The organism is Microbacterium sp. BH-3-3-3 (assembly GCF_007679045.1).
Taxonomy (GTDB): Bacteria; Actinomycetota; Actinomycetes; order Actinomycetales; family Microbacteriaceae; genus Microbacterium; species Microbacterium algihabitans.
Window position 1 is genome coordinate 1163455 of record NZ_VEFS01000001.1, and the last position, 56696, is coordinate 1220150.

General features: G+C 71.9%; 51 protein-coding genes and 1 pseudogene (1 of these 52 running past the window's edge). 29 read left to right on the forward strand and 23 right to left on the reverse strand.

Going from position 1 to position 56696, the window contains the following annotated elements:
• From FS769_RS05430 to FS769_RS05475, 10 genes are all read left to right on the forward strand, one after another.
• Window positions 1-785, forward strand: the 3' portion of a protein-coding gene (locus FS769_RS05430) for a PDR/VanB family oxidoreductase (protein WP_144830388.1). Its footprint begins 163 nt before the window's first position; 785 of the gene's 948 nt are visible here — the last part of the coding sequence; the start codon falls outside the window, past its left edge; the stop codon is at window positions 783-785.
• 851 nt (window positions 786-1636) lie between these two features.
• Window positions 1637-2887 (forward strand): amidohydrolase family protein, encoded by a 1251-nt coding sequence (locus FS769_RS05435; protein ID WP_144830391.1) that lies wholly within the window; start codon window positions 1637-1639, stop codon window positions 2885-2887.
• A 27-nt stretch (window positions 2888-2914) separates the two neighbouring features.
• Entirely contained in the window at window positions 2915-3691 is a 777-nt protein-coding gene (locus FS769_RS05440; RefSeq protein WP_222123899.1) for an ABC transporter ATP-binding protein, read from the forward strand.
• Complete coding sequence (locus FS769_RS05445) at window positions 3688-4581, forward strand: ABC transporter permease (RefSeq protein WP_144830394.1); 894 nt, start codon at window positions 3688-3690, stop codon at window positions 4579-4581. The genes FS769_RS05440 and FS769_RS05445 overlap by 4 nt, the downstream gene beginning before the upstream one ends.
• A gap of 116 nt (window positions 4582-4697) precedes the next feature.
• On the forward strand, window positions 4698-5876 hold the full coding sequence (locus tag FS769_RS05450) for an ABC transporter substrate-binding protein (RefSeq protein WP_144830396.1): 1179 nt from the start codon (window positions 4698-4700) through the stop codon (window positions 5874-5876).
• 389 nt (window positions 5877-6265) lie between these two features.
• Complete coding sequence (locus FS769_RS05455; protein WP_144830399.1) at window positions 6266-7597, forward strand: FAD-binding oxidoreductase; 1332 nt, start codon at window positions 6266-6268, stop codon at window positions 7595-7597.
• The gene (locus FS769_RS05460; RefSeq protein WP_144830402.1) at window positions 7594-8373 is read left to right on the forward strand and encodes a creatininase family protein; all 780 of its coding nucleotides are present in this window, start codon (window positions 7594-7596) and stop codon (window positions 8371-8373) included. The genes FS769_RS05455 and FS769_RS05460 overlap by 4 nt, the downstream gene beginning before the upstream one ends.
• Before the next feature lie 136 nt (window positions 8374-8509).
• Window positions 8510-8923, forward strand: coding sequence for a hypothetical protein (locus FS769_RS05465; RefSeq protein WP_144830405.1), 414 nt, complete (start codon window positions 8510-8512; stop codon window positions 8921-8923).
• A 3-nt stretch (window positions 8924-8926) separates the two neighbouring features.
• Window positions 8927-9745, forward strand: a complete 819-nt coding sequence (locus FS769_RS05470; protein ID WP_144830408.1) for a hypothetical protein — start codon at window positions 8927-8929, stop codon at window positions 9743-9745.
• A 154-nt stretch (window positions 9746-9899) separates the two neighbouring features.
• A complete protein-coding gene (locus FS769_RS05475) occupies window positions 9900-10280 on the forward strand; it encodes a hypothetical protein (RefSeq protein ID WP_144830411.1) in 381 nt (126 codons plus the stop codon).
• A 31-nt stretch (window positions 10281-10311) separates the two neighbouring features.
• Here the strand turns inward: FS769_RS05475 and FS769_RS05480 are convergent, their stop codons facing one another.
• The 3 genes from FS769_RS05480 to FS769_RS05490 all read right to left on the reverse strand — a co-directional run bounded on the left by FS769_RS05480 (window position 10312) and on the right by FS769_RS05490 (window position 13739).
• Window positions 10312-11106 (reverse strand): alpha/beta fold hydrolase, encoded by a 795-nt coding sequence (locus FS769_RS05480; RefSeq protein ID WP_144830414.1) that lies wholly within the window; start codon window positions 11104-11106, stop codon window positions 10312-10314.
• Between the two features lie 145 nt (window positions 11107-11251).
• Window positions 11252-12628, reverse strand: coding sequence for an amidohydrolase family protein (locus FS769_RS05485; RefSeq protein WP_144830416.1), 1377 nt, complete (start codon window positions 12626-12628; stop codon window positions 11252-11254).
• A gap of 166 nt (window positions 12629-12794) precedes the next feature.
• On the reverse strand, window positions 12795-13739 hold the full coding sequence (locus FS769_RS05490) for an alpha/beta hydrolase (RefSeq protein ID WP_144830419.1): 945 nt from the start codon (window positions 13737-13739) through the stop codon (window positions 12795-12797).
• 144 nt (window positions 13740-13883) lie between these two features.
• Here FS769_RS05490 and FS769_RS05495 point away from each other — a divergent pair, with 144 nt between their 5' ends.
• The 7 genes and pseudogenes from FS769_RS05495 (at window position 13884) to FS769_RS05525 (ending at window position 19415) form a co-directional block, all read left to right on the forward strand.
• Entirely contained in the window at window positions 13884-14387 is a 504-nt protein-coding gene (locus FS769_RS05495) for a pyridoxamine 5'-phosphate oxidase family protein (protein ID WP_144830422.1), read from the forward strand.
• Window positions 14388-14484: 97 nt separating this feature from the next.
• Window positions 14485-15192 (forward strand): SDR family NAD(P)-dependent oxidoreductase, encoded by a 708-nt coding sequence (locus FS769_RS05500; protein WP_144830425.1) that lies wholly within the window; start codon window positions 14485-14487, stop codon window positions 15190-15192.
• 74 nt (window positions 15193-15266) lie between these two features.
• Window positions 15267-15617: a carboxymuconolactone decarboxylase family protein gene (locus FS769_RS05505; RefSeq protein ID WP_144830428.1), complete on the forward strand. Its 351-nt coding sequence runs from the start codon at window positions 15267-15269 to the stop codon at window positions 15615-15617.
• Window positions 15618-15619: 2 nt separating this feature from the next.
• Complete coding sequence (locus FS769_RS05510) at window positions 15620-16939, forward strand: M20/M25/M40 family metallo-hydrolase (protein ID WP_144830431.1); 1320 nt, start codon at window positions 15620-15622, stop codon at window positions 16937-16939.
• A gap of 250 nt (window positions 16940-17189) precedes the next feature.
• Window positions 17190-17675 (forward strand): annotated as a pseudogene (locus FS769_RS05515) (amino acid ABC transporter ATP-binding protein); the annotation flags it as partial.
• Window positions 17676-17861: 186 nt separating this feature from the next.
• The gene (locus FS769_RS05520; RefSeq protein ID WP_144830433.1) at window positions 17862-18842 is read left to right on the forward strand and encodes an ABC transporter substrate-binding protein; all 981 of its coding nucleotides are present in this window, start codon (window positions 17862-17864) and stop codon (window positions 18840-18842) included.
• 69 nt (window positions 18843-18911) lie between these two features.
• Window positions 18912-19415, forward strand: coding sequence for a GNAT family N-acetyltransferase (locus tag FS769_RS05525; protein ID WP_144830436.1), 504 nt, complete (start codon window positions 18912-18914; stop codon window positions 19413-19415).
• A gap of 99 nt (window positions 19416-19514) precedes the next feature.
• Here FS769_RS05525 and FS769_RS05530 read toward each other — a convergent pair whose 3' ends face one another.
• Both FS769_RS05530 and FS769_RS05535 read right to left on the reverse strand, forming a co-directional pair.
• On the reverse strand, window positions 19515-20609 hold the full coding sequence (locus tag FS769_RS05530) for an FAD-dependent oxidoreductase (RefSeq protein WP_144830439.1): 1095 nt from the start codon (window positions 20607-20609) through the stop codon (window positions 19515-19517).
• A complete protein-coding gene (locus tag FS769_RS05535) occupies window positions 20606-21109 on the reverse strand; it encodes a GNAT family N-acetyltransferase (RefSeq protein WP_144830442.1) in 504 nt (167 codons plus the stop codon). Before FS769_RS05535 ends, FS769_RS05530 begins: the two co-directional genes overlap by 4 nt.
• Before the next feature lie 136 nt (window positions 21110-21245).
• On the opposite strand from FS769_RS05535, the gene FS769_RS05540 reads away from it, so the two are divergent.
• Window positions 21246-21962, forward strand: coding sequence for a GNAT family N-acetyltransferase (locus FS769_RS05540; RefSeq protein WP_144830445.1), 717 nt, complete (start codon window positions 21246-21248; stop codon window positions 21960-21962).
• Window positions 21963-21971: 9 nt separating this feature from the next.
• Here the strand turns inward: FS769_RS05540 and FS769_RS05545 are convergent, their stop codons facing one another.
• Both FS769_RS05545 and FS769_RS05550 read right to left on the reverse strand, forming a co-directional pair.
• On the reverse strand, window positions 21972-22211 hold the full coding sequence (locus FS769_RS05545; protein ID WP_144830448.1) for a toxin: 240 nt from the start codon (window positions 22209-22211) through the stop codon (window positions 21972-21974).
• Window positions 22208-22471: a ribbon-helix-helix protein, CopG family gene (locus FS769_RS05550; RefSeq protein WP_144830450.1), complete on the reverse strand. Its 264-nt coding sequence runs from the start codon at window positions 22469-22471 to the stop codon at window positions 22208-22210. The genes FS769_RS05545 and FS769_RS05550 overlap by 4 nt, the downstream gene beginning before the upstream one ends.
• Before the next feature lie 112 nt (window positions 22472-22583).
• Here FS769_RS05550 and FS769_RS05555 point away from each other — a divergent pair, with 112 nt between their 5' ends.
• Window positions 22584-23597, forward strand: a complete 1014-nt coding sequence (locus FS769_RS05555) for an LLM class flavin-dependent oxidoreductase (RefSeq protein ID WP_144830453.1) — start codon at window positions 22584-22586, stop codon at window positions 23595-23597.
• A gap of 214 nt (window positions 23598-23811) precedes the next feature.
• Here the strand turns inward: FS769_RS05555 and FS769_RS05560 are convergent, their stop codons facing one another.
• The 6 genes from FS769_RS05560 to FS769_RS05585 are packed head-to-tail and all read right to left on the reverse strand — an operon-like array spanning window position 23812 to window position 31628.
• A complete protein-coding gene (locus FS769_RS05560; RefSeq protein ID WP_144830456.1) occupies window positions 23812-24999 on the reverse strand; it encodes a PLP-dependent aminotransferase family protein in 1188 nt (395 codons plus the stop codon).
• On the reverse strand, window positions 24996-26642 hold the full coding sequence (locus FS769_RS05565) for an ABC transporter ATP-binding protein (protein ID WP_144830459.1): 1647 nt from the start codon (window positions 26640-26642) through the stop codon (window positions 24996-24998). The genes FS769_RS05560 and FS769_RS05565 overlap by 4 nt, the downstream gene beginning before the upstream one ends.
• The gene (locus FS769_RS05570; protein ID WP_144830462.1) at window positions 26639-27487 is read right to left on the reverse strand and encodes an ABC transporter permease; all 849 of its coding nucleotides are present in this window, start codon (window positions 27485-27487) and stop codon (window positions 26639-26641) included. The genes FS769_RS05565 and FS769_RS05570 overlap by 4 nt, the downstream gene beginning before the upstream one ends.
• Window positions 27484-28497, reverse strand: a complete 1014-nt coding sequence (locus tag FS769_RS05575; RefSeq protein ID WP_144830465.1) for an ABC transporter permease — start codon at window positions 28495-28497, stop codon at window positions 27484-27486. Before FS769_RS05575 ends, FS769_RS05570 begins: the two co-directional genes overlap by 4 nt.
• Window positions 28498-28526: 29 nt before the next feature.
• On the reverse strand, window positions 28527-30182 hold the full coding sequence (locus tag FS769_RS05580) for an ABC transporter substrate-binding protein (RefSeq protein ID WP_144830468.1): 1656 nt from the start codon (window positions 30180-30182) through the stop codon (window positions 28527-28529).
• Between the two features lie 33 nt (window positions 30183-30215).
• Window positions 30216-31628, reverse strand: a complete 1413-nt coding sequence (locus FS769_RS05585) for an FAD-binding oxidoreductase (protein WP_144830470.1) — start codon at window positions 31626-31628, stop codon at window positions 30216-30218.
• 315 nt (window positions 31629-31943) lie between these two features.
• Here FS769_RS05585 and FS769_RS05590 point away from each other — a divergent pair, with 315 nt between their 5' ends.
• Genes FS769_RS05590 through FS769_RS05600 form a run of 3 tightly spaced genes read left to right on the forward strand, consistent with a single transcriptional unit; the run spans window position 31944 to window position 36390 of the window.
• Window positions 31944-33134, forward strand: coding sequence for an LLM class flavin-dependent oxidoreductase (locus tag FS769_RS05590; protein WP_144830473.1), 1191 nt, complete (start codon window positions 31944-31946; stop codon window positions 33132-33134).
• A complete protein-coding gene (locus tag FS769_RS05595) occupies window positions 33131-34483 on the forward strand; it encodes an NtaA/DmoA family FMN-dependent monooxygenase (protein WP_144830476.1) in 1353 nt (450 codons plus the stop codon). Before FS769_RS05590 ends, FS769_RS05595 begins: the two co-directional genes overlap by 4 nt.
• A complete protein-coding gene (locus tag FS769_RS05600; RefSeq protein WP_144830479.1) occupies window positions 34480-36390 on the forward strand; it encodes an FAD/NAD(P)-binding domain-containing protein in 1911 nt (636 codons plus the stop codon). Before FS769_RS05595 ends, FS769_RS05600 begins: the two co-directional genes overlap by 4 nt.
• 134 nt (window positions 36391-36524) lie before the next feature.
• On the opposite strand, the gene FS769_RS05605 is transcribed toward FS769_RS05600, so the two are convergent.
• Complete coding sequence (locus FS769_RS05605) at window positions 36525-37547, reverse strand: methylenetetrahydrofolate reductase C-terminal domain-containing protein (protein WP_144830482.1); 1023 nt, start codon at window positions 37545-37547, stop codon at window positions 36525-36527.
• A gap of 113 nt (window positions 37548-37660) precedes the next feature.
• Between FS769_RS05605 and FS769_RS05610 the strand changes: the two genes are divergently transcribed.
• From FS769_RS05610 to FS769_RS05620, 3 genes are read left to right on the forward strand one after another with little or no spacing between them, the layout of a single operon-like run.
• The gene (locus FS769_RS05610) at window positions 37661-38275 is read left to right on the forward strand and encodes a pyridoxal 5'-phosphate synthase (RefSeq protein WP_144830484.1); all 615 of its coding nucleotides are present in this window, start codon (window positions 37661-37663) and stop codon (window positions 38273-38275) included.
• Window position 38276: 1 nt separating this feature from the next.
• Window positions 38277-39110, forward strand: coding sequence for an FAD binding domain-containing protein (locus FS769_RS05615; RefSeq protein WP_144830487.1), 834 nt, complete (start codon window positions 38277-38279; stop codon window positions 39108-39110).
• Window positions 39107-41965, forward strand: coding sequence for a molybdopterin-dependent oxidoreductase (locus tag FS769_RS05620; protein ID WP_144830489.1), 2859 nt, complete (start codon window positions 39107-39109; stop codon window positions 41963-41965). The genes FS769_RS05615 and FS769_RS05620 overlap by 4 nt, the downstream gene beginning before the upstream one ends.
• 442 nt (window positions 41966-42407) lie before the next feature.
• On the opposite strand, the gene FS769_RS17165 is transcribed toward FS769_RS05620, so the two are convergent.
• From FS769_RS17165 to FS769_RS05665, 9 genes are all read right to left on the reverse strand, one after another.
• Window positions 42408-43769, reverse strand: a complete 1362-nt coding sequence (locus tag FS769_RS17165) for a PhzF family phenazine biosynthesis isomerase (RefSeq protein ID WP_313959268.1) — start codon at window positions 43767-43769, stop codon at window positions 42408-42410.
• Between the two features lie 98 nt (window positions 43770-43867).
• Complete coding sequence (locus FS769_RS05630) at window positions 43868-45151, reverse strand: allantoate amidohydrolase (protein WP_144783285.1); 1284 nt, start codon at window positions 45149-45151, stop codon at window positions 43868-43870.
• Window positions 45152-45218: 67 nt separating this feature from the next.
• On the reverse strand, window positions 45219-46451 hold the full coding sequence (locus FS769_RS05635) for an alanine--glyoxylate aminotransferase family protein (RefSeq protein WP_144830492.1): 1233 nt from the start codon (window positions 46449-46451) through the stop codon (window positions 45219-45221).
• 256 nt (window positions 46452-46707) lie between these two features.
• Complete coding sequence (locus FS769_RS05640) at window positions 46708-48363, reverse strand: AtzH-like domain-containing protein (RefSeq protein ID WP_144830495.1); 1656 nt, start codon at window positions 48361-48363, stop codon at window positions 46708-46710.
• Window positions 48360-48584 carry a hypothetical protein gene (locus tag FS769_RS05645; protein ID WP_144830498.1) on the reverse strand — a complete coding sequence of 75 codons (225 nt, stop codon included), beginning with the start codon at window positions 48582-48584 and terminating at the stop codon, window positions 48360-48362. The genes FS769_RS05640 and FS769_RS05645 overlap by 4 nt, the downstream gene beginning before the upstream one ends.
• Window positions 48581-49810 (reverse strand): acetamidase/formamidase family protein, encoded by a 1230-nt coding sequence (locus FS769_RS05650; protein ID WP_260979719.1) that lies wholly within the window; start codon window positions 49808-49810, stop codon window positions 48581-48583. Before FS769_RS05650 ends, FS769_RS05645 begins: the two co-directional genes overlap by 4 nt.
• Before the next feature lie 2 nt (window positions 49811-49812).
• Window positions 49813-51147 carry an allantoinase AllB gene (gene allB / locus FS769_RS05655; RefSeq protein ID WP_186325434.1) on the reverse strand — a complete coding sequence of 445 codons (1335 nt, stop codon included), beginning with the start codon at window positions 51145-51147 and terminating at the stop codon, window positions 49813-49815.
• 51 nt (window positions 51148-51198) lie between these two features.
• Complete coding sequence (locus tag FS769_RS05660) at window positions 51199-52035, reverse strand: aspartate/glutamate racemase family protein (protein ID WP_144830505.1); 837 nt, start codon at window positions 52033-52035, stop codon at window positions 51199-51201.
• Entirely contained in the window at window positions 52032-53675 is a 1644-nt protein-coding gene (locus FS769_RS05665; protein WP_260979700.1) for an NCS1 family nucleobase:cation symporter-1, read from the reverse strand. The genes FS769_RS05660 and FS769_RS05665 overlap by 4 nt, the downstream gene beginning before the upstream one ends.
• 159 nt (window positions 53676-53834) lie before the next feature.
• On the opposite strand from FS769_RS05665, the gene FS769_RS05670 reads away from it, so the two are divergent.
• The 4 genes from FS769_RS05670 to hpxO all read left to right on the forward strand — a co-directional run bounded on the left by FS769_RS05670 (window position 53835) and on the right by hpxO (window position 56653).
• Window positions 53835-54446 carry a helix-turn-helix domain-containing protein gene (locus FS769_RS05670; RefSeq protein WP_144830508.1) on the forward strand — a complete coding sequence of 204 codons (612 nt, stop codon included), beginning with the start codon at window positions 53835-53837 and terminating at the stop codon, window positions 54444-54446.
• A 169-nt stretch (window positions 54447-54615) separates the two neighbouring features.
• Window positions 54616-55143 (forward strand): 2-oxo-4-hydroxy-4-carboxy-5-ureidoimidazoline decarboxylase, encoded by a 528-nt coding sequence (gene uraD, locus FS769_RS05675; protein ID WP_144830511.1) that lies wholly within the window; start codon window positions 54616-54618, stop codon window positions 55141-55143.
• Complete coding sequence (uraH, locus tag FS769_RS05680) at window positions 55140-55460, forward strand: hydroxyisourate hydrolase (protein ID WP_144830514.1); 321 nt, start codon at window positions 55140-55142, stop codon at window positions 55458-55460. The genes uraD and uraH overlap by 4 nt, the downstream gene beginning before the upstream one ends.
• Before the next feature lie 8 nt (window positions 55461-55468).
• Window positions 55469-56653: an FAD-dependent urate hydroxylase HpxO gene (hpxO, locus tag FS769_RS05685; RefSeq protein WP_144830517.1), complete on the forward strand. Its 1185-nt coding sequence runs from the start codon at window positions 55469-55471 to the stop codon at window positions 56651-56653.
• Window positions 56654-56696 lie beyond the last annotated feature (43 nt).

Consider the following 56696-nt stretch of genomic DNA (forward strand, 5'->3'; position numbering starts at 1 on the left):
CGCTGTGCGGGTCGCCCACCGCCCGCGGCACGTGGCGCATCGGCGTGCTGCGCGAGCGCGAGGGCTCGGTGTGGCTGCACGAGAACGCACAGGTCGGAGAGACCCTGCGCGTGCGGGGACCGGCCAACCACTTCCTCTTCGCCCCCACCGCGGGGCGGTCGTACGTCTTCGTCGCCGGGGGCATCGGCATCACCCCGATCCTGCCCATGCTCGAGGCGGCGGAGGCCGCGGGAACGACGTGGACCCTGCTGTACACCGGGCGCTCACGGCGCACGATGGCGTTCGTCGACGAGCTCGAGCAGCGCTACGGCGATCGCGTCGAGGTCTTCGCCGCCGACGAGGGGCGCCGCCTCGACCTCGGTGCGCGGTTCGCCACCCCCGTCGCGCGCGAGGTCGTCTACGCGTGCGGGCCCGCTCGGCTGCTCGAGGGACTGGATGCCGCCATGGCCGGCTGGCCGCGCGGGAGCCTGCACGTCGAGCGTTTCGAGGCCAAGGTGCTCGGCCCGCCGGTGTGGGCGGAGCCGTTCGAGGTCGACCTGATGATGTCGGGCCTCACAGTGACCGTCCCGCCCGAGCGCTCGATCCTCGACGTGGTGGAGGAGCAGGGCATCGTCGTGCCCTCCAGCTGCCGCGTCGGCACGTGCGGAACGTGCGAGGTCGCTGTCATCGACGGCGACATCGAGCACCGCGACTCGGTGCTGTCACCCGAGGAGCAGGACGCCAACCGCACGATGATGCCGTGCGTCTCGCGCGCGGCCTGCCCGCGGATCACGCTCGAACTGTAGGGCCATAGGTCCCTGAGCCCGCACCGAGGTCCCTGAGCCCGTTCCGAGGTCCCTGAGCCCGTACCGAGGTCCCTGAGCCTGTCGAAGGGACCGCCGCCCACAGCCGCGCCCGGGGGCTTCGACAGGCTCAGCCACCTGGGTCGAGGTCCCGTAGCCTTTACCGAGGTCCCTGAGCCTGTCGAAGGGACCGGTACCCGCAGCCGCGCCCGGAGGCTTCGACAAGCTCAGCCACCTGGGGAGAGGTCCCGCGCTGTACCGAGGTCCCTGAGCCTGTCGAGGGGACCGGTACCCGCAGCCGCGCCCGGAGGCTTCGACACGCTCAGCCACCTGGGTCGAGGTCCCGCGCTGTACCGAGGTCCCTGAGCTTGTCGAAGGGGCCGGTACCCACAGCTGACCCCGGAGGCTTCGACAAGCTCAGCCACCTGGGTCGAGGTCCCGCGCTGTACCGAGGTCCCTGAGCTTGTCGAAGGGACCGCCGCCCACAGCCGCGCCCGGGGGCTTCGACAGGCTCAGCCACCTGGGTCGAGGTCGCGGGGTCTTCGACAGGCTCAGCCACCTGGGGAGAGGTCCCGCGCTATACCGAGGTCCCTGAGCTTGCCGAAGGGACCGGTACCCACAGCCGCGCCCGGAGGCTTCGACACGCTCAGCCACCTCGGTCGAGGTCCCGCCTGTCCGACAACTTTGTCGAGAGGGTCATGCGGGGGAAATACAGCGGAAACGCACGGTTCCTAGCATCGGATCATCGCCGGATGTTGGTCACACCAACACTGACGCAGCCGCCACAAGCGGCTCGGCCCCACTGATGTGGCTCCCGTCTTGCGCTTGTCTTCTCGACTTCTCCGGAGGCCCTCGTGTCTGCCGCTCCACCCGTCTCGATCGCCGCACTGCGCGGCGTGCGCCTGACCTCGGGCGCGCTCGTCGACATCGCGCTCGACGGCGACGAGGTGCTCGCGGTGGTTCCCGCCGGCAGCCCCCTCCCCGACACCGACGGCGAGGTGCTCGACCTCGACGGCTACCTCGTCACCGCCGCGGGCGCCGAGCCCCACGCCCACCTCGACAAGTCGCAGTCGTGGGACGCCATCCAGCCCGCCTTCGGCGACCTCGAGCGTGCCATCGAGAGCTGGCACGCCTTTGCGGCGACCCTCGACGAGGACGACACGCTGCGGCGCGCACGCTCCACGGCGGTGCGCATGTTGGCATCCGGGATCACCTCCGTCCGCACGCACGTCGATCTGCTGCGCGGCGACGACGCTCTGGTCGGCGTGCGCGCCCTGGTGCGCCTGCGCGAAGAGCTCGACGGTCTCATGGACATCGAGCTCGTCGCCCTCGGGGGTCCGAACATCCCGGATGCCGTGTTCGAGGCGGCCCTCGACGCGGGAGTCGACCTGGTCGGAGGCGCACCCCACCTGGCCGACGACCCGATCGCCGACCTCGAGCGGCTGATCGCGCTCGCCCGTCGTCGCGACGTGGGTCTCGACCTGCACACCGACGAGAGCCTCGCCGGCGCCGACACCCTCACCGCGTACGCCCGCCTGGTCGCCGGGTGGGACCGCCCGTGCACCGCCGGTCACTGCGTGCGCCTCAGCATGATGCCGGCCACCGACCTCGCCGCACTGGCCGACGAGGTGCGCGCGGCCGACATCGGCGTGATCGCCCTGCCCATCACCAACCTGTACCTGCAGGGATGGGAGGCCGACCACGCCGTGCCGCGCGGCATCGCCCCGATCGGCCGCCTCAAGGCCGCGGGCGTTCGCGTCGCCGCCGGAGCCGACAACGTGCGCGACCCCTTCAACCCCGTCGGCCGGTGCGACCACCTCGAGACCGCCTCGCTGCTCGTCGCCGCCGGCCACCTGGCCCCCGCCGACGCCCTCGACGCCGTGACCGTGGGCGCCCGTGACGTCATGAACCTCCCCTTCGCGGGACCCGTGGCCGGCGCCCGCGCCGACCTCGTCGCCGTGCGCGCCGCCTCCCTCGGCGACGCCGTGGCCTTCGCCGACGCCGACCGCGTCGTGCTCCACCGGGGGCGACTCGTGAGCCGCACCACGGTGACCACCGTCACCGCCGTCCCCACCCCGACCGCCGCGCCCGCGACGGCCTCCTGACCACCCGAACGGAAAGCGAGCGCCCCCGTGACCTTGGCCTCCCCCGCTCCCGCAGACGTCGCGGCATCCACCGCCCCTCTGCTGGACTTCCGCAACGTCGCCATGACGTTCCCCAACGGCACCACCGCCCTCTCCGGCGTCGACCTCACCGTCGAACGCGGCGAATTCGTCAGCGTCGTCGGCCCCTCGGGCTGCGGCAAGTCGACCCTGCTTCGCATCGCCTCGGGTCTCGAGACCGCGAGCGAAGGAACCGCCTCCGTCGCCACCGACCGCATCGGCTACGTCTTCCAGGACGCCACGCTCCTGCCCTGGCGCGACGTGCAGGCCAACGTCGAACTGCTGGCCGAGCTCAACTGGCAGCCCAAGCGGGTGCGCACCCCCAAGGCGAAGTGGGCGATCGACCTCGTCGGCCTCAAGGGTTTCGAGAAGCACCTGCCCAAGCAGATGTCGGGCGGCATGAAGATGCGCGCCTCGCTCGCGCGCTCGCTCACGCTCGATCCCGAACTGTTCCTCTTCGACGAGCCGTTCGGCGCCCTCGACGAAATCACCCGCGAGCGTCTGAACGACGAGCTGCTCAAGATCTTCGTCGCGCAGAAGTTCGGCGGACTCTTCATCACCCACTCGGTCTCCGAGGCCATCTACCTCTCCACCAAGGTCGTCGTGATGTCGGGTCGCCCCGGCCACCTCGTCGACACCTTCGAAGTCCCCTTCGACATGCCCCGCGACCCCGAGATCCGCTACACCGCGGAATTCGCCAAGCTCGTCGGCGAGGTCTCCCACGCCCTCCGGGAAGGACACTCATGAGCACCACGTCTGCAGAACCCGTCGTCACCGAGACGTCGGAGCCCACGGCATCCGTTCCGCCCGTCCAGCCGCCCGCACCCCGCACCACGGCGACCCGCCGCCGCGGCTTCGGTGCACGCGTCGCCATGATCCTGCCGCCGTTGGGCGTGCTGGTCGTGCTGCTGGGCGCCTGGTACGGCATCTCGATCGCACTGGCCGCCTCGGGCAAGGGCTTCCTTATGCCCATGCCGCACGAGATGTTCACCCTGGGCTTCTTCGACCCGCAGGTGGGTGCCGACATCTGGGTGGCGCTGTTCCGCACCACCGGCGTCGCCCTCGCCGGCCTCGCGATCGCGATGGTCATCGGCATCGGCTGGGCCATCGCCATGTCGCTCGCCCGCTGGGTCGAGCGCTCGACCTACGCCTACGCCGTGATGCTCCAGTGCATCCCGATCCTCGCCCTGGTGCCGTTGGTCGGCTTCTGGTTCGGCTACGAGTTCCTCGCCCGCGTCATCGTCTGCGTGCTCATCGCGCTGTTCCCGATGGTGTCGAACACCCTGTTCGGCCTGCAGTCGGTCGACAAGTCGCAGCGCGAGTTGTTCCGCCTGCAGAAGGCGAACAAGTGGACGGTACTCACCAAGCTCACCCTCCCCGCGGCGCTGCCCTCGATCTTCGTCGGCATGCGCACCTCGGCGGGCCTGTCGGTCATCGGCGCGATCGTCGGCGACTACTTCTTCCGCCGCGGCGAGCCGGGCATCGGCTCGCTCATCTCCAACTACCAGTCGCGCCTGCAGAGCGCCGAGCTGTTCGCCGCAATCCTCGCGGCCTGCCTCCTCGGCGTCGTCATCTTCGCCCTGTTCGGCTGGCTGTCGAAAGTGGCCGTCGGCCGCTGGTACGACAGCACCCTCTAGGCCCCCAGATCCCGGATGCCACAGCCCCTCCCGCGCGAGAGTGCGGGAGGCGGCATCCGGAGTACCCGAAAACACCCGCACCCGAGAGCTCCACCCGTCACAGAAAGCGAACCAGCATGCAGCGCTCCACCCTTCTTCGCGGCACCGCCGTCACCGGCGCCGTCGCGATCGCCCTCACGCTGACTTCCTGCGCCGGCAGCGCAGCGGAAAGCGCCCCCGCCGCCACCGACATGGCGATCGGCTCGGTCGACCTGTCGGCCGACTGCCCCTCGACCATCGTCGTGCAGACCGACTGGAACCCCGAAGCCGAGCACGGTCACCTCTACGAGATGATCAAGGACAACTACACGATCGACGCCAACACCAAGGCCGTCACCGGCCCGCTCATGGCGGACGGCGGATACACCGGCGTCAACCTCGAGATCCGCGCCGGTGGTCCCGCGATCGGCTTCCAGACCGTGTCGGCCCAGATGTACCAGGACGACAAGATCACCCTCGGCTACGTCAGCACCGACGAGGCGATCCAGCTCTCGGGCACCACGCCCACCAAGGCCGTGTTCGCACCGCTCGACATCAGCCCGACCATGGTCATGTGGGACCCCGCGACCTACCCGAACGTCAAGACGATCGACGACGTCAAGGGCGCCCTGACGGCGAACGGCGGCGTGTGGCGCTACTTCGACGGCTCGGCCTACATCGAGTACCTCAAGAGCGCGGGCCTGGCCGACTCGGCGATCCTCGACGGCTCGTACGACGGCACCCCGTCGAACTTCGTCGCCGCCGGCGGCAAGGACATGCAGCAGGGCTTCGCCTCGGCCGAGCCGTACGTGTACCAGAACGAGGTGTCGGCGTGGGGCAAGCCCGTCGACTTCGCGCTGATCCACGACGCCGGATGGCAGACGTACCAGTCGTCGATGTCGGTCAAGGCCGACAAGTTCGACGAGCTGTCGCCCTGCCTCAGCAAGCTCGTGCCCGTGCTGCAGAAGGCCGGCGTCGACTACTACAAGGACCCGAAGGCCGCCAACGACCTCATCCTGAAGCTCGTCGACGAGTACGCGACCGGCTGGACCTACACCCAGGGCGTGGCCGACTACTCGGTCAAGACGCAGGTCGACCTCGGCCTCGTCGGTGACGGCCCCGACTCCACCTACGGCAACTTCGACGACGCCCGCTTCGCGGACTTCTTCTCCAAGGCCAGCAAGGTGTACACCGACCTCGGCACCCCGCCGGCATCGGGCTACACCCCCGCCGACCTGTACACGAACGAGTTCATCGACTCCTCGATCTCGTTCTGACCCGCCGGGCCCGGTCCGCCTCGTGCGGGCCGGGCCGCCGGTCGCCGAACCCAGGTCCCTGAGAACCCAGGTCCCTGAGCTTGTCGAAGGGACCGCGCCCAGCATCACGCCGAACCCAGGTCCCTGAGCTTGTCGAAGGGACCGCGCCCAGCGGAGATCGGTGGCTTCGACAGGCTCAGCCACCTGCCGACCACGACCCCGCATCACGCCCGGTGGCTTCGACAGGCTCAGCCACCTCCCGACCGCAACCCCGCAACACGCCCGGTGGCTTCGACAGGCTCAGCCACCTCCCGACCGCAACCCCGCAACACACCCGGTGGCTTCGACAGGCTCAGCCACCTCCCAAACCCCTCGGCATCCGCCCCATCGTTCCACCCGGAGACACCCCCATGAGCGACACCGCCACCCGCGTCCTCTCCCTCGAGGACGAACTGCTCGACCTGCTCGGCCCCGCGGCCGTGAGCACCGAACCGCGCGTGCGCGAACGCGCCAGCGTCGACGGCTCGCCGATGTCGCCGATCATCGCCGCGAAGCTTCCGCTGGGCCTGGCCGACCTCGTCGTCTTCGCCGCGGATGCCGGGCAGATCGCCACCGCCGTCGCCGCCGCCGCGCGACACGGGGTGCCGATCACGGTGCGCGGCAAGGGCACCGGCAACTACGGCCAGGCGATCCCCATGCAGGGCGGCCTCGTGATCGACACCACCCGCGCCAAGGCGATCGTCGAGGTCGGCGACGGCTTCATCACCGCCGAAGCCGGCACCCCGATGGTCATGCTCGAGCAGGCCGCGTGGGCGAGCGGCCAGGCCCTGTGGATGTACCCCTCGACCGCGCAGTCGACGATCGGCGGCTTCCTCTCCGGCGGATCCGGCGGCACCGGGTCGATCGAGCACGGCTCGAACGACCGCGGCTTCGTCGCCGCCCTCGACGTCGTGCACGCCGACGGCAGCGCCGAGATCCTCCACGTCGAGGGCGACGAGGCCCAGAAGTACGTGCACAACTACGGCACCGCGGGCGTGATCGTGCGCGCAACCGTCCGCCTCGAGCCCCTGCGTGAGTGGCGAGGGCTGTGGGCGAGCTTCCCCGACTTCGCCGGCACCCTCTCGGTCGTGCAGACGATCGGCAACCTCACCCCGACCCCGCGCCTGGTCTCGGGCGACGGCGTCGAAATCTCGGCGGCCCTTCCCGCCGACGAGGCGATCCCCGAGGGGCGCTCGAGCCTGCGTGCGATCATCGACGCCTCGCTCATCGACGAAGTCACCGCGATCATCGAGGGTGCGGGAGGCCGCGTCGAAGCCGTGCGCGAAGGGCCGCAGGCCAGCATCCGCCTGTCGATGCTCAGCTACAACCACCCCATCGAGTGGTACCAGAAGAGCCAGCCGCACGAGGTGTTCCACCTCGAGGTCGCGGGCGCTCCGCTGGCCGACGACATCGAGGCCGTCGAGTCGGTGTTCGCGGGCGGCAAGCTCCACATCGAGTCGACGAAGGCCTTCCCGATCGGCATGCTCGCGGCCCCCTACGTGAGCGAGGAAGACGTGTACCGCGGCATCGCCGAGCTCAACGCGATCGGTGTCGGCGTGCACAACCCGCACCAGTGGAACGTCGACTTCAACGTCGAGCAGACCGCCGAGACCGCCGCCCTCACCGACCCGAACGGCCTGCTGAACCCCGGCAAGCTCAACCCCGACTACACCGGAGCGCGCAAGGGAGCGATCATCTCATGACCCGTCTGCTGGCCGAACTGAGCGGCCCCGCGGCCGCCGAGGCCCTCACCGATAAGTCCATCATCGTGCTGCCCACCGGCGCGATCGAGCATCACGGCCCGCACCTGCCCCTGGCGACGGATGCCATCGTGGCCGAGGCCTCGGCCACCGCCGCCGTCGCGCGCGCCGCCGCGCAAGGCCTCGACGTGTGGCAGCTGCCGACGCTGTCGATCACGAAGTCCGACGAGCACTCCTGGGCGCCGGGCACCCTGTGGCTGACGCCCGAGACGATGATGCAGACGATCGTCGACATCGGCCGGTCGCTGCTGACCACCCGCGCCCGCACGCTGGTGTTCCTCAACGGCCACGGCGGCAACGTCGCCCTGCTCAACGTCGCCAACCGCGAGCTGCGTCGCCGCTTCGGCCTGCGCACGTTCTTCATGCCCGCGGCCCGCGTGCCCTCGTTCGACGGCACCGACGGCGGACCCGACGAGCACGGCACGGGCATCCACGCCGGTCACGGCGAGACGAGCATGATCATGCACCTGCGTCCCGAACTCGTCGATCCGTCGAAGTTCGAGGCCACGGTGCCGGCGCACATCGGCGAGTTCCGCCACATCGGCTTCAACGGCAAGCCCGTGACCTTCGGGTGGCTCTCGAACGACTTCGGTCCTACGGGGGTGCTCGGCGACCCGACCGGCGCGAACGCCGCCCACGGTGCGCAGCTGTTCGAAGACAGCGTGTCGTTCGTCGTCGAAGCGCTCGAAGAGATCAGCCGATTCGACTACACCGCGTGAGTCGCTCGAGGCGGGCACGACTCCTGCATATGCGGCGGTTCCCTGAGGTATTCGGCCCGGCAGGCCCGTTCTGCAGGAGTTGTGCAGCGCCCGGGTCGGATCCGATTCCGGATGCCGCGGTCTCGGCGGTGCGCGCGTGAGCGTCGCCGCCGAGACCGGCCAGGGCGTCCGCGCCTACGGCCGAGTGCTGCGTCTGCCCGGCGCCCGCAGCTTCGTCGCCGCAGGGATCCTCGCGCGCTTCCCCCGCGCGACGCTGTCGCTCGGCATCATCCTGCTGGTGTCGGCCGCGACCGGCAGCTTCGCCTCGGCCGGGCTCGTCGTCGCTCCCCTCGTCGGAGGCATGGCGATCGCGGCACCCCTGTGGTCGTCGCGCATGGACCGCCACGGCCAGGCCCGCGTGATCATGGTGTCGCTCGGATGCCTCGTGCTCGCGGCATCCGCCCTGCTCGTCCTCGTGCTCACCGATGCGCCGTTCTGGACGTGGCTCGTGGCCGCATTCGTCACGGGGGCGGCGACCCCCGACCTCACCTCGGCCGTCCGGGCACGGTAGACCGTGCTCGCCCCGCCGGCGCAGCGCACACCCGCGTTAGCCCTCGAGACGATCGCCGATCAGATGGTGTTCATCTCGGGGCCGCCCGCGATCACCGCTGTTGCCGCCGCCGTCGACCCCGCGGTGGCGGTTCTCGGCTCGCTCGGGCTCGGGCTCATCGGAGGCGTGTGGCTCGCCGCGCAGCGCGGCACGCAGCCAGCTCCGGCGCCGCACGCCCCGCGGCGCGGCATCGTGCTGCCTCCCGCCGGGGTCATTCCGATCGCTGTAGCCTGCATCGCCTTGGGCGGAGTCTTCGGGGCCTTCGACGTCAGCCTCGTCGGGTGGGCCGAGCTGAGCGAACGGCCGTGGCTCGCGGGCCCGGCGTTCAGTGCCCTGGCCGTGGCGATCGCGATCGGGTCCGTCGTGACCGGAGCCCGCACGTGGAAGCTCTCCCCCGCCGCGCGGTACATCCTCTTCGCGGCGCTGGCCTTCGCCGTCGCCCTCGCCCTGCCGTTCGCGCAGGGCTCTGCTCCGGTGCTGTTCGGGGTGATCCTGCTGCTCGGGCTCGCGGTGTCGCCGGTGATGGTGTCGGGCATCCTCGTGGCATCCGCCCGCGCCCCCGAGGGCCGGGTGACCGAGACCCTCGCCTATCCGACCGCGGCGATGTCGCTCGGCGTGCCGATCGGCGGCGTGATCGCCGGGGCGGCCCTCGATTCGACGGGACCCGCCGCCGCGCTCGTCACGATCGCGGTGTCGCTGGCGAGCGCGGCGGCGATCGCCGCGGTGGGCGAGGCGCTGCTGCGGTTCGCGCGTTCCAAGTCGCGCGAGACTGCATCTCGCTGACAAGTCCGTTGCAGGCTGCAACCGGGATGTCAGCGAGATGCAGTCTCGGTGTGCGGCCAGGCGTGATCGCCCGACCCCGGCTGCAGATCGACCTCCGCGGTTCTCGATCGGGCAAGCCGGACGGCGACGCACAGCGCGCCGATAGCGTGAGGCGATGGATGCCGAGACCGTCGCTCAGCCGCTGGATGCGCCGCAGGTTTCGCGGTCGCGTGTCAGCCGTGGCCTGGTGTTGATCGTCGGGGTGATCTTGATCCCGATGGCGCTGAACATCATCTTCAACAGCTGGGGTCCCCTCACGCACGAGAGCGCCATGCGTATGGCGTTCGCCACGGTCGCCGGGCAGACGATCGCGATCCTGACCGTGGTCGTCACGCTCGCCATGACCGCCCTGACCCGCCGCAGGCGTCAGCTGCCCACGTTCATCGTCATCGCCCTGCTCGTGTTCGGTGCGGCGTCGGCGACGATGGGCGCCGCGGCCGACACGCTCTCGTCACGCCTGACGATCGTCGACCAGGTGAGCCGCCTGAACCCCTGACGCCGTTCTGCACTCGGCGCGTTCTGGACACTCAACGAGCCAATGCGGCTTCCAAATGACGGAGCACCGAGACATGGCCGTCGTCGGGATGGAGGTCGAGCGTCGCGTGCGGGAGGGAAGCCTCAAGCATCCGGGCGTGAGCGGGAGGGATGACGCGGTCGCGCTCGCCCTGGACGAGCAGCACGGATGCCGCGACCTCCGCGAGCGCGACACCCCAGGGTCGGGTGAAGGCGAGGTCGTCGTCGATGAGACCCTCGGGCCCGTCGGCCTCGGCCGCGCCGGCGTCGACTCCCAGAGACGCCCATTCGCCCTCGAGGGCCGCGAAGTCGGCATCCACGAACTGCTCGGAATCGAACTCGTCGGTCTCGGCGAAACGGCGGCGGGAGCCTTCGCCCTCGACGGCCGACCGCAGCCCGCCCGGCGCCTGCATGCCGGCGAACCACGCCTCGTCGTCGGTGAACGGCGCGGGGCTCGCGAAGGTCACGACTTGGCCGACGAGCTCCGGCATCGCCGCCGCGCACGCGAGGGCGTGCGGGCCTCCGCCCGACGCGCCGACCGAGACGACGGATGCCACACCGAGGGCCTCGAGCACCGGAACGAGCCCCGCGGCGACGTCGGCGACGGTGCGGCCCGGCTGACGCGGCGACCCGGCGTAGGCGGGCCGGGCGACGGAGACGACGGCGAGCCCGTGCGCGTCGGCCGCCCGCTGCACCGGCGGCAGGATCGCGCCGGTCTGCGGCGACCCGTGGTGCCACAACAGCACATCGAGCCCCGCGACGTCGTCGACGGAGGTGTGGACGTCGAGCCCCGCGATGCGTCTGCGCATGCTCCCACGCTGTCACGGCGCGGCCTCGCGCGCGAGGGCGGGCGCGGGTCGCGGGTGCTCGCAGGCCTCTGAGCGTCCAGGAAACCCGCACGACCGGCGCGCGGGACGCGGCGTGTCGTGGACACTCAGCAGGAAAGGCGCGGGGTCAGAGGATGACGCCGAACTCCTCGGCCAGCGCGGGCAGCTCCTCGTGCAGCACGCGCGAGGCCTCGACCGCGAGCGGGTTGGTCGAGACGCCCCGGTCGTTGACGAGCTTTCCGCCGACGTAGACCTGCTGCAGGTTGCGCAGGCCGCAGGCGAGCACGTAGCTGCGCACGGGGTTCCACAGCGGTCCGATATCGGGAGTGCGCGGGTCGACGACCACGAAGTCGGCGAACTTGCCCACCTCGAGGCTGCCGACGCGGTCGTCGACGCCCATGATCTCGGCCCCGCCGAGGGTGTGCAGGCGCAGGACGCGCTCGGGCATCATCGACAGCGGGTCGTGGGTGCGGGCGCGCTGCATGAACATGCCCATGCGCATGTTCTGCCACGGGTCGGCGACGTCGGTGCAGGCCTGGTCGTCGAGGCCCATGCCGACCTTCATGCCCTGCTCGAGCATCTCGGGCACATGAGCGATGCCCGACGCGAGACGCCCGTTCGACGCGGGCTGCCACGACATGCTCGCCCCTCCCGCGGCGGCATCCGCGATGATCTCGGGCGTGGTCTGGATGAAGTGGCCGAACATCATGCCCGGCCGGAGGGCTCCGGCGTTCTTGTACAGCTGGAACTTCGTCTGCTGGTGCTCGATCGCCTCGTAGGTCTCGAGGAAGTGCGCCTGGTTGGTCACGCCGAAGCGGTCCATGACGGCGACCTCGATCTCGGCGGCGTCGGGCCGCGTCGACCACTGCACCTGGCCCATGATCGAGGCGCCGAGGGCGATGTCGGGATCCATCGCGAGCACGTGATCGAGCGAGGCCTCGAACCGCGCGAAGATCTCTTCGTCGGTGCCGACGGTGGCATCGAGAGCGATCGAGTCGACGAAGCGGAGCCCCGCGTCGTGGCATCCGTCGGCCTGCCGGGTGTGCCAGGCGTGATCGCGGAGCTGCCCGCCACCGTCGGCGCGCTTGCCCTCGACCATCGGCTCCCACGGCAGGAGCGGGTCGGTGAAGTTGTACGCCGTGGTCACGCCGTTGGCGAGGAAGTCGAGCGAGCCGTGCAGCGTGGCCCAGTAGATCTGGTCGGGCGAGGCGTTGTTGAGCACGCTGAACATCGACGTGCACCAGCCGTAGAGCGTCTGGTCGACGCCGAGCCCGCGCGAGCCGCTCGTGAAGAGGTGGCTGTGCGACGAGACGAAGCCCGGGGCGACGAACTTGCCGTCGACGTCGAGGATCTCGTCGGCCGTCGTGCCCGGCGCGGGGTCTCCGGCGCCGATCGCGGTGATGCGTCCGTCCTCGACGAGCATGTAGCCGCGCTCGATGTAGCCGGGGTCGTCGGTGCCCGCGGGGACCGTGATGAGACGTGCGTTGGTGACCAGGAGCGACATGTTGATGACGGTAACAATGGCGTGTTTCCGCGGTGTTCCGGGCGTGGGGCGGGTTGTTTGCGGGGCGGCCGGAGCACACCCATGTCCCGAAAATGGCTGGCCGAACGGGCCCCAGACCGCACAAAGTGGGACATGACCCCGCCGAAAGTGGGACGAGGTCAGGCCCTCACGCGAACGCCGCCCGCACAGCCGGGGCGACCTGCGCGAGCACCTCGTCGCGCGCGGGAGTCGAGGGGAACACCAGGAACAGATGCGGCGCCCTCTCGCGCCGCACGAACTCGACCGGTACTCCCGAGGCCGCGAGCCGGTCGGCGTACTCCTCGGCCTCGTCCGACAAGGGGTCGACGGCGGCCGCGACGATCACGGCCGGCGCCGAACCGCCGAGCACCGCGGCCCGCAGGGGCGCTGCGTCGACGGGCACCCGGCGCGTGGCATCCGGAACGTACAGCCCCCAGTACCACTGCATCCCGCGCGCGGTGAGGGGCAGGTTCTCGGTGTGCGCGCGGTAGCTCGGGCGCTCGGGATTCGGGGCGTCGAGCACGGGGCACAGCAGCACCTGCACGCGGATGCCGGGAGCCCGGCCATCGCGCGAGCGCAGGGCGAGCGCCGCGGCGAGGTTGCCGCCCGCGCTGTGCCCGGCGACGCCGAGTCGGGCGGGGTCGATGAGTCCGTCGGCCCCCGTCGCGGCGAAGCGCAGCGCGCGGTCGAGGTCGTCGAGACCGGCCGGGAAGGGATGCTCGGGCGCGAGGCGGTAGTCGACGCTCAGCACCTGAGTTCCGGTCGCGAGAGCGAGGGCGCGGCACAGGGCGTCGTTGTTGTCGAGGTCGCCGGCGACCCATCCTCCGCCGTGGGCGAAGACGAGCGTTCCGCGGTGGCCGGCGCGCGGGCTGTAGAGGCGCAGGGCGAGACCGTCGTCGTCGAGGTCGATCGACTTGAGCGTCGCGTCGTCGGGTGAACGCACCCACGACGGGTTCGCGCGCAGCTCGGCGATCCGCGCGGCGTCATCGCCGTCGGCATCCGTCGCCCCCGAGGGGATCGTGCCCGCCTGAGCCGCCAGGCGTTCGAGGTGGGCGCGCACGGCGGCGTCGGTGATGGCGGGGTGGACGCTCACGGGTCTCCTGCGGGTCGGGGCTCACGGGCGCCGCAGGCGGCGCTGCCCCGAGCGTAAGACGCCGGATGCCGAGGGATCGGCTCTCGCGACGAAGCTTCACCCCGCCGAAACATCCATGTCGCCCCGCGCCTCCAGCATGAGCGCATGACCTCCCCCGAAGAGCGCGCCGCCGCGATCCTCGCCGCGCAGCGGTTCGTCGTGATCGGCACGGCCGATGCCGTCGGGCCCTGGACCGCCGCCGCCCAGTACCGCCTGCTGCCGGTCGGACTGTACGTCGAGTCCGACCTCGCGTCGCGGCATGCGCGGGCGATCGCGGCCTCGGGCGCGGCATCCGGGGTCGTGTACGACTCGTCCGCGGGGCTCGCCGACGCCGACGGGGTGCAGTTGTCGTTCCGGGCGAGGCAGGCGGATGCCGCCCCGGCGGCCGTGCGCGAGGTGCTGGCCGCGCGTCTGGCCCGCGACGCCGTGACCGCCGCCATGCTCGACGACGAGGTCGCGGCGATCGTCGCGACTGCGCGCAAGCGGCTGTACGTCTTCGAGGTCGAGCGCGCCTTCGTCTTCGACCGCGACGCGTGGCGCACCCGCGGCACCGACGCGCGCCTCGAGGTCGACGCCGCTGCGGTGTGGCGGCTCATCGACCGGATCTGACGAGCGTTACGCCCGCGAAACAGCGCCGTCGCCGCCGCGTTCGCCGCCGGGCGTACGGTGACCGCCAGGGCGACCCGACGCCCGCGGGAGGAGCGTCATGTCGCAGCGCGTCATCGTCACGGGAGGCTCCGGAGGCATCGGCGCCGCCATCGTCGCCCGATTCGCGGCCGATGGAGCCCGAGTCGCGGTGCTCGATCGTCGCGCCCCGACCGACGGCGCGGCATCCGCCTACTTCTCCGTCGATCTGCGTGACCCCCTCGACACGCGCCGCGCGGTCGGAGAGGCGATCACCGCGCTCGGCGGGGTCGACGTGCTCGTGAACTGCGCGGGGGTGTTCCAGCACGTGTCGTTGCTCGACATCACCGTCGACGACTGGGATCTCGTGCTCGACATCAACGCCCGCGCGACCCTCGTGACGATGCAGGCGGTCGCCCCGCTCATGCTCGAAGCACGCGGCGGCACGATCGTGAACATCGCCAGCATGGCCGCCAAGCAGGGGGGCGGCGGAGAAGGGCACTACGCCGCGTCGAAGGCCGCGGTCGTCGCCCTCACCCGCGCCGGCGCGCAGGAATGGGGATGCCACGGCGTGCGCGTCAACGCCGTCTGCCCCGGCTACGTGCTCACCGACATGGGCGCCGACACCCGCTCCGACGACGACGTGCGGGCGTGGAGCGCGAAGTCGCCGCTCGGCCGCCTCGGCGTGCCGGAAGACGTCGCGGGCGTCACCCACTTCCTCGCCTCCCCAGCGGGCGGGTACCTCACCGGGCAGGCGATCAACGTCACGGGCGGCATGATCATGCATTGAGCGGGGGCCGTGTCTGTGACCCCGCGTGACCGCTCTCCCGCTCGCGCGCGGTGCGCGTGGTTACGGTAGCGAGCATGTCCGAGTACTTCGACCGCACCGCCGACAAGACGTACACCAAGGTGTACAAGACCGAGACCCCCGACATCCTCGCCGCGTTCGCCGCGTTCGATCAGGCCGTGTTCGCCCCCGAAGGGCGCGCGATCCCGCTGAAGTACCGCGAGCTGATCGCCCTGGCCGTCGGCATCACCACCCAGTGCGTGTACTGCATCGACGGACACTCGCAGAACGCCGTCAAGGCCGGAGCGACCGAGGCCGAACTCGCCGAAGCCGCGTGGGTCGCCACCGCCATCCGCGCCGGAGGCGGCTACGCCCACGGTCGCCTCGCCTTCAAGCTCGGCGAGGACGCCCGCCCGCACGAGCACTGACCATGACAGACGTCTCTCCCTCCGCGCCGGGTCCCCTCGAGATCGAGGCGCTGGAGTTCATCCGCGCGCTGATCCGCATCGACAGCGTCAACACCGGAGACGCCGCCACCATCGGAGACGGCGAGACCCGCGCGGCGCTCTTCGTGAAGCAGCGCCTCGACGAGGTCGGGTACGAGACGGTCCTGGTCGAGCCCCGCCCGGGGCGCGCGAGCGTGGTCGCCCGGCTGGCCGGTTCGGATCCGGATGCCGGCGCCCTCGTCGCCCACGCGCACCTCGACGTCGTCCCGGTCGACGCCGACGATTGGACGCACCCGCCGTTCGGCGCCGAGATCCACGACGGCCTGCTCTATGGTCGCGGGGCCGTCGATATGAAGGACTTCGCCGGCATGCTGCTGGCCATCGCCCGGGCGTTCCGCCGCGACGGGATCGTTCCGCGGCGCGACCTGATCTTCGCCTTCTTCGCCGACGAGGAAGCCGGTGGCGTCTGGGGCGCGCGGTGGCTCGTCGAGAACCGCCCCGAGCTGTTCGCCGGGGCGACCGAGGCGATCAGCGAGGTGGGCGGCTTCTCGATCCCCCTGCCCGACGACCGTCGTGCGTACCTCGTCGCGACCGCGGAGAAGGGCGTGACCGTCGCCACGCTCACCGCCCGCGGAGCGGCGGCGCACGGATCCCGCCCCACCGCCGACAACGCGGTCGTGCGCCTCGCGCGCGCCGTGGCCGCGGTCGGCGCACATCGCTTCCCCGTCGTGCGGACCGCGACGCTCGAGCGCTTCCTCGAGGTCTACGGACGCGCCAGCGGCGAGCCCCTCGACGGTGACGATCTGTCTCGCCTGGGGTTCTCGGCATCCGTCATCGACGCGGGAACGCGCAACACGGTCTCGCCGACCGTGCTCACGGCCGGCGGCAAGATCAACGTCATCCCCGCCTCGGCGAGCGCGACGCTCGACGTGCGCGTGGTGCCCGGCCAGGCGGACGCGCTGCGCGACGAGCTCGCGGCCGTCGTCGGTGACGACATCGAGATCGCGTGGTCGCGGTACATCCCGGCGATCGAGGCTCCGGCCGAGGGGCGGCTGATGGACGTGCTGCAGCACGCCGTGACCGCCGAAGACCCCGACGGCACCGTCGTGCCGTACCTGCTGCCCGCGAGCACCGACAACAAGCACCTCAGTCGTCTCGGCATCCGGGGCTACGGCTTCGTGCCGCTGCGCGTGCCCGCCGACTTCGACGTGTTCGGGCAGTTCCACACGGCCGACGAGTGCGTGCCGGTGGAGGCTCTATTCTTCGGGACGCGGGTGACGGCGCGGATCCTGCGCGACGCCTGAGGGCGGAGGTGGCTGAGCCTGTCGAAGCCAGCAGTCCGCGCGGGTCGCGGTCGGGGAGGTGGCTGAGCCTGTCGAAGCCACCGGTCCGCGCGGGTTCCGGTCGGCAGGGGGCTGAGCCTGTCGAAGCCACCGGTCCGCGCGGGTCGCGGTCGGGGAGGTGGCTGAGCCTGTCGAAGCCACCGGTCCGCGCGGGTCGCGGTCCCTTCGACAGGCTCAGGGACCTGGGTAGGGAGGTGGCTGAGCCTGTCGAATCGTGTTCCAGAACTTCCACCTCTTTCCGCACCTCACGGCGCTCGAGAACATCACCGAGGCGCCGCTCGCTCTCAAGCGCCTGGGCAAGAGCGAGGCGCGCGAGCTCGCCCTCGCCCTGCTCGACCGGGTGGGCCTGGCCGAGAAGGCCGACGCCTACCCCCGGCAGCTGTCGGGCGGTCAGCAGCAGCGCGTCGCGATCGCCCGCGCCCTCGCCCTGCAGCCCAAGGTGCTGCTGTTCGACGAGCCGACGAGCGCCCTCGACCCCGAGCTCGTGGGCGAGGTGCTCGACGTCATCCGCGACCTCGCGAAGCTCGGCACCACGCTCGTGATCGTCACGCACGAGATCGGCTTCGCCCGCGAGGTCGCCGACCGCGTGGTCTTCCTCGACGAGGGACGCATCGTCGAGCAGGGGACGCCCGATGAGGTGCTCACCCGACCGCGGTATGCGCGGACCCGCGAGTTCGTCGCGAAAGTGCTCGGCTGACGCGTCCGCCGTGTTCCGGTGGCTTCGACAGGCTCAGCCACCTCGCAACCCGAACCCACCGCACCCCGGTGGCTTCGACAGGCTCAGCCACCTCGCAACCCGAACCCACATCGCCCCACCTCACCACCCGGCCCCGCGACGCGACACCGATGCCGCGGCATCCACACCCTCACAAGGAGACACAGCATGGCACTCAGCAAGAAGCAGGGGATCGCCCTCGGCGTGATCGCCGCAGCCCTCGTCGCCGTCGTCGGCGTCGGCGTCACCATCGGCCTCACCCGACCGACCGAGGCGGTCGCGGCGCCCGAGCGCTCGGCATCCGCCACGAATGCCCCCGCGGAATGGGTGCACACCGACGCCGTGCCCGACGCCGTCGCGGCCCTGAAGGCGAGTGGCTTCACCCCCATCGAGCCGGGCAAGCTCACCGTCGCGGTGGGCGCGTTCACCCCTCCCCTGAGCTATGTGCCCGAGGGTGAGACGCTGCCGTCGGGCACCGAACCCAACATCGGTTCGCTCATCGCCGAAGGTCTCGGCCTGGAGTACAACCCGGTCGTGGTGGCGTGGGCGGACTGGCCCCTCGGCATCCAATCGGGGAAGTACGACCTCATCACCGCCAACGTCACGGTGACCGAGGAGCGCAAAGAGCTCTACGACTTCGCGAGCTACCGGCAGGACCTGCTGGGCTTCGCCGTGCGCGCCGACAGCTCGATCGCGAAGATCGGAACCGCCGACGACATCTCCGGGCTGAAGATCGTCGTCGGCTCGGGCACCAACCAGGAGAAGGTGCTGCTCAGCTGGAACCAGGAGCTCTCCGCCGCCGGCAAGGCCCCGGCCGACCTGCAGTACTACGACGACAACGCCGCGGCGACCCTCGCCCTGCTCTCGGGCCGCGTCGACGCGACCTTCGGTCCGAACGCGACCGCCGCGTGGGCGGCGCGCGACACGGGTGAGACGAAGGTCGTCGGCGTGGTTCCGGGCGGCTACCCCCTGCAGGCCGACATCGCCGCCGGCACCAAGAAGGGCAACGGCCTCGTCGAGCCGGTGCAGATCGTGCTGAACGACCTCATCGCGAACGGGAAGTACGCCGAGGTACTGAAGGCCTGGAACCTCGATTCCGAGGGCATCTCGACCTCGCAGATCAACCCGCCGGGACTCCCGAAGTCCTGAGGGCCCGCGCACGGCCCGGTCTTCTTCGACCGGGCCGTGCCGTGCGTTCACCGGAGAAGAATGGATGCCATGACCACGACCCTCACCGTCCGCCTCGTCGCCCCGCAGGAATACGCGGAGGCCGGGCGGATCACCGCCGAGGCCTATCGCGTCAGCTACGACGGGCTCTCGGAGGCGTACCTCGCCTCGCTCGCCGACGTCGCCGGCCGCGTGGAGTACGGCGAGGTGTGGGTCGCCCTCGATGGGGACGAAATCGTCGGCACGGTGTGGACGCCGCGGCCCGGCGAGCGACTCTCGCCCCTGGCCCGCGAGGGCGAGCTCGACTTCCGCCAGCTCGCCGTGGCACCGTCGGCGCGCGGCCGCGGCGTGGGCGAGCTGCTCACGCGACACGTGCTCGGCCTCGCCCGCGATCGCGGCGCGACCCGCGTGGTGATGAACAGCGGCCCGGAGATGCTCGGCGCGCACGCGCTCTACCTCAAGATGGGCTTCCGCCGCCTGACCGAGCGGGAGGACCCGATCGAGGTCGAACCCGGTCGCTGGCTCGACCTGCGCGCGTTCGGGTACGACCTCTGACGGGCGGGGTTTTCGACCGGCGACGGAATCGGATGTCAGGCGCCCAGGGATCCGCATCCGATGCGTTCGCCCGACCCCGCTCCGGCGGCAGGCCGGATGTCAGCCCGCGAGGGCGGCGAGAGTGCGGCCGACGACGGGCGTGAACTTGAACCCGTGGCCGGAGAAGCCCGCTCCGACGACGATCGGACCCGTGCGCTCGAGCACGAAGCGGGCGTCGACCGTCGAGGTGTAGGTGCACGTGATCTCGGTGAAGTCCGCGGCATCCACCCCGGGAAGCCACTCCGCGGCGTACCGGACGAGCGCCGCGGTGAGGTCGCGGTCGGGCACGAAACTGCGGTGATCGGGGTCGGTGACCGGACCCGCCGCGTGCCACCCGGCCTTCACCCCCTGACCGGGCGTCAGCATTCCGTAGACGGGCGCCGCGAACCACGCCGTCGCGGGATCGTCCGCCGACGGGTGGTGGTTGAAGCCCGGCCAGTGCGCCGTCTCATCGAGAGGACGGAAGTGCGCCGGCTGCTCCTGCGTCACGCGCAGGGCGGGGAGCGAGACGCCCGGAACGCCCGCGAGGGTCTTCGCCGTCCACGCGCCGGCGGTGCACACGAGGCGCCGCGCGTGCACGCGCCGAGGGCCCTCGGCATCCGTCACGGTGAAGCGCACGTCGTCGTCGCCGCGCACCTCGATGTCGGTGACGGCGGTGTTCCAGTGGATGCGCGCCCCGGCACGGGCGGCTCCCGCGAGGAACGCGGCGACCGACTCGTCGGCGTGCAACCGACCCGCCCCGGCGTTGTGCAGCACCGGTCCCGCGAAGCGCAGGCCGGGCCACCGATGCGAGGCCTCCGACGCGTCGAGCACCTCGGCCGCGAGGCCGCCCGCCGAGATCGCGGCGGCCGTCGCCACGGGGTCGACGCCGGGCCCGTGCGTGACGATACCGGTGGTTGTCAGCAGGGGCTGGCCCGCCTCGGCCTCGAGCTCGCGCCACAACACCTCGGCGTCGCGGAGCCAGGCGAGGTACTCGGGCTCGGCGTAGGCGACGTTGAAGTTGCGCGAGGCTCCGTGCGAGGCGCCGCGGACGTGACCGGGTTCGAACTGCTCGAACACGCTGACTTCGCGACCCGCCCGGGAAAGGTGCCACGCGGTGGCCGCGCCCATCGCGCCGGCGCCGACCACGGCGACGTCGATCCGCTCCGCGCTCACGGGCGGAGGTCCTTGGCGAAGCAGCGCGAGCCGGCGAACCGGATGTACGGCTCGAAGACCTCGATGGGCGCGTAGCCGATTCGCTCGTACAGCGCGATGGCCTCGGGTTGGCGGTCGCCCGTCTGCAGGATGAGCCGTGATGCGCCCCGTGCCGCGGCGAGGCGCTCGAGTTCCGCCATGAGCGCTCGGCTCGCCCCGCGCCCCCGCGCGCCAGGGGAGACGTACACGCGCTTGACCTCGAGTTCCGCGCCGACGGCGCGCAGCGCGGCATGGCCGACCGCCTCGCCGTCGACGGCGCGCACGAGCACGACCTCCACGATCGTGGCGGGGTCGACGGCGAAGTCCCGGGCAAGCCGGTCGGCCGTCGCCTCGTCGAAGGCGGCGAAGATCTCCGCGTATCGGGGTGAGATCTCGGCATCCATCGCCTCACGCAGCGCGACCGCCGAGGCGTCGTTCCAGTCGACGTTCTCGATGGTCCAGGTCGTCTGCGCGGCGGTCATCTCCCCAGTATTTCCGGATGCCGCGCGGCGCAGGGTCGCACCGGAAACGCCCGGTAACACGGGTCGCGGTCGGCCCCGCATTGCGCCCGACGACAGCCGAGTTGCACCCCGGGCGGAGTCGGCGCAGAGTGTCACGGTGACCTCCCCCTCGACACTCGACATCCCCCACGCCGACGCCACCGTGCTCGACAACGCGGCGTGGCACTCGCTCGCCGGCCCGCACGCCTCGTTCGCGATCGGCGGCGACCTCGTGCGCCGATATCCGTCCGATGTCGCGCCGTTCGTGGCCGTGCGCACGTGGGACGAACCGGGGGTGTGGGACGCCCTCCGCGACCTCGTCGGACCGGGTGCCGACGTGGGCCTGTCGGGCTACGAGGGTGCGATCCCCGAGGGCTGGGAGTACGTGGGCGGCGGCGAGGGCGTGCAGCTCGTCGAGACGCCGGCCCTGCAGACCCGCCCCGATGACGAGGCGATCGAGCTCGGTGCCGACGACGCGGCCGAGATGATCGCGATCGTCGAGCGCAATCAGCCCGGCCCATTCCGGCCCCGCACCTACGAGCTGGGGCGGTACATCGGCATCCGTCGGGAAGGACGACTGGTGGCGATGGCCGGTGAGCGCCTGCACCCCACCGGCTGGACCGAGATCAGCGCGGTCGCGGTCGACGCCGATCACCGTCGGCAGGGCCTCGCCTCACGACTCGTGCTCGACGTGGCCTTCCACATCCAGCAGCGCGGCGACCGGGCTCTGCTGCACGCCGCCGCGGCGAACGTCAACGCCATCGCGGCGTACGAGAAGCTGGGCTTCGCGCTGCGGCGTCGCAATCGCTTCGCGGCGGTCCGGACGCCCGCGTGACGGCCCGAGTCACGGAAGAAGGTCGAGCATCTGCGGTCGTGCCTTCTGCGCATGGATGACGAGCTCGTTCCCGCTGTCGAAGGTGAGCACGACGGTATCGATCAATCGGCCCTCCCGGTCGAAACCGAGACGGAGCTGCCGGGCGGGCGAGTCGTCGTCGAGATCCTCCACCCACAGCGGCGACGTGGCGGCCTGAATGATGTCCTGAGGCGAAAGTCCGTGCTTGCGCGCTGAGTCGTGGATCGTCACGCAGCGTACGCGGCGATCGCAGCACGGATCAGCTCGGAACGAGACTGGTGCGCTCGCGCGGCTTGCGCGTCGAGCGCGGCCAGTTCTTCCGCGGTCAGCCGCAGCGCGATGATCTGCGACGGTTCGGCGCCGCGTCCCGGGCGACCTCGCCCGCGGCGCTTAAGCGCTTCGACGTCGAAACCCGCTTCAGCCTCATCTGCCCAGGCGCCGATCTGTTCGTCCGAGACGGGGACCCCGTTGATCGACTCCTCGCTTGCCATGGGAAAAACGTAATACGGAATTCCCGCGGGGTCCATACCCTCCTGAGCGACCCCGTGACGGCGAATGACCGACTTCTGCGCTCCAGGCCGCGCGCCCGGTTAGCGTGACCAGATGACCCGCCCGCTGCGCTCCCTCGGCTTCCTCACCATCGGCCTGTTCGATCGCGACGACCCGCGCGCGGGACACGAGACGACGCTGTCGATCATCGAACGCGGCGAGCGCCTCGGCTTCGACAGCGCCTGGCTGCGCGACCGGCATCTGCAGTACGGCATCTCGTCTCCCGTCGCGGTGCTCGCGGCCGCCACACAGCGCACGAGTCGCATCCGCCTGGGCACGGCGGTGATCCCGCTCGGGTGGGAGAATCCGCTGCGCCTGGCCGAAGACCTCGCGACCGTCGACGTGCTGTCGGGCGGGCGTCTCGAGCCCGGGTTCTCGGTCGGGCCGCCGCGGCGCCTCGACGAGGTCGCGACGGCGCTGTACCCCGACACCGCCGACCGCGAGGACTTCGGCTACGAGCGTCTAGTGCGGCTGCGCCGCTTCCTCGCCGGCGAGCAGGCCAGTCCGTTCGCGGGGACCGAGGGGATCGAGGAGTACTCCGAGCGGGTCGAGCCGCACGCCGCGGGCTTGGCCGATCGGCTCTGGTACGGCGCGGGCAGTCCCGGCTCGACGACGTGGGCGGCCGAGAACGGCTTCCACCTGCTCACCAGCAGCGTGATCCAGGCGGTCGAGTCGACCGACTTCGACGCCGAGCAGTACGCGCAGATCCGCCGCTACCGCGACGCGCATCGCGACGGCGAAGCCGCCCGCGTCTCGCAGGGGCTCGTCGTGGTGCCCACCGACTCGGCCACGCCCGAGCAGCGTCGCCGCTACGAGGCGTATGCCGACTCGCGGCGTGGGCGCGTCGGAGTCCCCCAGGGCCCGCGCGGCATGCTGTTCGCCGAAGACCTCGTCGGCACCTCGGAGCAGATCGCCGAGCGACTGCTGTCGTCGCGCGCGTTCCCCGAGGTCGACGAGGTGGCCTTCGCCCTGCCGTTCGCCCTCGCGCCCGACGACTACGTGCAGATCCTCGAAGACATCGCCGGGCGACTCGGGCCGCTGCTGGGGTGGGCACCGACCGCACCCTGAGGGACCACCGCCGGGTGGACGGATGCCGCGCGGGCGGGCCCGCGGGGAGGGGGTGCCCGCCTGGTGCGGACGGCGCGGGGTCCCGTTGAGCGCACTCGCGCTGCGCGACGGCCGCGCGGCACAGCCTCCGCGATTCGCACAACCTCGGCCGGGGTCGGGCCGCGTGCGCTGAGCCTGCGCGAATCGCTGAGCCTGCGCGAACCGTCGCGCGCGCTCAGCGCTGCCGCGCCACCGCCCGTGCGAGCCGCGCCGCCGCTTCGCGCAGCAGCTCCTCCGATGTGTCGCCGTAGGCGAGACGCAGGTGACGGTCGGCATCGGTGCCCGGGCCCGAGGCGAAGAACGACCCGCGCTGGTACTCCACGCCCTCGGTGCTCGCGTCGGCGGCGAGCCGGTCGGCGTCGATGCGATCATCGGTCAGGCGCGGCCACAAGAAGAGTCCACCGTCCGGCACGGCGACGTCGAAGAAGCCGGATGCCGAGAGCTCAGCCGCCAGAGTGTGCGCGCGCGAGCGGTACAGGTCACGGGCCCGGCCGACCACGCGGTCGAACAGCGACTCGTCGGTGGTCAGCAACTCGGCGACCACGCCCTGCACGAACGTCGACGAGTGCGAGTCCTGACGGCTGCGGAGGGCGACGGCATCCGGGATCAATCGCTCCGGCAGCACGACCCACCCGAGCCGCAGGCCGGGCCCGAGGGTCTTGGTGAAGGTGTTCACGTGGATGACGTGGTCGGAGTCGTGGAACGGCGCGACCGACTCCGCCTCGCCGTGGAACCGCAGCTCGCGATAGGGGTCGTCGGCGAAGACCGTGAAGCCGTAGCGCTCGGCGAGCGCGACGAGCTCGCGACGCTTCGCCGTGGGCAGCGACGACTGCGAGGGGTTGTGGAACTCGGGCACGGTGTACACCGCGGCGGGTCGGGCTCCCTCGCGCAGGCGCTGCTCGAGCTCGTCGACGTCGAGTCCCGCAGACCCGACGCGGATGGGGAGCACTCGCGCGTCAGTCAGCTCGAGCCCTCGCAGGAAAAGCGGAAACACGGGGTTGTCGACCGCGACGAGATCGCCGCGCTCGAGCACCGTCTGCACGGCGAGCGCCAAGCCGTGGAAGCCACCGTTGGTGATGAGCACGCGGTCCACCGCGACGCCCTCGCGCGCCGCGATCCATTCGCGCAGCGCCGGGATCCCCTCGGTGCGGGAGTACTGCAGCGACGCGGCACCGGGGCGCGAGAGCACGCGGGCCGTCGCCTCGGCGAGCTCCGCGGTGGGTAGCACCGTGGCATCCGGGATGCCGCCGAGAAGCTCGATCGCATCGGGGCGACGATCGCGCAGCGTCTGGTCGCCGAAACCCTTCGGCGCGGTGAAGGCCTGCACGAGGGTGGGGCGGGACGACGGGGAGAGAAGGGTCATCGGGAACTCCGGGGGTCGCGGAACGGGATGGCGTCGATGAGGGCGCGGGTATACGCCTCGCGCGGGTGCGAGAGCACGTCGGCCACGCGGCCGGCCTCGACGACCCGGCCGTCCTTCAGCACCGAGACGGTGTCGGCGATCTGGCGGACGAGGGCGAGGTCGTGCGAGACGAACAGGTACGTGAGCCCCCGCTCGCGCTGCAGGCGGCGCAACACGTCGAACACCCCGGCCTGCACCGTCACGTCGAGGGCACTGGTCGGCTCGTCGAGCACGATGACGTCCGGCTCGAGCACGAGGGCCCGGGCGATCGCGACGCGCTGGCGCTGACCGCCCGACAGGGCATCGGGGCGACGCCGGGCGAGATGGGTCGACAGGCCCACGGCATCCAGTGCCTCGGCGACCGCGGTCACCCGCTCGGCACGCGTGCCGACCCGATAGCGGTCGAGCGGCTCGCGCACGATGCGCCCGACGCTCCACGTGGGATCGAGCGAGGTGAAGGGGTTCTGGTACACGAGCTGCAGGTGGCGACGGATGCCGCGCAGCTGGGCCGGCGTGCGTCCGGTGACCGGCTCGCCGTCGACGCGGATCTCGCCGGCATCGGGGGTGTCGAGCCCGAGCAGCAACCGCACGGTGGTCGTCTTTCCCGAGCCGGATTCTCCGACGAGCGCGTGCGTGGTTCCGGGCGGCACGCGGAACGACACCCCCGACACCGCCGGCCGTGGGGCACCGTCGACGACGAAGCTCTTCGACACCTCGCGCACCTCGATGCGGGTCGAAGCGGTGTCGGTCGTCCACGCGTCGACCCCGCGGTCGTCGAGGTCGCGCCGGTACCGGTCGGGGTTGAGCGCGGGGGCGTCGGCCTGCAGCTGCCTCGTGTACGCGGATGCCGGGGCGGCGAACACCGCGCGCGTGGCACCGGCCTCTTGGATGCGGCCGTCTTTGAGCACGACGATCTCGTCGGTGCGTTCGGCGGCGATCGCCAGGTCGTGCGTGATGAGGAGGAGCCCGATGCCGAGGTGGTCGCGCAGCTCGCCGAGCAGGTCGAGGATGCGCTTCTGGATCGTCACGTCGAGGGCGCTGGTGGGCTCGTCGGCCACGAGCAGCTGCGGCCCGGGCAGCACCGCGAGCGCGATGAGCACGCGTTGCAGCATGCCGCCCGACAGCTGGTGCGGGTACGAGTCGTAGACCCGGCGGGGGTCGGGCAGGCCGACGCGGTCGAACGCCTCGAGGATCGCCGCGCGCTCGTCGGCGACTCCGGCGAGGGCGGCCGCCTCGTGCGCCTGCGACCCGATCGTGCGCACGGGGTTGAGGGCGTGCGCCGGATCCTGCGGCACGAAACCGATTCGTCGTCCGCGCAGGGGGCGGAAGGCGCGCTCCGAGAGCCCCAGCACGTCGGTGCCGTCGAGCTCGACGCGCCCGTGCGCGCGGCCCGTGGCCCGCGGCAGCAGGCGCAGCACCGAGCGGGCGATCGTCGACTTGCCCGAACCCGATTCGCCGATCAGGGCGAGGCTGCCGCCGCGCGGAATCGAGAACGACACGTCGTGCACCACGGGGGTGCGCCCGTAGGCGACCGAGAGATCCTCGACGCGCAGGAGCGCGGTCCGCGTGACCAGGTCGGGACGGACGGGAAGCGAGAGGGTCATGACGTCCTCCGGAGGAAGCGGCTGATGCGGTTGATCGAGAGCACCGTCGCCACCGTGACCACCGCCGGCCAGACGACGAGCCACGGCGCACGCGGGTAGTCCTTGCCCGCCGAGATCAGCAGTCCCCAGTCGGATGCCGGGGGCGGATCGCCGTAGCCGAGGAAGGCGAGTCCCGCGATCACGAGGATCGACAGTCCGAACTGCAGTACCGCGAGCGGCACGAGCGAACGCGACGCGTTGGGCAGCACGTGGCGGAACAGCACGTGCAGGCTCGACCCGCCCTGCAGCCGCGCGGCCTCGACGAACACCGACGAGCGCACCCGGAGCACCTCGGCGCGCATGACGCGGGCGAAGACCGCCACCGCCGAGACGCCGGTGGCGATCGCGGCGTTGATGGTCTGGAAACCGAGCGAGCTGACGATGACCACCGCGAGCAGGAATGCGGGGATCGCCAGGAGCACGTCGACGAAACGCGCGAGCACGACGTCGGTCCACGAGCCGAGGAAGCCGGCGAGAAGCCCGATCAGCCCGCCCACGACCACCCCGATCGTGACCGCGACGAGCGCGCTGGTCACCGAGGGCTGTGCGCCGAAGACGATCCGCGCGAACAGGTCGCGGCCGAGGTGGTCGGTGCCGAGCAGGTGCGCGGCGCTCGGCGCCTGGAGCTTGTCGGCGGGCACGCCCTGCGCGGGGTTCTGGCTCGTGAAGAGCGTCGGCGCGAGCGACCACGCGAGCACCACCGCGACGACGACGAACGAGGCGATCACGTCGAGGGGCAGGGCGAACCGGATGCCGCGCGCCCGGGCGACCGTCGCGCTCGGGGCGAGGGCGGGGGCGGCGCTCATACGACGCTCACCTCCTCGCGCAGCGGGGACGCCGGGCCCACGGGAGGAGTGGCTCGCGTGCGACCGCGCGAGGCGATCGAGACGCGCGGGTCGAGCAGCGGATACGCGAGGTCGGCGGTCAGGTTGACCACCACGAAGACCACCGCGGCCAGGGACACGACCGCCTGCAGCACCGGGAGGTCTTGACCGGCCACGGCCGACTGCACGAGCGTGCCGACGCCGACGCGTCCGAAGATCGCCTCGGTGATGAGCGCGCCGCCGAGCAACTCGCCCACGATGAGGGCGAGCACCGTGACACTCGGCAGCGCCGAGGGCTTGGCGAGGTGGCGCAGGAACAGCGCACCCGAGCGCAGACCGCGCGAGCGGGCGACGGCGACGTACTCCTGCCGCGACTCGTGATCGAGCGACGAGATGAGCACCTCGGCCAGCTGTGCCGACACCGGGATGCCGAGGGCCACCGCCGCGAAGCAGGTGCCCCACGCCGTCTCGGTGTCGATCATGCCGAACAGCCCGAGCCCGAACGCGAAGACGTGGATGAGCAGCAGACCGATGACGAAGTTCGGCACCGAGAGGAACAGCGACGGCAGCGAACGCAGCACGCCCTGTCCGAAGCGCGCGGGGACGAACTGCGTGCCGTACGCGATGGCCACCGCCAGCACCACGGCCACGGCGAGGGCCGCCGCCGCGAGCGCGAGGGTCGACCCGAGCGCATCGAGCATGAGCGTGGCGACGGGCAGGTTCGAGCGCAGCGAGACGCCGAGGTCGCCGACCACGAAGCGCCCGAGCGACGAGCCGAGCTGCACCCACCACGGCTGATCGAGGCCGTAGAAGGCGACGATGCGGGCGATGTCGTCCTCGGTGAAGCCGTTGTCGGGGTTGCGCAGCGTCGTGGTGATCGGGTCGCCCGGCAGCACGCTGATCACCGCGAACGTGAACAGGTAGGCCAGGAGCACGACGATGATCGCCTGCCCGGTGCGCCGCAGGGCGAAAGGGCCGTAGGTGCGCAGCATGCGCTCCTCCTCTCGGGGTGGAATCGCGATCAGTCGTTCAGCGAGGCGTCGAGGTAGTACGCGTAGGCGAGGCCGTTGTAGGTGACGCCGGTCAGCTCCGGCGACTGCACGTACACGCGCTGCACGATCTGGGTCAGGGGAACGAAGTAGCCCTGATCGAGCACGTAGCCCTGCAGCTCGTCGGCGACCTTCGCGCGCGCGTCGCGGTCGGTGGCGGTCGCGAGAGCATTCGCGAGGTCGTTCAGCGTGGCATCCGAGGTTCCGACCTTGAACCAGTCCTCGTCGCCCTTCTTCTGCGCGGTCAGCACACCCGCGACGGTTCCGACGTCGACGAAGCTGCGCGTGATCTCGGTGGCGGGCACGGCCGCGTTGCCGATGACCTTCTGCCCGTAGGTGGGCACGTCGTAGCTCTCGAGGTTCACCTCGAAGCCGAGGCTCGTGAGCTGCTGGTCGACGAGCTCGTCGACCGATTGCGAGGCCTGCAGGTAGGGGTTGGGATAGAGCGTGAACGACAGCTTCTGGCCGTTCTTCTCGCGCACCCCGTCGGCACCCTTCGTCCAGCCCGCCTCGTCGAGCAGCCGTGCGGCCTCGTCGGGGTCGTATGCGAACGCGTCGGCGTGGTCGGTCGCCTCGGGCACCGTGCTCTGGAAGAACGACTCGGCCGCGTGCCAGTCGGGCGTGTAAACGGTCGAGAGGATCTGATCGCGGTCGATGCCGTGCTGCACCGCCTGACGCACATTGACGTCGTCGAAGGGCGCGACCGAGGTGTTCAGCGCATAGCCGTTGACGAAGCCGAGGTAGCGGGGCGTTTCGACGGTGAGCCCCTCGCCCTTGAGCGCCTCGAGATCTTGGGGGCTGGCGTTGTAGGCGACCTGGGCCTGACCCGACTCGACCGAGGCGGTGCGCAGCGTCGGTTCGGCGACCTGCTTGTAGGTGATGGTGTCGAGGTACGCGGCACCGTCGTGGCCGACCGCTTCGGGGCCCCAGTCGTAGTCGTCACGCTTCTTCAGCACGACGCTGTCGCCCTCGGCGACCTTCTCGACGACGAAGGGACCGCTGCCGATGTCCTTCGTGAGGTCGGCCTGCTGGTCGGCGGGCAGGGCGAGGCTCGCCGGCGACAGCAGGATCGAGCCGTGGTACGCCAGCGTGGGGATGAAGCTCAGCGTCGGTGCCGAGAACGACACCGTGACCGTCGTGGCATCCACCGCCTCGGCGCCCACGTAGTTCGCCGAGGGGAAGAGGCCGATGCGGTTGATGCCCTCGTCGGGACGCCCCTTCGCCCACAGGTCGATGTTGGCCACGACCGCGGCGGCGTCGAGCGGAGTGCCGTCCGAGAACGTGACCCCCTCTTTCAGGTGCAGCGTGAACTGCGTCTTGTCGGCGTTCTCGTCCCAGCTCTGCGCGATCCACGGGCTGAGGTCGCCCTCGGCGTCGACGTAGACGAGCTTGTCGGTGAGGTTGCCCCAGATCTGTCCCTGATAGCTCGAGATGGAGCTGTTGTTGGGGATCCAGGTGGCACCGAGCGAGTCGATGAGGAACACCAGATCGCCGCCGGTGCGCGGGGCGGAGCCCTCGGCGGGGGCGTCGGTCGAGCCCGCGCCGCACCCGCTGAGCAGGACGGCGCCGACGGTGAGGGCGGAGGCGACGCCGATGAGGCGCCGGAACGGGCGGGGCTGCGTGGTCATGGGGTGTCCTCGTGTGTGCGGTGGAGATTCGGGTTACAGGGCTTTGCCGGGGTTGAACAGGCCGGCGGGATCGAGAGCGTTCTTGAGGGCGAGCTGCGCCTCGCGCACGCGGACGGCGAGCTCCTCCGCGGCGAGATCGCGTTTGACCGTGCCGATGCCGTGCTCGCCGCTGACGGTTCCGCCGACGGCGAGGGCCGCGCGCACCACGTCGTCAGCGGCGTCGTGCACGGCGGCGGGCGGCAGCGAGGGGTCGGCCCCCGGCGGGACGCGGAGGGTGATGACCGGGTGCAGATTTCCGTCGCCCGCGTGCGCGACCGCGCTCACCGACACTCCGTGCCGATCCGCGATCGCCGGGAATCCCGCGAAGATCTCCGCGATGCGCGACTTCGGCACCGCGACGTCTCCCCCGGCGAACCAGTGGTCGTCGTCGAAGCGGCGGCCCGAGCGGCGCAGTTCCCACAGGGTCTCGGCGTCCGCGTCGTTCTCGACCCGCACGGTCGCGCCCGCCGCCGTCAGCGCCGCCGTCAGTTCGGCGGTCTGCTCGTCGATGCCGAAGCCGTCGAGCTCGATGAGCAGCAGGGCAGTTCCGCGATCGCGCAGGCCCGATCCCTGGGCGGCGTCGATGCCCTCGAGCGTGGGCTGGTCGAGGAACTCGATGACACTCGGGCGCACCCGCGACGCGGTGATCGCCCCGATGGCCGCAGCCCCGGCCCCGGTCGAGGAGAAGAACGCGGTGACGGTGCGACGGGCGACGGGCAGGGGACGGATGCGCACCGTGGCCCCCACGACGATGCCCAGCACACCCTCCGATCCGACGAACAGCGAGACCAGGTCGAGGCCGGTGACGCCCTTGATCGAACGGTGGCCGACCGAGACGAGGCTGCCGTCGGCCAGCACGACGTCGAGGGCGAGCACCGACTCGCGCGTCACGCCGTACTTCGCGCAGCGCAGGCCACCGGCGTTCGTGGCGATGTTGCCGCCGATGGTCGAGATGCGCCAACTCGCGGGATCGGGGGCGTAGAACAGGCCGAGGGGCTCCAGGCGTTCGTTGAGCGCGGCGTTGAGCACGCCCGGTTCGACCACGGCGACCTCGTCGGCGGGCGACACCTCGACGATGCGATCGAGGCGGGCGGTCGAGATGACGAGCTGATCGGCGGATGCCGTGGCGCCGCCCGACAGGCCCGTTCCGGCGCCGCGGGGCACGATGCTCACGCCGTGGCGCGCGGCCAGCCGCACGAGCTGCTGCACCTCGGCGGGGCTCGCCGGAAACGCGACCGCCGGCCCGTCACCGGCGGAGGCCCGACGCGGAGCGGTGCCGGCGTCGAACGCGAACGCGGCGGTCTCGACCGAGGGGCGAAGCACCTCGATGTGCGACGCGTCGGCTCGCACATCGTCGAGCAAGGCGTCGAGGCCCGTGGTCGGGGCGATGACGGGGGTGGCACTCATGAGCGGACCTCCTCGGGTCGGGATGCGGCGGCATCCGGGAAGACGGGGACGACGCCGAAGGTAGGACGACGAGCCGCCCGGCTCATCCCGGAGGACACGCACCGTAGCGGCCCGTCATCGCCGGTCACGGTGCGTCGCACGGCGTCACGAAGACCGCGCCGAGGTGCGCACGACGAGCCGCCGCGCTACGGTCCGCCCCCGCTCGGGCGCTCGCGTCGTTTCAAGGCGTTGCGTTACGGCCGGCCTTGAGCCCCGCCGCGCCGCCGGGCGACAGTGGGGACCTCGACCACCGTCTCCCCGATCCAAGGAGCTCCGATGCCGCACCGCATCCCCCTCGCCGTCGCGCTGGACGGCGCCGGCTGGCACCCGGCCGCGTGGCGTGAGCCCACGGCCCGACCCACCGAGCTCACCTCCGCCGCCTACTGGCGTGACCTCGCGCGCACCGCCGACGACGCCGGCATCGTGTTCGCGACGATCGAAGACGCGCTGAGCCTGGGCGGACGATCGAGCGAAGCGGATGCCGAGACCCGCCGCGACCGCGTCCGCGGGCGCCTTGATGCGGTGCTGCTGGCGTCGTTCCTGGCCCCGCACACGCGGCGTCTCGGTCTCGTGCCGACGGTCACGACGACCCACCCCGAGCCGTTCCACCTGGCCACGGGGTTGCAGACCCTCGACCACGTCAGCCGGGGACGCGGGGGCGTGCGCATCGTCGCCGGCTCCACCGCGCAGGAGCGCGCGAACTTCGGGCGCCGCGCCGACGGACCGACCGGGCTCCCGGCATCCGGTCGCGTCGAAGACGACCCCGCGCTGCTCGCCGCCTTCCGCGAGGCCGGAGAGGTGACCGAGGCCATCCGCCGCCTCGCCGACTCGTGGGAGGACGACGCGATCGTGCGCGACCTCGAGACGGGCAAGTTCCTCGACCGCGAGCGCGTGCACAACGTCGAGTTCGAGGGCGAGTTCTTCTCGATCACGGGGGCCTCGATCGTGCCGCGGTCTCCTCAGGGCCAGCCGCTCATCACGGCGCTGGCGCACCAGACGATCCCCTACCGCTTCGCCGCGGAGCACGCCGACCTCGTGTTCATCACGCCGGCGGATGCCGCGGCGGTGGCCGGCATCCTCGACGAGCTGTCCGCCCCCGAGCGCGAAGAGCCCCTCCGCGTCTTCGCCGACCTGCTCGTGCTCGTCGAAGACACGCGCGCAGAGGCCGAGGCGGTGTGGGAGCGCCTGCAGGAGCGCGCTCCGCTGCAGACGGACGCCCGCGTCGTGGTCGGCACCGCCGACGACGTCGTCGCCGAGATCCGCGCCCTCGCCGAGGCCGGGGTCGACGGCGTGCGCCTGCGCCCCGCGCGCCTGCCCGCCGACCTCGACCGGATCGCACGCCTCGTCGCGCCGCGGGCGGCGGATGCCGGCATCCTGGCCCCCGATGCCGGAGAGCCCACCCTGCGCGAACGGCTCGGACTCCCCCGCCCCGCCAGCCGCTACGCCCGACAGGAGGTCGGCGCATGAGCCGTCGCCAGGTCCACCTCGCCGCCCACTTCCCGGGCGTGAACAACACCACCGTGTGGACGGATCCTGCCGCGGGCAGCCAGATCGACTTCTCGTCGTTCGAGCACTTCGCCCGCACCGCCGAACGCGGATTCTTCGACTACCTCTTCCTCGCCGAGGGACTGCGCCTGCGCGAGCACCGCGGCCGGCTGCACGACCTCGACGTCGCCGGACGCCCGAACACCCTCGCGATCCTCACGGCCCTGGCCGCGGTGACCGAGCACATCGGCCTCGTCGGCACGCTCAACACCACCTTCAACGAGCCGTACGAGCTCGCCCGTCAGCTCGGCACGCTCGACCTGCTGTCGAACGGTCGCGCGGGGTGGAACGCCGTGACGAGCTCCGACGCGTTCCACGGCGCGAACTTCCGCCGCGGCGGCTACCTCGACCACGCCGACCGCTACGTGCGGGCCTCGGAGTTCGCCGCCCTGTCGAAGGCGCTCTGGTCGTCGTGGCGTGACGATGCGATCGTGGCGGATGCCGAGACCGGGGCGTTCCTCCGAGAAGACGCGATCGCGCGGGTGCGGCACGAGAGCCGCCTGTTCGACGTCGACGCGGTGTTCGACGTGCCGCGGTCGCCGCAGGGGCGACCGGTCATCGTGCAGGCGGGAGACTCCCCCGACGGCCGCGACTTCGCCACGCAGCACGCCGACGTGATCTTCTCGCTGCACACCGAGTTCGCCGACGCCCAGCAGTTCTACCGCGACGTCAAGGGCCGCCTGGCCGCGCACGGCCGCGACGAGGACTCGCTGAAGATCCTGCCCGCCGCGACCTTCGTGCTCGGCGACACCGCGGCCGAGGCGCGTGAGCGCTCGCGCGAGATCGCCCTCGCCCAGGTGCGGCCGCAGACGGCGATCACCTACCTCGAACAGATCTGGAACCGCGACTTCAGCGGCTACGACGCCGACGGTCCGCTCCCCGACGTCGAGCCCGACACCGGGGTCGAGACCGCGCAGGGCTTCGCCGGACGCCACGCCGCGATCCGCGCCCGCGTCGATCAGCTCCGCGCGCAGGCCGCCGCCGAGAAGCTGTCGATCCGCGAGCTCGTCATCCGCCTGACCGCGAAGCACACGTTCGTCGGGACGCCGGAGCACGTGGCATCCGAGATCGACCGCTACGTGCAGGAGCGCGCCACCGACGGGTTCACCGTGGTCGGACACGTGACCCCGCACGGCCTCGACGAGTTCACCGACAGAGTCGTGCCGCTGCTGCAGGAGCGCGGCTCGTACCGCCGCTCGTACGACGAGGGCGCGACGCTGCACGACCTGCTGGGCCTGCCTCCGGTCGCGCAGGAGGCAGCCGCACGATGACCGACGTCGTGATCGTGGGGGCGGGACCGCGGGCGGTGATGCTCGTGGAGCGCCTGCTCGCGCGGCGCACCCGCGACGCGTACCCGCCCCTGCGCATCACGCTGATCGACCCGTTTCCCCCGGGTGGCGGGCGCATCTGGCGTCACGAGCAGTCGGCCCTGCTCAAGCTGAACTCGATGGCGCGCGATGTGACGGTGTTCACCGACGACAGCTGCCTGATCGCCGGTCCGGTGCGATCGGGGCCGTCGCTCATCGAGTGGGCCGAGCGCGTGCGCGACGGGCGCCTGCCCGACGTCTCGATCGACGACCCCGCCCTGGCCGACGAGGTGCGCGAGCTGCGCGGCGACGGTTTTCCCACGCGGCGCCTGCAGAGCGCCTACCTCGACTGGTTCTGGCGGCGCACGGTCGCGATCGCGCCGCCCGGCGTCGAGGTGCAGTGGCACCAGGGCAGCGCCGAGTGGGTCGACGACACCGCCGAGGGGTGGGAGGTCGCCCTCTCGGACGGCACGCGGCTGCCCGCCGACCTCGTCGTCTACGCGCTCGGTCACACCGGCCGTGCGCCCGAGAACACCACCCTCGACGTGATCGCGACGGCCGCGGCGGCGGGCTTCACCTATCTCGAGCCCTCCTTCACCGCCGACGCCGACCTCTCGCGTCTCGCACCGGGCGCCGACGTGATCGTGCGCGGCATGGGATTGGCGGCGGTGGATGCCGTGGTGCTCCTGACCCAGGGGCGCGGGGGTCGCTTCTCCCGCACGTCGGCCGGGCACCTGATCTACACCCCCTCGGGTGCGGAGCCGCGGCTGCACCTGGGCTCGCGGCGCGGGGTGCCGTACCGCTCGAAGGTCGCCTCGCAGCTGCAGGGCGACGCGCCCGCGCGCGAGGTGCTCACCCCCGCGGCGGTCACCGCCCTGCTCGACCGCCCCGGCACGGTCGACTTCACTGACGACGTGTGGCCGCTCATCGCGCGCGAGCTCGTGTGGGGGCACTACCGCGAACTGTTCACCGGCCACCCCGAGCGGGTCACCACGACGTGGGAGGCCTTCCGCGAGACGCTGCGTCAGGTCGACGGTGACACCGACGCCCTGCGCCGCGCCGTGCGCGAGGTCGTCCACGACCCCCTCGACCGCTTCGACGTGCCCCGCCTCGACCGGCCGCTCGGCGACGAGACCTTCGTCGACGCAGACGCCGTGCACGACCGCGTGCGCCGACACGTGGCCGACGACCTACTCCTGCGCACCTCGCAGGATCACAGCGCGAGCCAGGCGCTGTTCCTGACGATCCTCGGGGCGTTCCTCGCTCTGGCCGACATCCCGCCCGAACGGTGGAGTGCGCGCTCGCGCGCCGTCGACCTGCCGATCACGTGGCACGCGTTCTTCAGCTACGTCGCCTCGGGGCCACCCGCCCACCGTCTCGAAGAGCTGCTCGCCCTGGCAGATGCCGGGGTGGTGCGCTTCCTCGGGCCCGACCTGTCGGTGCGCCTCGACGAGCAGCGCGGTTTCGTCGCGACGACCTCTCGCGCGCCCGGTGAGGTGGTCGCCGATGCGCTCGTCGACGCCTGGCTGCCCGCGGCCGGCGCCGCCGCCAGCGACAACCCGGCGCTGCGAGAGCTCGCGACGCGACACGGGCGCGAAGTGCACGTCGCGGACGACGCCTACACCGGCTCGCTCGGCCGCATCGAGGTCGACCCCGACGGACGCGTGATCGGTCGCGACGGGGCGGCCCACGCGACGATGTTCGCCCTGGGTCCTTTCACCGCGGGACCGGAGGCGGGTGCCTTCACCCGGCCGCAGTCCAACGCCCTCTCGCTGCGCCACACCGACCGGGTGGCCGAGGCCGTGACGGCGGCGGCGAGCGCGGTCGCCTCGGCCCGGTCGACAGCGCGGGTGCGCGTGGCGTCGCGCTGACCCCGCGCTCGCGCTCCCGCCCCGGCGCCTCCGCCCCGCGCCCCATCCTGTTTGAGCGTCCAAGAAACGCCGCGCCTCCACGGCGGCCGCGGCGTGTTTCGGACGCTCAACGGGGATGAAACGGCCGCACCGCCTCAGCGCAGGCGCCGCGCGATCTCGGCCAACGCTTCGGCGAACGACTCCTCGGCGCCCTCGCGCCCGCCCGACAGATTCACCCCCACGACGCCGGGCAGGGCCAGCATCTCCTCGGCGAGCGCGACCGCGAGGGCGATCCCCTCGGCGCGCGGGTCGCGGGCCGACCGCACGCGCGAGAGGAAGCCGTCGGGCAGCACGAGCGTCGTGAACGACTCGAGCAGGTCGGCCGACGCGGCATCGACGACCACCGGCACGCAGGGGATGTAGCGGATGCCGTCGCCCGCCGCCTCGATGAAGCGGCGCACCGGCGCGGCTCCGCCGGCATGGTTGACGAAGCACACGTCGGCCCCCGCGCGCTGCTTCTCGCGCAGCCGTGCCGCACGCCGCTCGATCGGGGGTGCGGCCGGCGACGCTGCCACCGACACGACGTGCCCCGCGGCGCGGGCGAGCGCGGCGGCCTCGGTGGAGTCCAGGTCGAACACCGGCGCGGCATCCGGTCGATCTCCGGTGCGGGTGTGGTCGCCGGTCACGCAGTGCACTCCGGCGACCCCCTCCACGGCGAGCGCGGCGAGTTCGCCCTCGATCGCGACGCGGTTGCGGTCGCGCATATTGAGGCCGGTCCACACGCGCAGACCCCGTGACTGCAGAAGGTGTGCGCGGTAGGCGGGTGGGAACTGCACGCGCGCGCTTCCCGCGTCGCCGGCGAGCACGGCATCCACTTCTCCGGCGAGGATCGCGGCGCACGAGTCGATGGATGCCACGCTCAGCGCCCGCGCGGGCAGATCGGCGACCACCCACGGGCGCGTCCCGAGCGCCGCCAGGGTCGCTGCCGCCGCCGCCGAGCGCGACCCGGGCATCACGGCGACCGTGCGATCGACCCCCGTCCACGGCACGGTCGGCCGGTGCAGGAACGCGCACCGATGCGCGGCGTCGATCTCGCACGAGCCGTCGAATCCGACGCCCCCGCAGGGGCCGTACTCCATGCGCTTCGGGCAGGCGTCGATCAGCGGCAGCGAGGTCATGGCGGGAGTGTAGGGACCGCGTGTTTCCGCGAATGTTCGTGACGGCAACATTGCCGAAATGCGCGGTGCCTACGCTCGGCGATACCCGCTGCCCCATCCCCCGGGAGGTCGCCATGATCACGGCCGGCACCACGTTCGGTTCCGACGTCGACGACGTCGACGCACTCACCGACGACCCGCTCGCCCTGCTCGTGCGGTGGCTGCCGCCGCACGACAGCGAGCTGCGACCGCTCGCCGCCCTGGCCACCGTGGGCCTCGACGGGCTTCCCTCGCTGCGGCACGTGCTGGCGAGCGAGTGCGACACCGAGGGCCTCACCTTCCACACCGACGCCCAGAGCGCCAAGGCCGCCGAACTCGCCCAGAACCCGGTCGCGGCGATGTCGATCGCCTGGCCCGAGATCGGTCGGCAGCTCGTGGTGCGCGGCACCGTCGAGCAGGTCTCGGCGGCGGATGCCGCGAAGGTGTACTCCGAGCGGTCGCGGTACCTGCAGCTGTTGGCCTGGACGAACACCCGCGAGAACGCGCACCTGCCCGTCGACGAACGTCATCGCCTGTGGGCGGAGTTCGACGACGCGCACCCGCAGCTCGACCCGCCCGCCCGCTGGGTCGGGTTCCGCCTGCGCCCGCGAACGCTCACCTTCTGGCGCGGCGACCCCGCCGGTCAGAGCACGCGCCAGCACTACACGCTCGTCGACGGCCGCTGGTCGGGCGAGATCCTGGCGGGCTGACGTGGACATCACCACCGTCACCTCATTCCGCGCCGCGCGCTCGCGCGCCGACCTCGCGCTGCGTCCCGGCGAGGTCGTCATGGCCGGGGGCACCTGGCTGATGAGCGAGCCGCAGCCCGACACCACCGGCTTCGTCGACCTCACCACCCTCGGCTGGCCCGACCTCGAGATCACCGACGACGGCCTGCGCATCGGGGCGACCTGCACCATCGCGCGTCTGCTCGCGTGGGCAGAGCGCGAGGCGCCCGCGGCCTGGACCTCGCTCGAGCTCGCCCGCCCCGCCGCCGATGCGCTGCTCGCGTCGTTCAAGATCTGGAACACCGCCACCGTCGGCGGCAACGTCTGCCAAGCCTTCGCCGCCGGCGCGATGATCGCCTTGCTCGCGACGCTGGATGCCACGGCCCTCATCTGGACGCCCGACGGCGGCGAGCGCCGCGCGGCCGTGGCCGACCTGGTGGTCGACAACGCCGCGAACGCGCTCGCGCCGGGTGAGGTCGTGCGCGCCCTCGACGTCCCCGCGCGGTCGCTGTCGTCGCGGGTGGGCCTGCAGAAGATCGCGCTGGCCGAGCTCGGTCGCTCCGGCGCCGTCGTCACCGCCCGCGTCGACCCCGACGGCTCCGCGGTGTTCGTGGTGACCGCCGCGGTGCGCCGCCCCCGCGTGCTGCGCTTCTCGCGCGTGCCCGGAGCGGGCGAACTGCGGGATGCCGTGGCATCCGCCCCCGACTTCTACACCGATCCGCTCGGCAGTGCCGACTGGCGTCGGGGAGTGAGCGTCGTGCTCGCCGAACGACTGCGCGCGCGCTTCGCGCGTGAGCTGCAGGAAGGTGCCGCGTGAGGTTCGAGGTCAACGGCTCCCCCGTCGAGGTCGATCCCCGCCCCGGTCAGAGCGCCCGCACGCTCCTGCGCGAGGCCGGACACGTCGAGGTGAAGAAGGGCTGCGATGCGGGCGACTGCGGCGCGTGCTCGGTGCTGCTCGACGGTACGCCGACGCACTCGTGCATCATTCCCGCGATGCGACTCGAGGGGCGTGCGATCACCACTGCGGCCGGCCTGGCCCCCGGCGACGAGCTCCACCCCGTGCAGGAGGCCCTGGCGAGAGGCTTCGGATTCCAGTGCGGCTTCTGCACGCCCGGCATGAGCGTGACGGCCTCGACCCTGACCCCCGACGACCTCGGCGACCTCGACCGGCGCATGAAGGGCAACCTCTGCCGGTGCACCGGGTACCGCCCGATCCGCGAGGCGATCCGCTCATCGGTGCTGGGGCCGGTGCGCGAGACAGGGTCCGCAGCGCCGGCCGCGGCGCCCGCCGGCTGCGGCGGGACGTGCGCGGGGCACGACACGACTCCTGCAGATCCGCCCCTCACGGCTCCCTCGACCCCTGCACCTGCCGATCTGCAGGAGGTGTGCACGCCGACCTCCCCCACCGGACGCGTCGGCACCTCCGCCATCCCCGAGGCCGCGCGCCGCATCGTCCAGGGTCGCGAGCCCTTCACCTTCGACGAGCCCGTGCCCGGCGGACCACCGCTCGTGCTGCGCGTCGTGACCTCGCCGCACGCCCACGCCCGGGTCGTCTCGATCGACACCGCGGCCGCGCGGGCGATCCCGGGCGTCGTGGCCGTCTTCACCCACGACGACGTCCCCGCCGTGCGCTACTCGACCGGCCGCCATGAACACCGCACCGACGACCCCGACGACACGCGCATGCTCGACGACGTCGTGCGTCACGTCGGCCAGCGGATCGTCGCGGTCGTCGCCGAGACGGCCGAAGCAGCCGATGCCGGATGCCGTGCCGTCGAGGTCGAGTACGAGGTGCTGCCCGCGGTGTTCGACCCCGAAGAGGCACGCCGGCCCGGAGCCCCGCTGCTGCACCCCGACCGCACACCCGACGAGCGCGTGATGGATGCCGGCCGCAACGTCGTCGCGGGCTTCCACACCGGTCACGGCGGCGACATCGACGCGGCCCTCGCCGCGAGCCACACCACCGTGACGGGCGAATGGCGCTCGTCGCGCGTGACCCACGCGGCGCTCGAGACGCACGGCGCCGTCGGCTGGATGGACGACGACGGTCGCCTCGTGATCCGCTCGTCGACGCAGGTGCCCTTCCTCGTGCGCAACGAGCTCGCGCACGTGTTCGACCTCGAGCGCGATCGCGTGCGCGTCTATGCGACGCGCGTGGGCGGCGGATTCGGCGGCAAGCAGGAGCTCTTCACCGAAGACCTCACCGCGCTCGCGGTGCTGCGCCTCGGACGCCCGGTCGCGTACGAGTACTCGCGCACCGATCAGTTCGTGCGGGCCTCGCTGCGGCATCCGATGCGCGTGCGCACCACCCTGGGGGCGGATGCCGACGGCACCCTCACCGCGATGAAGCTCGACGTGCTGAGCGACACCGGGGCCTACGGCAACCACGCGATCGGCGTGCTGTTCCACTCGTGCGCCGAGTCGACGACGCTGTACCGCGTGCCGACGAAGTGGATCGACGCCGAGGCGGTCTACACGAACAACCCGCCCTCCGGCGCGTTCCGCGGATACGGGCTCGGACAGGTGGTGTTCGCCGTCGAATCCGCCATGGACGCCCTCGCGCAGGAGCTCGACATCGACCCCTTCGACCTGCGCCGCATCAACGCCGTGCGCGAGGGCGACCCGCTGCACCCCGACGCCGACGAGAAGTACGAAGAAGACCTGATCTGGGGCAGCTACGGCCTCGACCAGTGCCTCGACCTCGCGCAAGACGCGCTGCGACGCGGCAACGGCGTCGACGCCCCCGACGGCTGGCTCGTCGGCGAAGGGATGTCGGCCGCGATGATCGCCACCATGGCGCCGCGCGGACACATCGCCCACACCACCGCGACCCTGCGTGCCGACGGCACCTACGTGCTGCGGGTCGGCACGGCCGAGTTCGGCAACGGCACCTCGACCGTTCACCGCCAGATCGCGGCCACCGTGCTCGAGGCACCCCTCGAGCGCCTGCACCTGTGGGCCGCCGACACCGACGCGGTCCGCCACGACACCGGCGCGTTCGCCTCCGCGGGAACCGTCGTCGCCGGAAAGGCGCTGTACGGCGCCTGCCTGTCGCTGAAGCGCCGGATGATCGCCATCGCCGCCGAGCTGTCGGGGGCGGATGCCGCGGGCGCCGAGGTCACGGCATCCGGAATCTCATTCGCGGGCGAGACCGTGACGTGGGCGCGGATCGTCGCCGCAGGGGGCGGAGACGACCTGACCGCCGACGGGGCCGAGTTCGGCGACTTCCGCTCGCTCGCCTTCAACGTGCACGCCGTACGCGTGGCCGTCGACCCCGAGACGGGGACGGTGAAGGTGCTGCAGTCGATCCAGTCCGCCGACGCCGGCGTCGTGATCAACCCCGCGCAGTGCCGCGGCCAGATCGAGGGCGGCGCCGCGCAGGCCCTCGGCGGTGCGCTGTACGAAGAGGTGCTGCTCGAAGACGGCGTCGTGCAGAACCCGGTGTTCCGCACGTACCGCGTGCCGCAGTTCGCCGACGTGCCCGACACCGAGGTGTACTTCGCCGAGACCGACGACACCCTCGGCCCGTTCGGCGCGAAGTCGATGAGCGAGTCGCCGTACAACCCCGTCGGGGCCGCGATCGGCAACGCCGTCTCGCGCGCGCTCGGCCGCCGCGGATACGAACTGCCGTTCTCGCGCGACCGCGTGTGGAGGCTCGCGGGCGGGGAGTGAGCAGGGCCCGCGGCCGGCGGGCCCGCCAGCGGGGTTTGGGGTCTTGCTCCGGCTCCGGTGTCGGCGGGGCCCGCCAGCGGGGGATTTGGGGCGCGTTTCGTCCTTCGGGGCGGAAAATCCACGCCCCAAACGAGAGGATCCGCCCCAAACCGGTGAACGTCGGGGCGGCGCGTAGGTCCCGGGCTGCGGAGGCGACTGGCTTCGGCCCAGGCGCGTCGGCGGGGGATTTGGGGCGCGTTTCGTCGTTCGGGGCGAACAATTCACGCCCCAAACGCAAGAACCTGCCCCAAAACCGGTGAAGCTGAGGTCGGCGCGTAGGCCACGGGCTGAGGACATCACTGGCTTCGGCCCCGGGCGCGCCGGCACGGTTTGGGGCGCGTTTCGTCGTTCGGGGCGGACGAATCACGCCCCGAACGCAAAAATCCGCCCCGGAACCGGGAGCTCAGAGGGGCGTCGCGGTTCCCCGCACGAGAATGCCCCCGGATGCCGGGACCTCGACCTCGAGCACGCTCGGCCGCCCGATGTGCCGGCCCTGCCGCACGGTGAAGGCGAACGGTGCGTCGAGACCCAGGCGGTCGCGGAGGTACGCACCGAGCGAGGCAGCGGCGGAACCCGTCGCGGGATCCTCGGTGATGTCGCCGACCGGGAAGAGGTTGCGCGCCTCGGCGACGAGGCCGTCGACGAGGTCGCCCTCCACGTGGACCGTGATGACGGTGCCTTTCCATCCGCGCTCGTCCATGAGCATCCGCAACGCAGCGGGGTCGAACGCGAACGAATCGAACGTCCCGCGGGAGGCGATCGCGACCACCGGGTGCAGGTTGCCGGCGAAGGCCTGGGCGAGCGGCATCCGCTCATCGAGGTCGTCGGAGCGCAGGCCCAGGATGCCGAGGAGGCGGACGGCGACGTCCGCGTCGAGGTCGGTCGTGGAGGGATCGACGCTGGTGAAACCGGCGGTGATGCGGCCCTCGGCGTCGCGGGCGGTCGACACCTCGACGATGCCCGCCGCGGTGTCGAACGTGAACGGCCCGACGCCTTCGGCCTCGGCGAGCGCAACGGCGGTCGCGATCGTGGCGTGTCCGCAGAAGGGGACCTCGGCTCCGGGCGAGAAGTAGCGCACGGCGACCCGGCGACCGTCGCGCTCACCGACGAAAGCGGTCTCGGGGTGGCCGAGGTCGGTGGCGATGCGCTTCATCTGCGCGGCATCGAGGGCCACGGCATCCAGGACGACGCCCGCCGGATTGCCTCCACCCGGCTCGGCGGCGAAGGCGAGCAGTTCGAGGATCGAGGGAGCGGAGGTCATGCGTCCATTCTCGCCGGGGGCCGAGTGCTGCGGAGCTGCCTTGGCGTTGCGCGCTTCCTTGAACGCGACGATCGCCGACCACACGGCAGCGACCGGGAGGGCGATGCACGCGCCGAACCACCAGCGCTCGCGATCGCCGACACGATGGGGACCGCAGCGCGGGGGGCTGTCCCCGAACACGTCGTAGAGCAGGAGGTCCCACGCGAGAGAGGGGTACACCCACGGCGCGCCGATCGCCCCCCACAGCCACAACGCACCTCGTCCCGCGGTGAAACGCACATGAGGCTCATGCACCTTCATCCACCACGCTCGCCAGAACGCTCCGGCCGTCAGCGCCACCGACCACAACACCCACGCCAAGGTCCACCACACCGACCTCGGGCCGACGATCGCGGCTGCCTGCTCGGTCGTGAGCCCGTAGGCCGCAGGCATGCCGCGCACAGCCCCGAGCACGCCGAGCCACCACGCCGAGGGCGCGGGACGGTCGCGCTTGATGAAGACCATGCGCCGGGGCCACGTCTGCCGCCCCACTAACGACCGCCCCCGCACGCCCCGCGCCCCGGGGCCACGACCGACGCCCCGAACCGGGCGCAACCGACCCCTCAGCGCACCTCCGCCCCGAGGTGCAGCACCGCCTCGGCGAGGGCACGCAGGCCCGCCGCCACGTCGGCGCCCGCGACGTCCTCGGCGGGGTGGTGGCTGATGCCGTCGGGGTTGCGTAGGAAGAGCATGCCCACGTCGGTGATCGCACCGATCGCCATGGCGTCGTGACCGGCGCGACTGAAAAGGGTGGGGGCGTCGCCGCCGATGCCCGCGCGCACGACGTCCTGCAGCAGCGGAGCGCAGAACACCGCCGGCGCGCTGTGCACCTCTCGGGCGTGCCAGCGCAGGCTCCGGCGTCCCATGATCGCGTCGAGCTCGCGTGAGATCTCGTCCCACACGTGGTCGCGCGTGGCGTCGAACTCTCCGCGCAGGTCGAGCGAGAGGTGCGCCTCGCCGGGCACGACGTTGACCGCGCCGGGGAAGGCCTCGAGCTGACCGACCGTGCCCACGATGTGGTGCTCGCCGCGGCAGATCCGCTCGACCGCCAGCGCGGCCTCGCTCGCGCCGAGCAGGGCGTCGCGCCGCATGTCGTAGGGCGTGCCTCCCGCGTGCCGCGCCTCACCCTCGACGACGAGCTGGAACCGCCGGGCCGACGCGATCGACGACACCGCCGCGAGAGCCTGGCCACTGCGGTGCAGCTCGGGCGCCTGTTCGATGTGCGCCTCGAGGTACGCCACGAGCTGGTCGGGCCGGCGCGCGGCCTCGCCCACGCGGCCCGGGTCGAGCCCGAAGTCGCGGAAAGCCTCGCGCAGGGTGAGTCCGTCGGCATCCGCCAACTCCCACCACGCGGGGTCCCACTGACCGGCCACGGCCGACGAGCCCAGCAGGGCCTTGCCGAACCGCGTTCCCTCTTCGTCGCTGAAGGCGATGACCTCGAGGGCGAAGGGGAAGGGGCTGGATGCCGTGCCCTCATCGTCGACGCGGCGCAGCAGCCGCACGACCTCGAGCGCCATCAGCACCCCGACGATGCCGTCGTAGCGCCCCGCGTCGGGCACCGTGTCCAGGTGCGATCCGAGCAGGAGCGCGGGAGCGTCGGGTACCCCGGCCGGGGCGAGGCGGCCGACCTGATTGCCCGCGGCGTCCTGCCGGGTGGTCATGCCGAGCTCGCGCATCCACTCGGCGGCGAGGCGGTTGACGCGTGCGTGCTCGGGCGAGAGGTAGACGCGGGTGATCGATCCGGGCGTCGAGGTGACGCGGGCGAGCTCTTCGCAGCGCCCCATGACGCGGCGCGCGGCCGAGGCGATGCGCTCTTCCGACACCTGAAGGCGAGTGGATGCCGTCATGCCCAGGCCCCGCGGCCGCCGCAACCCGTCGCGGGATCGCGCACGCCGCGCCCGGCGCCGGTCGCCCTCACGCTCCCGCCCCCGCGTACACGCCCTGCGCGGCCTCGACTCCGCCGCCGGACGCGACCGCGGCACCGTGCCGGCGCAGCACCGCCTCGAGGGCAGCGAGGGTGGTGAGCACCGCGTCTTTGCGCGCGTTGTAGCCCATCGTGCCGATGCGCCAGACGCGGCCGTGCAGCGGCCCGAACGACGTGCCGATCTCGATGCCGAAGTCGCTCAACAGCTCGCTGCGCACGGCGTCGCCCACGACGTCATCCGGGATCTCGACCGCCACCACGTTGGTCATCTTGTGCGCGACGTCGCCGAACACGGTCAGGCCGAGGCCCTCGACCCCTGCGAGCATCGCGTCGCCGTGCAGCTGGTGACGCGCGATGACCTCGTCGCGCCCCTCGAGCAGCAGCACCCGCGCGCATTCCCGGGCGCCGTAGAGCATGGTCGTCGCCTCCGTGTGGTGGTTGAGGCGGCGCGGCCCCCAGTAGTCGAGGATCATCGCGAGGTCGAAGTAGTTCGAGCGGATGAAGTCGGATGCCGAGGCGTCGCCCTCTTCGCGGATGCCGGCCTCGACGCGGGCGCGCGAGCGCACGACCTCGACGGCGCGGTCCGACAGGCTCAGCGGGGCCGACCCCGACGGCCCGCCGAGGCATTTCTGCAGGCCGGCGGTCGCGGCATCCAGGCCCCAGGCGTCCATCTCGAAGGGGTTGCCGCCGAGCGAGGCGGTGGCGTCGGTGTAGAACAGCGCGCCGTGGGCGCGGCAGATCTCGCCGATCTCCTCCAACGGTTGGAGCATCGTCGTGGAGGTGTCGCCCTGCACGCACGCGACGAGGTGGGGCTTCACCCGCTCGATCGCCTCGTGGATCGTCGACACCGGGAACACCTGCCCCCACGGCACCTCGATCGTGTGCACCTCGGCGAGCGCGCGCTCGGCGATCTCGGCCAGCAGGTGACCGAAGCGGCCGAACACCGGCACGAGCACGCGATCGCCCGGGCGGATCAGCGACACCATCGCTGCCTCGATCCCCGCGCGACTCGTGCCGTCGATCAGCAGGGTCGCATCGTTCGCGGTGCCCCAGACCTGGCGGTACAGCTCCTGCGTCTCGGTCATGGTCGCCGTCATGAACGGGTCGTACTGGCCGACCAGCGGCGCCCCCATCGCGCGCAGCACGCTGGGGTAGGCCGAGATGGGACCGGGGCCCATCAGCAGGCGCGCGGGCGGGTCGATCGGGCCGGGGAGGTGGGACATCAGGACTCCGTGGTGCGGGGGCGGGCGGGGGAAAGGAACGAGGGGGCGTGCGCAACTCCGGAGGTCCTCGTCCGGGCGGGGGCGGATGCCGTGCGAGAGCCGCTCAGTCCCCGGATTCTCCGGAGTTCGGCCCGCCCGACGCGCGAGACGGCCCGGCCGGCGCGTGAGAAGGCCCGCCCGGCGCGTGAGAAGGCCCGCCCGGCGCTCGAGACGGCCCGCCCGACGCGCGAGACGGCCCGCCCGGCGCTCGAGACGGTCACCGGATGCCCCCGGCGAGCGCGGCGAAGCGCCGAGCCAAGCGGACGAGCGCGATGTCGGTGCCGGCACGCGAGACGAGGCAGACGCCGACCGGAGCGCCGCCGACGCGCAGCAGCGGGATCGACACGGCGGGGAGGCCGGCGGCGGCGGCGGGCGCGGTCATGCGCAGGGTCGCGGCGCGCACGGCGTCGACGTCGGCGGTGCGCAGCGGCGCGGGACCGGGCACGGTCGGGAACACCATCACGGCACCGTCGACGACCTCGGCCAGGAGGGCGGCGATCGGTTCGAGCTCGGCGCGCGCGGCGGCCTCGTCGTACGCGGTGATCTGCGACGCGACACGGAAGCGCTCGGCCACGGCCGGCCCCACGGCGCCGGGGTGCGCGCGCAGCCAGTCGCCGTCGTTGCGCCACGCCTCGGCGCCCTGCACGGTGCGGAACGCCGAGAAGGTGGCATCCAGATCGCCCATGTGCACCGCGCGGAACGAGGGAGGGTCGTCGGATGCCGCGAGCGCGGCGAGCAGTCGGCTGAACGCCTCGCGGGTCGCCGGCTCGACGCAGTCGAGCACCTCTTCGGGCACGACGAACCGCCACGGCAGGTCGTCGCCCGAGGCTCCGTAGACGTTCTCGGTCGAGCTCGAGCCGTCGTAGCTGAGGCACCAGTCGGCCACGCGCTGCAGAGTCTCGCCGTCGCGCGTGAGCCAGCCGATCGTGTCGAACGACTGCGCGAGCGGAAGCATGCCCTGCCGGGGCACGAGGTCATGGGTCGTGCGCAGGCCCCAGAGCCCCTGATACGAGGCGGGCACGCGGATCGACCCCGCGGTGTCGGTGGCGAGGCCGATGTCGGCGTGGCCGAGGGCGACGGCGGACGCGGGGCCGCTCGACGATCCGCCAGGCAGCGCGCCGACCACCGCACCGTTGGGCGGGGTGCCGTAGTGCACGTTGTCACCGGCGATCGAGTAGGCGAACTCGTCGGTCCGCGCGATGCCGCGCAGCGACGCCCCTGCGCGCAGCAGGTCGGCGACGGCCGGGGCCGTGGCCTTTTCGGGCCGTGCCTCTTCGAGGTAGGTCGGGTTGCCCGCCCCGATGCGGAAGCCAGCGATGGCGAACAGGTCTTTCACCGCGACGGTCAGGCCGGCCAGCGGCCCCTCCCACGCTCCCTGCAGGAACGGGTCGCCCACGCTCCGCCAGATCGTGCGATCGAGTGCCGGCGTACGGGGCGTGACGTGCGCGGCCGTGATGAGCCACCGGCCATCGATGCGCTGCCACACCTGGGTCTGCAGGCCGCGGCCTCCGCCGACGAACTGCGACACCGACATGAGCAGGGCGCTGTCGGAACCGAGCGGGCGGTAGTGGATCTCGGCGATCTCACGCGCGGGCACTCCCCCGCGCAGGGCTCGGAACCCGCTGATCGCGTCGTGCCCGACGAGCAGGCCCGCAGTGTCGCCGCGGAGCGTCTCGGGTCCGGGCGCGAAGAAGTCGTCGAGCGCGTCGAGGTCGTTCGCCACGATCGCCCGCTCGTACGCGTCGAAGGCGGCACGCAGGTCGGCGGGGATCGCCGGGGCGCCGGCGGGCGCCGCGGGCGCGGGCATGGCGGGCGCGGGCGTGGCGGGCTCGGGCGTAATGGGCTCGGGCGTCGCCCCCGTGGCATCCGTCATGATCGGCGCCCCTCTCCGCGCTTCGTCGAGTGTCCGAAACACCCGGACCATCCGAAGAATCGTCCGGGTGTTTTGGACACTCGACGGGCAGGGGCAGCGTCGCCAGCGCCCGGCGCGAACGGCCGGGCCACGACGTCGGCGTCGGCGTCGAAGCCGGCGCCGAACGGCAGGGCGTCAGCCGCCTCGGCACGGGCCAGGGCGGCGGCGAGGACGGGGCTCATGCGACGTCTCCTTCTTCTTCGTGCGGCGCCGGACCGTCGACGGGCTCGGGTTCCGCGGCGGCGTCGGGGGCGGATGCCAGCGGCATGGGCTCCACGGCTGCGACGTCCGCGAAGTCGGCCTCGCGGATGCGGGCGTGCACCCCCGAGACGATGTCGACCACCTGCGAGATGTCGAAGTCGGTCGCCGCGCTCAGGTAGGCGTAGGCGAGGTGCTCGTCCATGCCCCAGCGCCCGCCGAGCAACGCCAGCGACGACCGCACGCACGCGCGCATCGCGGCGTCGAGGTCGGGGTCCATGCCGGTCGGCACGAGGTAGTCGGGCGTCCGCACGAGCGGTCCGGTCACCTCGCCGAACGCCGCGCGGGCGGCATCCGCGGGGATCACCTCGAAGCGCAGGGTGGCGCGCAGCGAGGCCTCGAGAGCGGTGAGCGCCACCTCTCCGTCGCCCTGCGCGAAGTGCGGGTCGCCGACGTAGGCCAGCGCCCCCTCGACCTGCACGGGGAGGAAGAGCGTGGTCCCCTCGACGAGCAGGTTGATGTCGATGTTGCCGCCGTGGGTTCCGGGCGGCACCGAGTGCGGGCGCTCCTCCCCCGCGACGGCGACGCCCATCGTGCCGAGGAACGGCGCGAGCGGGTACGACACGATCGGCTCGGCGCCCTCGACCACGGGGAGGGTGCCGTAGCGGATGCCGTCGCGCTCGACGACGGCCGAGAACACGCTGACTTTGTGCTCGCCGCGGGGCAGCTCGCCGACCAGGGCACCCTTGCCGTGGCGGTTCGAGATCACGCCGTACGGCACGCGCGGCACGAGGGTCTCGACCGTGATCTTCAGCAGGTCGCCGGGGTGCGCTCCGCGCACGTGCACGGGTCCGACGACCACGTGGGGGCCGTCGGCGAACGGGTCTCGGGGGGCGGATGCCGCGATCTCGACCGCATCGTCGAGCACCTGATCCGCGGGCACGCCGTGGCCCGCGAAGAACGCGCGCGGGTCTTTGCCCTGGTCGTCGAGGATGCCCTCGTGGCTCACGGTGTCGAAGGTGACGCTCTCGCCCGAGGCGACCTCGAGCACGGCGGCGTCGGTCGCGCACGGGAGGCGTCCCCACAGCACGGTGTCGAGGGTCGCGGCGACGTAGTGATCGCCGGGGATCGGCCCGGTGTGGGGCTGCAGGATCGGGAAGGCGCGGGTGCCGGCGCGGTGGCTGAGCCTGTCGAAGCCGCCCTCCACCACGCTCACGCCTCCACCACCGCTGCCGCCCGCAGCAGCTCGCGGCCCTCGCGCTCGGTGACCGCGGCGCCGCGCCGGTAGACCGAAGCCCCCCGCAACCAGGTCTCGCGCACCACGCCGGTGAGCGTCTGCCCGTGCCACGGCGACACGGGGTTGCGGTACTCCAGCGCCGCGGCATCCACCGTGAACTGCTCGTCGGGGGCGAAAGCCACGAGGTGCGCGGGAGCCCCCACCTCGATCACACCGAGCCCCTCGAGCCCGGCGATGCGCGCGGGGCCGGTGGTCATCAGGGGCAGCAGCGTCTCGAAGGCGAGTCCTCGCGCCCGGGCGGTGGAGTGCACCGCCGACAGCCCCGTCTGGAGTCCCGCGATGCCGCCCCAGGCCAGCCCGAAGTCGGGGTTGTCCTTGAGGGCGACGGTGGCCGGGGAGTGATCGCTGACGATCGCGTCGATCGTTCCGTCGACCACGCCCGCCCACAGCAGGTCGGGGTTATCGCCGCCGCGGATCGGAGGGCAGCACTTGAACGCCCCGGCACCGTCGGGCACGGCCGCGGCATCGAGGGTGAGGTAGTGGGGACACGTCTCGATCGTCAGGCGCACGCCCTCGGCCTTGGCGGCGCGCACGGCGTCGAGCGACCCGCCGTCGGAGACGTGCACGATGTGGGCACGCGCCCCGGTGCGCCGCGCGGCGTCGATCACGCGCTGGATCGCGGCGCGCTCGCTCAGCGGAGGGCGACTCGCCTCGAAGTCGGCGTAGTGCGGGCCCAGCGCTCCGTCGGCGTGGAGGTGCGCCGGGTCTTCCGCGTGCACGATGAGCAGCCCGTCGAACTCCGCGAGCTCGGCGAGACACCGCTCGAGCTGCTCGGGGTCGAGGTGACCGAACTCGTCGATGCCGCTCGGTGACAGGAAGCACTTGAAGCCCACGACCCCGGCATCCGCCATCGCCCGCAGCGAACCGAGGTTCTCGGGCACGGCGCCGCCCCAGTACGCGACGTCGACGGCGAGCTTGCCGCGGGCGGCGGCGCGCTTGAGCTGCAGCGCCTCGATCGTGGTGGTCACCGGCGAGCTGTTCAGCGGCATGTCGACGACCGTGGTCACGCCTCCGGCCGCGGCCGCCGCGGTTCCGGTCGCGAAGCCCTCCCACTCGGTGCGCCCGGGTTCGTCGAGGTGCACGTGCGAGTCGACGAGGCCCGGCAGCAGCACGGCGTCGGCGGGCAGGACCGTGTCGGCGGAGACGTCGAACGACTCGATGCTCGCGACGAGTCCGTCGTCGATCACGACGGTGGCGGGGGTGAACGCACCGTCGAGATAGACCCGGCGGGCAGCGATCCGTGTGCTCATGCCGCTCACGCTAAGGGCCTCGCGTTTCGCGAATGTAACCGTCATCAACATTCATGCGAACACCTCGGCGCCGCGAGTCACGTCGTCGCGGTTCGGGGCGGATCCCGGCGTTCGGGGCGCAGATTTTCCGCCCCGAACGACAGAATCCGCCCCGAACCCGAGCTGACCGGCCCCGGCCGCGCCCGCGAACTCGCGCGGCGGCCGCGCGTACTCATCGCGCTTGCTCGTGCCCAGGCCCATGCGCACCATCCCGGCTGCCATGCCCACCGCAGCCGCGACCCCGTCGACGACCGGCACCCCCACGCGTGCGGTCAGCTCGGCGCACAGGTCGGCCATGCCGGCGCAGCCGAGCACGATGACGTCGGCGCCGGAGGCCGCGGCATCCGCGCTCAGTTCGGCGATGGTGGAAACGGCGGCGGATGCCGTGTCTTCGAGGTCCAGGACCGGGATGCCGGTCGCGGCCAGCGAGACGCACGCCCGCTCCATGCCGTACCGGGAGACGAGGTCGTGCGCGCGCCCGAGCGTGCGGCTGAGCGTCGTGACCACCCCGAAGTGCCGCCCCGACACCGCGGCCAGGTGCATCGCCGCCTCGGCGATGCCCAGCACGGGCACCTCGACCAGTTCGCGGGCCGCATCGAGCCCCGGGTCGCCGAAGCACGCAATGACGTAGGCGTCCGCGGGGTCGGGGCCGTCGCGGTCGGCCGCGATGAGCTCGACCACGGCGGCGGCCGCGGCGATCTCGTCGACGTGGCTCTCGATGGCGGCCGCCCCGACCTGCGGGCAGACGGCGTCGATGTCGACATCGGGTCCCGCCACCCCCCGGGCGGCGTCCGCGATCTTCGCGGTCATCGCCCGGGAGGTGTTGGGGTTGACGAGCAGGATCCTCACGCGAGCGTCTCGCGCGGGGTTGCGGCATCCGGAGCCGTGTTCGCGAGCACCGGCACGGCCTCTCCGTCCGGCGCCTCGGCCGCCTGATCGACCGTGCCGTCGGAGATGCCGTCGGTCTCGCCGTCGAAGGTCGGAACCCGAGGGTCGAGGCGCTCGAAGAGCAGGAAGAGCACGAAGCCGAGACCGCAGCCGATGAACCAGCTGTAGTCGCTCACCCACGACACGTCGAACAGCCCCAGGTCGGCGAAGAGCTTCGGGAAGATCGCGATGGCCACCGTGGGCACGCCCGCGGCGATGACGGCCTTGACCGCGTTGGGGTTGAAGCCGTTGCGGTACCAGTAGGGCCCGGCGGGGTCCATCGTGAACATCGCGTCGACCTTCACCCGCTGGCGCGCGGCGAAGTAGTAGCCGGCGATCAGGATGCCGAACAGGGGCCCGATCAGCGCACCCAGCACGCCCAGCGAGTAGTGGATCGCGTCGCTGTTGGAGTACCAGTTCCAGGGCATGAGGAAGGTCGAGCCGACCGCGGCGATCATGCCGCCCGCGCGCCACGAGATCTTCTTCGGGGCGACGTTGGAGAAGTCGAACGCGGGCGAGATGAAGTTCGCGACGATGTTGATGCCGACGGTGGCCGTGACGAAGGTGAGCCCGCCCAGCAGGATCGCGAAGGGCGTGTCGATCTGCTCGACCGTCTTGATCGGGTCGGTGATGAGGGATCCGAACACGGGGACCGTGGCCGAGGCGGTGATGACGGTGAGCAGCGAGAAGAAGACGAAGTTGATCGGCAGTCCCCAGAAGTTGCCCTTCTTCACCGCGGCGAAGCTCTTGCCGTAGCGGGCGAAGTCGCCGAAGTTCAGCATCGGGCCCGAGAAGTACGACACGACCAGGGCGATCGCGGCGAACATCACCGGGATCGAGGCCCAGAAGTCGAGCTGCACCGTCGACAGGGTGAAGGAGATGTTCTGGATGCCGGCCTGAGACACGAGGTACACAGCGAGCACGATCATGACGAGGTAGACCGCGGGACCGGCCCAGTCGATGAAGCGGCGGATGACCTCCATGCCGTTCCAGAAGAGGAGGAACTGCGCGGTCCACAGGATCGCGTACGAGATCCAGCCGAGCGCCGACAGCCCGGCGAACGACACGTCGAGCAGGGCCGCGGAACCCGGGATGAACTTGAGGAACACGATGTTCAGCGATTCGGCCGCGAGGAAGGTCTGCACCCCGTACCAGGCGATCGCGATGAGCCCGCGGATGATCGCGGGGATGTTCGCACCCCGGATGCCGAAGACCACGCGGTTGATGACCGGGAAGGGCACACCCGTCTTCTGGCTGGGCTTGGCGACCATGTTGGCGAAGACCTGCACGATGACGATGCCGGCGATCAGCGCCACGAGCACCTGCCACGACTGCAGGCCGAGGGCGAAGAGCGAGCCGGCCGTGACGTAGCCGCCGACGGAGTGCACGTCGCTCATCCAGAAGGCGAAGATGTTGTAGCTCGACCACCTCTGCTTGCGCAGGGGAGCCAGGTCTTCGTTGGCGAGACGGTCATCGTAGTGCGGCTTCATGTTGCCGCCCCCGTGGGGGTGGCCGGCGGCCTCCACGAGATCGTGGAGACCGGTGAGCGGGGTGGAAGTCATGTCATTCCTCTCAGGACGATGGATGCCACGACGTGGAGTCCGCGGCCGGAGTGGAGCTCTGATGTGAAGTTATGGGTTCACACTGCCCGGCTGGTTTCGCTCGTGTAACGAGCGTGTGAAGTCGCTCCTTCACGCTTTTCGCCTCCCTAGACTCGGGACATGTCGCAGCCGCCCCTCGCCGAAGCCACCGCCGTCGAGCCGGATTCGGCGGGCGTCGGGGCACGGATCCGCGACCTGCGGCAGGCGCGCGGCATCTCGGCGCGGGCGCTCGCGAAGTCACTCGGCATCTCCCCCAGCGCCGTGTCGCAGATCGAACGCGGAGTGATGCAGCCGAGCGTCTCGCGCCTGATCGCCATCACCGACGCACTGGGCGTTCCGCTCGTGGCGGCCTTCGACGCGGCATCCGACCGTCCGATCGAACCCGTCGGGCCCTCGGGCTTCACGCTGCAGCGCGCCGGGCAGTCGCCCGACATCGTGCTCGACAGCGGGGTGTCGTTCCGCCGGCTCACCCCCGGCACCTCGCCCGGGGTCGACTACTTCGAATCGATCTACCCGCCCGGAGCCTCGGCCCACGGAGCCGACGGTCTGTTCCACCACGAGGGCTACGAGGTCGGCACCGTCGTCGCGGGCGAGCTCACCATCGACTTCGAGGCCGAGCGGGTGATCCTGCGTTCGGGCGACGCCATCAGCTACCCCTGCTCGGTCCCGCACCGCCTGCACAACACGGGCGAGGCCGACGCCGTGGCGCACTGGTTGATCGTGCACGCCTGACGCGGCGGCCCGGGTTGGGGCGGATTCCGCCGTTCGGGGCGCGAATCGCACGCCCCAAAGGACGGATCTCGCCCCAAACCTGTGGACGGCGGCCGGAATGTTCCCCACAGCAACATCGCCGACACATCCCGCCACAGCGCCGTAACGCGGTCGGCCTAGCGTGACCTGCATGCACCTGCACCACTTCCATGCCCTCGACGAGGCGGATGCCACGGCGGTGGTCCGCGTGTGGGCCGACATCCCCGGCTGGGTCGACGCCGTCGTCGGCGGTCGCCCCTACGCCGACGTCGACGCCCTCGCCGCCTACGCCGGTGACCTCGCTTCGACCTGGTCACCGCAGGACCTCGAGGCGGCCCTGCACGCCCACCCGCGCATCGGCGCGAAGGTCGCGGGCGACGGCGCTGAAGCGACCGCGTCGCGGCGCGAGCAGGGGTCGATGGCCTCCGCCGCCGATGACGACGTGGCGGCGATCGCGGCCGGCAACGCCGCCTACGAGGAGCGGTTCGGCCGCGTCTTCCTCATCCGCGCGGCGGGGCGCACGCCCGGCGAGATGCGCGCGGAGCTCGAACGACGCCTGTCGAACGACCCCGACGCCGAGACGATCGAGGCGACCCGCCAGCTCGCCGAGATCGCGCTGCTGCGCCTGCGCACCACCTTCGCCGACGACGCTCTCGCCGAACCGGAGGCCGCCGAATGACGCACCTGACGAGTCACGTGCTCGACGCCACCGCGGGGATTCCCGCCGCCGGCGTCACCCTCACGCTCGCCCACCGTGGCGGCGCGACGGTCGACACCGCCACCACCGACGCCGACGGGCGGGCGAGCCTCGGCCCCGACCTCCTGGCCGACGGCGACTACACCCTCACCTTCGCCACCGGCGCGTACTTCCGCGCCCGCGGTGTTCCCTCGTTTCACCCGGAGGTCGTCGTGACCGTCACCGTCGGCGGTGAGGCGCACCTGCACGTGCCCCTTCTGCTGAGCCCGTTCGCCTATTCGACCTACCGCGGCAGCTGAGGAGCGACATGAAGGTCATCGTCATCGGCGCCGGCGTCGGCGGCACCTCCGCCGCCCTGGCCCTGCAGAAGCTCGGACACGAGGTCGTCGTATACGACCGCATGCGCGAGAACCGCCCCGTCGGTGCGGCGCTGTCGCTGTGGTCCAACGGCGTGAAGGTGCTCAACTGGCTCGGCCTCGGCGCCCAGGTGGCAGCCCTCGGCGGCCGCATGGACGACATGGCCTACTACGACGGCCACACCGGCGACGAGATGTGCCGCTTCAGCCTCGCCCCCGTGACCGCGCAGACCGGGCAGCGCCCCTACCCCGTGGCGCGCGCCGATCTGCAGCAGTTGATGATGGATGCCGTGGGCGCCGAGAACATCCGGCTCGGCCGCCAGCTGACCGGGGTCTCCGAGGCAGACGGGGTCGTCACCGCGACCTTCGCCGACGGCTCCATCGACACCGCTGACCTTCTCATCGGCGCCGACGGCGCCCGCTCGATCGCGCGCGATTACGTGACCGAGCCCGCCGGCATCCGTCCCGAGCGTCGGTACTCCGGGTACGTCAACTACAACGGTCTCGTCGCGGCCGACCCGCGCATCGGCCCGCTGGATCAGTGGACCACCTACGTCGGCGACGGCAAGCGCTGCGCCGTCATGCCCGTCGCCGGCGACCGCTTCTATTTCTTCGTCGACGTGCCCGGGCCCTCGGGTGTCACCGAAGACCGCATGGCCGCCCTTGAGCACGCGTTCGGCTCGTGGGGCGCCCCCGGCGTGCGCGCTCTGCTCGACGGCATCGACCCCGACGAGTCGCTCAACCGCGTCGAGATCTGGGACATCGACCCGTTCGACACCTGGGTGCGCGGGCGCGTGGCGATCCTCGGCGACGCCGCGCACAACACCGCCCCCGACATCGGCCAGGGCGCCTGCTCGGCACTCGAAGACAGCTTCGCCCTCGGCATCGTCTTCGCGACCTCGACTCTCGGCGTCGAGGACTCGCTGAAGCGCTACGAGCGCATCCGCACCGAGCGTGCGGGCGACCTGGTGCTGCGCGCCCGCAAACGCGCGCACGAAACGCACGCGTTCGACGTGGACACGACCCAGGCCTGGTACGACGGCCTGCGCCGCGAAGACGGCACCGGCGTCATCCGCGGCATCGTGGGCAACATCGACGGCAGCCCGGTCGAGCTCGGAGCCAGCGTCCTGGGCTGAGGGCGGCCGTCACGCGCCGCGTGGGCGGTACACAACTCCGGTG

Excerpts from the sequence above, each read along its gene's own strand:
- FS769_RS05665 (WP_260979700.1), bottom strand. The coding sequence starts at position 53,675 with ATGACTTCCACCCCGCTCACCGGTCTCCACGATCTCGTGGAGGCCGCC.
- FS769_RS05505 (WP_144830428.1), top strand. The coding sequence starts at position 15,267 with ATGTCCGAGTACTTCGACCGCACCGCCGACAAGACGTACACCAAGGTG.
- FS769_RS05580 (WP_144830468.1), bottom strand. The coding sequence starts at position 30,182 with ATGACCACGCAGCCCCGCCCGTTCCGGCGCCTCATCGGCGTCGCCTCC.
- FS769_RS05500 (WP_144830425.1), top strand. The coding sequence starts at position 14,485 with ATGTCGCAGCGCGTCATCGTCACGGGAGGCTCCGGAGGCATCGGCGCC.
- FS769_RS05525 (WP_144830436.1), top strand. The coding sequence starts at position 18,912 with ATGACCACGACCCTCACCGTCCGCCTCGTCGCCCCGCAGGAATACGCG.
- FS769_RS05585 (WP_144830470.1), bottom strand. The coding sequence starts at position 31,628 with ATGAGTGCCACCCCCGTCATCGCCCCGACCACGGGCCTCGACGCCTTG.
- FS769_RS05485 (WP_144830416.1), bottom strand. The coding sequence starts at position 12,628 with ATGTCGCTCCTGGTCACCAACGCACGTCTCATCACGGTCCCCGCGGGC.
- FS769_RS05520 (WP_144830433.1), top strand. The coding sequence starts at position 17,862 with ATGGCACTCAGCAAGAAGCAGGGGATCGCCCTCGGCGTGATCGCCGCA.
- FS769_RS17165 (WP_313959268.1), bottom strand. The coding sequence starts at position 43,769 with ATGGTCTTCATCAAGCGCGACCGTCCCGCGCCCTCGGCGTGGTGGCTC.
- FS769_RS05610 (WP_144830484.1), top strand. The coding sequence starts at position 37,661 with ATGATCACGGCCGGCACCACGTTCGGTTCCGACGTCGACGACGTCGAC.
- FS769_RS05445 (WP_144830394.1), top strand. The coding sequence starts at position 3,688 with ATGAGCACCACGTCTGCAGAACCCGTCGTCACCGAGACGTCGGAGCCC.
- uraD (WP_144830511.1), top strand. The coding sequence starts at position 54,616 with ATGCACCTGCACCACTTCCATGCCCTCGACGAGGCGGATGCCACGGCG.
- FS769_RS05455 (WP_144830399.1), top strand. The coding sequence starts at position 6,266 with ATGAGCGACACCGCCACCCGCGTCCTCTCCCTCGAGGACGAACTGCTC.
- FS769_RS05590 (WP_144830473.1), top strand. The coding sequence starts at position 31,944 with ATGCCGCACCGCATCCCCCTCGCCGTCGCGCTGGACGGCGCCGGCTGG.
- FS769_RS05630 (WP_144783285.1), bottom strand. The coding sequence starts at position 45,151 with ATGACGGCATCCACTCGCCTTCAGGTGTCGGAAGAGCGCATCGCCTCG.
- FS769_RS05595 (WP_144830476.1), top strand. The coding sequence starts at position 33,131 with ATGAGCCGTCGCCAGGTCCACCTCGCCGCCCACTTCCCGGGCGTGAAC.
- FS769_RS05670 (WP_144830508.1), top strand. The coding sequence starts at position 53,835 with ATGTCGCAGCCGCCCCTCGCCGAAGCCACCGCCGTCGAGCCGGATTCG.
- FS769_RS05475 (WP_144830411.1), top strand. The coding sequence starts at position 9,900 with ATGGATGCCGAGACCGTCGCTCAGCCGCTGGATGCGCCGCAGGTTTCG.
- FS769_RS05550 (WP_144830450.1), bottom strand. The coding sequence starts at position 22,471 with ATGGCAAGCGAGGAGTCGATCAACGGGGTCCCCGTCTCGGACGAACAG.
- FS769_RS05640 (WP_144830495.1), bottom strand. The coding sequence starts at position 48,363 with ATGACGGATGCCACGGGGGCGACGCCCGAGCCCATTACGCCCGAGCCC.
- FS769_RS05450 (WP_144830396.1), top strand. The coding sequence starts at position 4,698 with ATGCAGCGCTCCACCCTTCTTCGCGGCACCGCCGTCACCGGCGCCGTC.
- FS769_RS05570 (WP_144830462.1), bottom strand. The coding sequence starts at position 27,487 with ATGAGCGCCGCCCCCGCCCTCGCCCCGAGCGCGACGGTCGCCCGGGCG.
- FS769_RS05555 (WP_144830453.1), top strand. The coding sequence starts at position 22,584 with ATGACCCGCCCGCTGCGCTCCCTCGGCTTCCTCACCATCGGCCTGTTC.
- FS769_RS05575 (WP_144830465.1), bottom strand. The coding sequence starts at position 28,497 with ATGCTGCGCACCTACGGCCCTTTCGCCCTGCGGCGCACCGGGCAGGCG.
- FS769_RS05480 (WP_144830414.1), bottom strand. The coding sequence starts at position 11,106 with ATGCGCAGACGCATCGCGGGGCTCGACGTCCACACCTCCGTCGACGAC.
- allB (WP_186325434.1), bottom strand. The coding sequence starts at position 51,147 with ATGAGCACACGGATCGCTGCCCGCCGGGTCTATCTCGACGGTGCGTTC.
- uraH (WP_144830514.1), top strand. The coding sequence starts at position 55,140 with ATGACGCACCTGACGAGTCACGTGCTCGACGCCACCGCGGGGATTCCC.
- FS769_RS05635 (WP_144830492.1), bottom strand. The coding sequence starts at position 46,451 with ATGTCCCACCTCCCCGGCCCGATCGACCCGCCCGCGCGCCTGCTGATG.
- FS769_RS05645 (WP_144830498.1), bottom strand. The coding sequence starts at position 48,584 with ATGAGCCCCGTCCTCGCCGCCGCCCTGGCCCGTGCCGAGGCGGCTGAC.
- FS769_RS05510 (WP_144830431.1), top strand. The coding sequence starts at position 15,620 with ATGACAGACGTCTCTCCCTCCGCGCCGGGTCCCCTCGAGATCGAGGCG.
- FS769_RS05560 (WP_144830456.1), bottom strand. The coding sequence starts at position 24,999 with ATGACCCTTCTCTCCCCGTCGTCCCGCCCCACCCTCGTGCAGGCCTTC.
- FS769_RS05565 (WP_144830459.1), bottom strand. The coding sequence starts at position 26,642 with ATGACCCTCTCGCTTCCCGTCCGTCCCGACCTGGTCACGCGGACCGCG.
- FS769_RS05460 (WP_144830402.1), top strand. The coding sequence starts at position 7,594 with ATGACCCGTCTGCTGGCCGAACTGAGCGGCCCCGCGGCCGCCGAGGCC.
- FS769_RS05600 (WP_144830479.1), top strand. The coding sequence starts at position 34,480 with ATGACCGACGTCGTGATCGTGGGGGCGGGACCGCGGGCGGTGATGCTC.
- hpxO (WP_144830517.1), top strand. The coding sequence starts at position 55,469 with ATGAAGGTCATCGTCATCGGCGCCGGCGTCGGCGGCACCTCCGCCGCC.
- FS769_RS05535 (WP_144830442.1), bottom strand. The coding sequence starts at position 21,109 with ATGACCGCCGCGCAGACGACCTGGACCATCGAGAACGTCGACTGGAAC.
- FS769_RS05495 (WP_144830422.1), top strand. The coding sequence starts at position 13,884 with ATGACCTCCCCCGAAGAGCGCGCCGCCGCGATCCTCGCCGCGCAGCGG.
- FS769_RS05605 (WP_144830482.1), bottom strand. The coding sequence starts at position 37,547 with ATGACCTCGCTGCCGCTGATCGACGCCTGCCCGAAGCGCATGGAGTAC.